The organism is Rhodococcus sp. T2V, assembly GCF_029269925.1.
GTDB classification, from domain to species: domain Bacteria; phylum Actinomycetota; class Actinomycetes; order Mycobacteriales; family Mycobacteriaceae; genus Rhodococcus_F; species Rhodococcus_F koreensis.
Window position 1 is genome coordinate 1 of sequence record NZ_JARJBD010000089.1, and the last position, 42,117, is coordinate 42,117.

Genomic DNA, 42,117 nt, shown 5'->3' on the forward strand with positions numbered 1-42,117 from the left:
GCGTCCCAGATACCGCGTCATGAAGGCATCGAGCGCCCGCCGCGACAACTCGGGGTAGCCGGCCTTGCGGAAACAGTGCTCGAGATCGACGAGCTTCGTGCCGATACACACGCGCTGCTCGTCCAGAGTCACCAGCTCGCCCACCAGACGATCGAGTTCATCGGCCTTGCTCATCACACTGTCCATCGGTCTCACCTCGGCACTCAAGTTGGCGCAGGGCGGACGCTTCCCGAGGCGCTCGGCCTCCACCCGCCCCACAAGGGAGAGCATAACACGCATTTCGAACATGAGTTCGAGTCAATGTCAGTCCTCGGTAGCGGCCCGACTCGCGGGGTCGGACGCTTCCTCCTGGGCTGCGCCGCCGGGTCGGACGCATAGCCTGGCCGGGGCCGCCGGCCACCGAGAACCCACGGAGCATCGCGCATGGCAGTTCGGTTGACCGTCGAGCACCGTTCGACAGCGCGCGCGAAGGCCGCCGCGGCCGCCTACCCGACCCGAGAATCAGCGCAGCGCACACACGGACTGTGGGCATTCGTGTCCACGCGCACGGGCTGTTGCCGCCGTGCGGGTGATCGCGCAAGGACACCGTGAACGGGTGAACTTGTAGCCTTTTACTGGTGTCTGCTCCCTCCGGCGACGTCCCCGCCGAGCAACCTCCGGTGCTGCCGTTACTGAGCACGCTGGTGCCGTCGGCGCACCCGTATATCATCACCACCCCGGCCCGGACCGGCACGAACGTCGCACTGCGGGTCCACACCTCGCTGACGGTGTTCGAGGCCGAGCCGTGGGCGCCGGCGGTCTCGGGGTTCGTGGTCACCGTGCTCGTGCACAGCGTCGACACCGCCACCGGCCTGCCCCGGCATCTCCCTACCGCCGAACCGAACGAGTGGGCGCGGGCGATCTTCGCCGACATCGACGCCGCCCAGGGGTATTTCCTCGGCGCCGTCGACCCGGACACCGGCGAGCACCGGGACGGGCAACTGGCCTACCGGCTCTACCTCGACACCGACCGCCAGGCGATCCGAGTGCCCCACCATGTGGTCGCCTGTCCACACTACCGCCTGCGCGGCGGTGACGGCGATCCCGAGATCCGGATCGTCACCACTGCCTGACCGCACGACAGGTGCCGCTCATGCAGCTGGTCAACGGCACGAACGGCCCCTTGGGGATGGGCTCCTCCCCGGGATACCCGCCCCAGGGTGGCCCGCCCACGGACTCGGCTCCGAGGCTCAATGTCGGAGGGAGGATCTACTCTGACCATTGCGACGGGTAACCGGTCGCCACTCACTGCCCAGACCGGTGATCCGTCACCGTCCTGATCTGCGGGGTCCCGTGGATTGGTGGGTGGCGGCCTGTTTCTCTTGACCCGTGCCCCACCTCTATCGCGAACTCAGCTGCCTGCCCAACGTGGCGGTCTCGTCGCGGATCTCCTCCGGCGAGCGCACCAGCTGCCCCAACGGTTTGACGCCGCGTGAGCACGACCTGACGCTGTCGACGTGGAATTCCGTCATGACATCGGCCCGCTCGAGCAACGCCTCGATGTAGTCCTCGCGCTGGTCACCGGTCAGCGCCGCCACCAGCGCCTCGTCGATCACCCGCTCATCGTGCTCCGCGGACGATTCCCCTCGTGCAGATCGACCGGGCCGACGAAACCACGCCAACATGCACTCCCCCTCCCTCGGTGCCGACACACCAACCCATCGCGGCAACCCGGCTGCGGGCGAGGACGGGGCGACCACGACCGCCCATCGATGCACTGGGCGCGGTCCTGAGCCTTCCCCCTGCGCAGTCCGCAGGTCCCGGGCACAATCGGGCGTATGCGGCTGATCGCGCCCATGCTGGCCACGGCCGGCACCCTGCCGGACGACACGGCGGAACGGCCGTGGAGTTTCGAGATGAAGTACGACGGGTGCCGGATCCTGGCCTCGGTCGGCGGCGGCCAGGAGCCGGTGCTGTGGACCCGCAACATGAACGTGGCCACCTCCTCGTACCCGGAGATCGCCGACGCCTTGACGACCGCGTTCGGCCGCCACGACCGCCTCGTCCTCGACGGCGAACTGGTCGCTCTCGATCACGGCACACCCTCGTTCGGGCTCCTCCAGAAGAGGCTCGGGGTGGCCCATGCGACGAAGCCGCTGCAGAAGCGGATCCCTGTGACATTCCTACCCTTTGACGTCCTGACGCTCGGCGGTCATGATCTCACGACGGCGGCGTATCTGGATCGTCGGGCGGAACTGGCCGGGCTGGATTCGATTATCCAGGACGTCGGCGGCCTGCCGATCACCGTCACACCGTTCTGGGAGAACCAGAGCAGCAAGATCATGATCAATGCCGCCAGAAGCGCTGAGATTTAATATGTCTGGCTTCTGGCACTAGGAGTCAAAGCGGTGAGACCGATATCCTCACTTAGCGGTTGGTTCGTGTGGGTAGGTCTTGAAGCACATCTGGTGCGGCGAGCCGGAGAAGTCCAGCGAACCGGCTGTCACGAATTTCGGTCATGGGGCTCTCCAGTTCTCGATCAGCGCGTGACGGTCAGGCATGAGATGCCGTCACGGTTGTGCAGTTCGGACTCACGCTTCGGGCTCACGTTGGTGTTCGTCGGCGCATCAGGTGGATATCCGCTGGTCCTGGCCCGAACGGTGAGTGCGGTCGGCGAATGGCGGCAAGGGACTGACGTGGTCTTGGTCAGGTCAGGACTACAGGAACCGTGCCGGAGTTCATCTGTCCTCACGGACCGGGCAGGGGACACGATCATCGGGCGGGTATCTCGCTCAGAGTTCGAGTTCGCCTGGCCCCTTGTATTCCTGGATCATGTTGCCTCCGTCGACGACGAATAACTGGCCGGTGATGTAGGAGGACTCCTCCGCGGCGAGGAAGGCGACGAGCGCCCCGACTTCCCGCGGTTGGCCGCACCGCCGAAGCGGGGTGTTCTCGCCTCCGAGCAGCATCCCCGGGGTCGTTGCGCCCGTTGCGATGTAGCCGGGGCCGATGGCATTGGCCGTGATTCCGTGCTGACCATTCTCGAGCGCGATCGTCTTGGTGAGGCCGAGGACGCCCGCTTTGGCCGCCGCGTAGGCGCCGAGACCGGCGATCGCGCCGACGGGCCCGGTCACGGACGAGAAGTTCACGATGCGCCCGTAGGACCGGTCGATCATGTACGGCAACACTGCTCGGACGCAATTGAATTGCGTCTTGAGGTTGATGGCGATCGTACGGTCCCACTCCTCTTCTGACGTCTCGGCAATCCGCGGGACGTCCAGGTGCACGTCATCGTTCTTCTTGCCGCGCGCCGCGATGCCGGCCAGGTTGACGAAGGCATCGATCGCTCCCGCATCGGCGACGATCTGGTCGACCATGGACGTCACCTCGGAGAACGAGGTCAGGTCGACCGTGACGGAGGATACCTTGAAGCCGTCTTCCTGAAGTTCTGCTGCCCGTTCGTGGACCTGTTCGGAGATATCGACGAGTGTCAGTCGCGCACCCTTTTCCGCGAGGACGCGCGCGGTTCCGAAGCCGATTCCTCGTGCGTCGGCGACGCCGGTGACGACGACGCTTCTCTCGTTCAACTGACCGGTCATGGTTTTGCTCACTTTCTCTCGGGCGAGAGTGATTTCGCCGTTTGTTGAGTGTGGGGATGTCGCGTGGTCGGTACACCTGGCCGACCTGACTCGGGGGCATCTGTGCTCGGTTGTATCGCGCGAGCGAGACGGCTGTGGTGACTGGTCAGCTTCGGTGGCGCCTTCCCTGCGATCAGGAACGTTCGATCTGCGGCGAACTCCTGCCTGCCGACGGAGTGTCAGGCGCCGGGTCGGGATTCTCGGTGGGGTGTGCGGGTCGTCTGGGCGCCGATCGCTGCTGTGGTGGCTCCGCCGATCAGGGCAACCAGCAGCACCGAGATCAGCACGATGGCGACGCCTTCTCCTCCGACCAGGGACGGGAAGTTCATGACGACGAGCACCATGAGGGTCGCGAAGGCGAGGAGCGCACAGGCCGGCGCGAGACGTGTTGCCACCCAGGGGCCGCGGTCGGGTCCGCGGAAGAACACCAGGACTGCGAGGGAGGTCATCGCCATCAGGGTGATGATGCCCAAGGTGGCGGCTCCGGAGAGCCAGGTGTACACGTCGGTGACGGGATCCAGGCGCAGCATGACGGCCAGAATGATCGCGACGGCACAGAGGATGGTCACGGCGACGGAGGCCCGGGAGGGGGCGTGATGGCGGGGATGGGCCTGGCCCAGGGCGGCCGGGAGCAGACCTGCCGATCCGAAGTTGAACGTGTACCGGGCGAGGACGTTGTGGAAGGTCAGAAAGCACCCGAAGATGCTGATGAGAACGAGAACCTGGACGCCGTCCTGGGCGACGACTCCCAGGAATGTCCGGGCCAGATCGGTCAGTAGGGTCTGCGGGCTGTCCGCCGATTTGGACACCACGCCCTCGGGGCCGGCACCGACGGTGACGGCGAAGAGGCTGAAGGCGTAGAACAGGCCGATTCCGAAGATCGAGAGGTAGGTTGCCCGCGGGATGGTCCGGTGTGGGTCGCGTGCTTCGCTACGGAAGACGACGGTCGCTTCGAAGCCGACGAAACCGAAGAAGGCGAACATCAGGCCCAGCGACGGGGTGCCTTCGGTGAAATGGAGTGGGTTCAATGCGGCTGCCGTCCGGCCGTCGGGGCCGCCGCGGAAGACCATCACGAAGTCCAGAACGACCATGATCGCGACCTCGAGTACCAGCGAGATGCCGAGAACCTTGGTGCTCAGTGCGATGTCGCGATACGCGAGGACACCGGTGACGAGTAGCCACCCGGCACTCCACACCCACCATGGGGTGGGGGTGCCGGTGAAGTACTCGACGGTGCCGGCGGTTGCGGCCCCGAGATATGCCACTAGAGCGACGAACAGCATCGCGTAGGCGACCAGTGCCAGGGTGGCTGCGCCGCGCCCGGGGATGCGCCCGAGCCCGGCGTGTATGTAGTCGTAGAACGCTCCACCGTCCTTGACTTCGTTGGCGATTCGGGTGAAACCGACAGCGAACACGGCCAGCGCCGCCGCGGCGACGACGAAGAACAGCGGTGAGACCGTGCTTTCGCTGGCGCTGGTGATGACGGGGAACACCGCCACCGTGGTGGCGAGGGGGGCGGCGCCGGCGGCGACCAAAAATACGATGCCCCGCACGCCGATTCCCTTCCCCAGCGGGTCGGAAGCAGGTGCGGATGCGGCGGAGTGTGCAGGTTGTGGGGATGTCGAGGGGGATTGTGTGGACATGAGGGTGCCTGACTGCGAGAGGGGATTGTCAGCGGTGAGTGTGGTGCGTGGGGCACGCAGTGAGATGGGTCTTTGACGGGACGCTGCGGGTTGGTGATGTGGCCGACCGAGGAATCAGTCCGAGCCGACCCCACAGGGGGGATGCCGCATCGGTGGCGTCGGTCAACCCGCGGAGCAGGAGGTCGGTCAGGATGCGATCGACGGGTAGCGGCCTGCCGTCGAGCTCGACGACGGGTACGGCCTTGCGACCGCTCGAGACCAGCCACAGACCATCGCACCGGTCGAGGGTGTCTCGGGGGATGGGGCGTTCGACGGTGTCGTAGCCGTGTGAGGCGAACACCTCGCGGGCGGTGATCTGGGTGGTCCCGGCGAGGATTCCCTGGTCCGTTGCCGGGGTCGCGCAGACCTGGCCGAAGCGGGCAATCACCGAGGAGGTCGGTCCTTCCAGGACGAACCCGTCGGTGCTGACGAAGATCACCTCGTCGGCGCCCCGACGTCCGGCCTCGCGCAGCGCTGCCGTGTGGATGGCGTAGGACAGGGTCTTGGCGCCGGCGAGCAGCCAGGGTGAGGTCCGGGCGATGTCGCTGCGGTAGCCGCGGTCGAGGGTGACCGCTCGTACGCCCTCGCGCTGTTGACTGGTGTAGTCCGGGGCGGTGGAGGCATGGACCCAGGCTGTCGGGTTGTGGTCGACGCCCCGGGTTACGACGATCTTGACGAGCAGTTCGGAGTGCTCGTGCAGTTCGATTGCGTACTGCACTGCGGCGTCGATGGCGGTGAGGTCGAGTTCGGGCAGGTCGAGTTGCGCGGCCGAGTGTTGCAGGCGGGCCAGGTGGGCGTCGAGGGCGTGCGGGTGGCCATGGACGACAGGCAGGGACTCGAAGACACCGTCGCCGCGAGTGATACCCGCGTCGTCGGCACGGACCACGGGAACGGTGGGGTCGTGTCGTCGGAGACGTTGAGCTATTGGCCGTCTCGACCCGGCGGTGACCGGGTCGATGACCACGAGAGTGGGGTGGGTCATGGCATTCGTCTCTCGGTGGCGGTGCGGGCAGGTGTCGATCGGGTCGTGCTTGGCCGAGGTCGTCACCGGGCTCGATCTCACAGGGGTGAGGGTCTCGGACTCGGGGTCGGCCACCCGGTAGGGCGATTTCGGGTGGACGGCCTCCTCGGGTCTAGGTGAGGGCGGCGAGGCTGGTGATGGCCGCGTCGGCGAGCGCCGGGGTGAAACCGCTCGTCAGTCCTCCCTCGACGGGGATGATGGCGCCGGTGACCGCGCCGCAGTCGTTGGATGCCAGGAAGTGGACCAGGGCGGCGACTTCCTCGGGCTTGATGATGCGGCAGATTGGAGAGGCGACGGTCACCAATCCGGTTTCCTCGGCGGCGTTGTCCTGTGAGGCGAGCATTGGGGTCTCGACCGATCCCGGGCAGATGCAGTTGACTCGGATTCCGCGCGGCCCGTATTCGAGTGCGGCGACCTTCGTCAGTGCCACCACTCCCGATTTGGATGCCGAGTATCCGGCGTATTCGGGGAAGCCCATGAGTGCTGCCACCGATGAGGTGTTGATGATCGAGCCGCCTTCGGGCATGTGCCGGGCGGCGTGCTTGATCCCGTGCATGGGGCCGAGGGTGTTGACCTGGTATTGCCGGGTCCAGTCGGCATCGGAGGACGCCTCGATGGCGGCGGTGGCGAAAACTCCGGCGTTGTTGACCATCACGTCGATGCGGCCGTGCTGTTCGGCGACGGCGTCACAGGCTGCGGCGATGGATGCTTCGTCGGTGACGTCCACCTGATGGAAGGTCGCGCCGAGCTCCTGGGCCAGTGCGGTTCCGTCCGCGCGGTCGAACATGACGACCGTGGCGCCGGCCGCGGTGAATCGTCGGGCGATGGCCAGGCCCATTCCGGAGGCGGCGCCGGTGACGACGGCGACTCGGTCGGTGAGTGAGAACATGTGGGGCTCCTGGTGGGGTTGGTGTGTTCGTGGTGTCTGTCCGGGTGCGCGGTGCCCCGCGCCTACTCTGCTGCGTTCGCGCACAATTGTTTTGGCTGTTCTGGGGTGCTCGCGACGGGGTATGCGACGGTGCGTCCGGGTGCGACGAGGATCCGGCGGATGCCCGTCAGGGTGGCGGCGAGGTCCGGGTCGTCGAGATCGATCAGCAGTGGCCGTCCGGCCAGTGCTGCCAGCCGATCCCGGGTGGCGACGACGATCAGCCGTTCCGGGTCGAGTCGCCGCAGGACTGCCGGGGTGAGTTGCTGGTTTCCTCGTCCGAGCAGTGCGCCCTGACCGCCGGTGGGTGCGACGATGACATGCAGGTTGTCGACGTGGCGCAGGAGGTCGGTTTCGGTGACGTCAGCGGCGACGAGGTGGCCGTCCCGGATGAGGTCGAATCCGAGCAGGGTGTGCGCGAGTCCGTGAGTCTCCATCACGGCGCCGGCGGTGGTGCCGGGTCCGACGGCGACGAGCGCCCCCGGGGGTAGGTGTTCGAGGACCGCTGCTCCGATCTCCCGGCGAGCCTGACGGTCCGAGGTTCCGCGGCGCTTGGGGTGTTGGACGAGGATGCCGGCGTCGGGCACGTTCAAGTATCCCAGGAGTCGGGGAGCGAGGATTCCGGCGCGCAATTGCACTTCGTCGACGTCCATCACCTCGCGTTCGGCCAGGTCGGCAACCTGGCCGGTCAGGAAGTGCCCGGACAGGATCCCGGCTGCCTCGGGGGTGTGAGCAAACACCCCCGAGTGCATCTTCACGCCGCCGGGCACACCCACCACGGGGATGTGGTCGCCCACTGCCGCCTGGATATCGGTGGCCGTGCCGTCACCGCCGACGAAGAGGAGCAGGTCGATGCCCTGGTCGACGAACTCGGCGGCGGCGTGGCGGGTGTCGTCGGCGGTGCTCTGGTCGGCGACCGGACGCACCACCGTGACGGTCAGGCCTGCGGCTTGTGCCTCGTCCTGACCCATCTGTCCGGCGCAGGTGAGGACCTCGATATCCGGTGCGGTCGACCGCAGCGAACGCAGGGCGCGGACCGCCCGGGCCGGGGCGCCCTGGCGGGCGCCGCGTCGCCAGGCTTCGTCGATCACCCCGTCGGTGCCCTTGAGTCCGACGCTGCCGCCCATCCCGGCGTAGGGGTTGACGATCAGGCCGAGGCGTTTCATGGGTGGGTGCTCGCCGGTGTGGTGGGGGTGGACTGTGGTGTGCCGCGGTGCTCACGCAGCAGGCGGGCCGTCGCCAGGGGTACCTCGCCGGGGGCGGGGATCTGGAAGTGCATCTTCGCTTTTGCTCCGCGGTGCGGTGCGGTGGCGATTGTCTCCGCCTGGTCGTAGGCCTCGTCGACGACGCGGCTGTACACCTCGGTGAGCTCGTCGAGTTCGTCCCGGTCGAAGGACTCGGTCGGTTCGAGGGTGAACGGTTCGGGTGAGGTGTAGGGGTGGTGGGCGGTGAAGGCTGCCGAGATGCCGTAGTCGATCATCCGGTCGTTGAGGTCCTCGGCGCCGAATCCGGTGTCCTGCTGCAGTTTTTCGAGTGAGTAGCGCACGACATCGATGCGCTTTTCGGTGTTCTCGGGGAAGGACACCGAGACGCCGCGCAGGTTTTCCATGGTCGTCTGGACGTAGTTGTTGTTCAGCGCGGCGATGCGCGAGACCTCACGGATCCACTCCTCCCCCATCGAGCGGAGCCAGGCGTAGCCCTTGACCAGCGTTCCAATGTTGCCCTGCCAGGCCCGGATGGGTCCGATGCTCTGCGGTCGGTCGAAGTCGAGGGTGTACGCGTCGTCGGTCTTGACCACCAGCGGAGTGGGCAGGAACGGTTCGAGTTCGGAGGTCACGCACACGACCCCGGCGGCCGGTCCGAAGAGGTTCATCGGGGCGCCGAAGGTTTTGTGGATGTTGAAGTGGGCGAGGTCGAATCCGGATTCTCGGGCCCGGGCCAGTCCCAGTGTGGCGTTGGCGTTGGCTTGGTCGTAGGAGCACAGGCCGCCGGCCTGGTGGACGATCTCGGCGATCTTGTCGACGTTGACGTTGAAGACGCCGGTGTCTTCCGGGTTGTTCAGGAACAGTCCGGCGGTGCGCTCGGAGACCGCGGCCTTGACGGCGTCGATGTCGACGGAGCCGCTGGGGCTCGGGGGGATCTCGATGATTTTGAAACCGGCGGCCGAGGCTGCGGCCGGGTTGGTCGGGTGGGTGGCGAGGGTGGAGATCATTTCGTCGCGGTGGTGGTCTCCGCGGCTGGCGTGGTAGGCGCGGATCATCTGGACGTTGGCGAAGATGGCATGCGCGCCACCGCCGGGTTGCATGGCGACCGCGTCCATGCCGGACAGCGCCTTGAGGCATTCCCCGAATTCGAACAGCAGCTGCAGGATTCCCTGGACGGTCTCGATGGGCTGGGACGGGTGCAGCTCGGCCAGCTTGGGCTGCCGGGTGATCAGTTCGTTGACCACCGGGGGGTACTTGGGGGTGGTGGTTCCGATCGGCGCGTCGATGGCGATGTTGTGTGCCAGGGTCATCTGCGACAGGCGCATGAAGTGGCGCAGCACGTGCGGCTGACTCATTTCCGGCAAGGCCGGTGCCTGTGGTCGCCGCAGGCCTTCGGGGAGCGCGGGCGCGGAGGGGCCGTCGAAGCGGGGTACCGCGACACCGCGCAGGCCCGGGCTGCCGAGTTCGGTGATCAGCGGTTCCTGCCACGCCGCTTGCTGGAAGTGTTCACGGATGGTCATCGCAGGATCTCCTCGAGGGTGGTGGCCAGACGATCGAGATCGTCACGGGTGTGCTTTTCGGTGACGCTGTAGAGCGCGCAACCGCTCAGTTCGGGGAAGTCGGCTTCGAGCGCGATGCCGCCGAAGATTCCGCGGTCGAGCAGGGCGGCGTTGATGCGCTCGACCGACCACCCTGTCTCGGAGAAGTCCACGACGAACTCCTTGAACGCGAGCCCGGTCAGCCGGGCGGTGGTGACGCCGGGAACCTGACCGAGCCGGTCGGCGAGATACGCCGCCCGGTCGCGCAGTGTCTGTCCGAGTTCGGCCATGCCCTGTGGGCCCATCAGCGACAGGTACACCGCGGCGATGATGCCGTGCATGGTCGAACCGCAACCGATGACGTCGTCGGCGACGCCGCGCGAGGCGTAGGAGGTGTCATCGAAGTTCGCCCAGAAATAGTCGTACTCGTCGGGACGTGCGGTCGGCATCGCAACGAGATAGATGTTGGGAAGCGCCGCAACGAGATCGGAGTCGAGCCGGAAGGACATGAAACCGGCCGCCGTGCCGCCGAAGGTGGGATGCAGACCCAGTGGTTGCAGATCGCCGACGGCCAGGTCGGCGTCGTAACTGCCGGGATCGGGCAGGGTACCCAACGAGGTCGGATCGACTCCTGCCACCAGCAGGCACCCGGCTTCGTGGGTGAGGCGGCGGATCGTCCGCAGTTCGGTCTCGGCGTATCCGAGGTAGGACGGCGTCTCGAAGTAGAACGCTGCCGCACCGTCCACGCGGCGGCCGAGGTCGTCGAGATCGACACCGCCGGTGACGGGGTCGTGTCCGACCCACTCGATCTCGATGCGGTCGGGCAGTCGGGCGGCGATCTGCCGGCGGCGGGCGGGACCGCTGGTATCGGCGATCAGGACGCGGGAGCGGCCGGTGACACGCACCGCCATCAGGAGCCCACTGCTGGCGGCCCATCCCCAGTCGTAGGCCGGCCACGGGACCAGGTCCAATCCCACCAGTTCGGCGACGAGGCTCTGGTACTCGAACAATGCCTGGTAGGCCCCGGTGGTTGTGGATCCGGCGATGCCCATGAACGCCGACCAGAATTCTCCTCGTCCGGCGATTTCGTCGCAGACCGCCGGGACCGAGTGCGTCCAGCAGCCGCCGCCGAGGAAGGACAGGTTTTCGGTGGTGTCGGTGTTGCGGGCCAGGGCACTGTCGAAATAGCGGCGCAGGTCGGCTTCGGCCTCCAAAGCCGGGGGCAGACCGAGATTCTCCGGGGCACGCAGACGCTGGGGTATCGAGGCGAACAGATCATCGACGGTGTCGATGCCCACCTTGTCGAGCATTGCTTGCCGTGTCTGCGGTTCGGCGTTGGGGATATAGGGATGAGCTCGGTTCACTGCAGTCCTCCGATGACCGATGGCTTTCGATTTGTTGGGCACGAGGCGGCGCCGGGTGCGTGCGGCGAACAGCCTCACCGCGGAATGCGGGGACGGCGACGGCCCGACCGGGGCTGTCCGGGTCGGTGCCGCAGGCCGGTTCCAATCGCGGCACCCTGTTTGGGCTTTGAGGGTAATCGGCGGCCACTGGGGCGAAGCCTCCGATGCGCGAGAGCTGACTTCCTTCAACTCAGAGATCCACGTCACATCTCCCTTCGATTTGAGTCTGCCGGAGGCGACCGGGGCGAGGGAAACAGTGAATTCGCCCGGATTAACGCGGAATAGTTGTTAATCACAGGTGAGGTGACAGATGATGTGACCGCGAAGGAATGCGAAGCTGCGGGAAGGCCGGGCCGAGATGGATGTGCACACGCGTCGGCTGCGTCATTTCGTGACCGTGGCCGAGACCCTGCACTTCACCCGTGCATCAGAGATGCTGTACGTGTCTCAACAGGGTCTGAGCCGCAGTATCACCGAACTCGAACGGGACGTGGGCGTACCACTGCTCAAGCGGACCACGCGCACTGTGGAACTCACCGACGCCGGAAAGGTACTTCTGGATGCAGCACGCCGAGCCCTGACCATCCTCGACGCCGGCATCGAGGAGGCGCGCCGGGCTCACAACAACATGTCCGGTGTCTTGCGGATCGGGTTCTTCGCGGCGTCGGCTCTCGAGCTGACTCCCCTGATCATCGGAGCGTTCCGGGCTGCCCATCCCTCTGTGACCCCCCAAGTAGAGAGTTTCAACCAGACCGACCCATCCTGTGGACTGCGCTCCGGCGAGACCGACGTCGCCTTTCTGCGCCCCCCTATCGATCTCGCCGACCTGCACACCGAGACCCTGTTCACCGAACCTCGGGCGGTGGCGATGCAGTCGTCGCACCCACTGGCGGCGGCGAAGTCCGTCCGGCTGCGCGACCTGCAGGACCAGGTCATTTCCGCGCCGCGCACCGACGACCCGCGCTGGCGATCGTTCTGGACCCTGCGCGACCTCGGTGTCGACAAACAGATTCTGCCGCGAGTAGGACGAGATACGGCCTCCGTGGACGAGGAACTCGACAATGTCGCGGCCGGGCTGACGATGACGATTTCGGTGCCCAGCATGGGGCGCTTCGCCCCGCGCCCGTCGCTGGTCTACCTCCCCCTCGAGGACGTGCCGGGATCGGCGCTCTGCATCGGGTGGCGAGGTGACGCCAGTTCCTTGGTCCAGGCATTTCTCACTGTGGCCACCGAGGTCAGAGACCACGAAGCCGACCTTGTCGCCCGTATCGAATCCGGCCACGTTCCGTAGCGCAGGACGAGGGACCGGACCACCACGATGCACGGCGGGCTCAGGGGTTCACTGGGCCGCAGACCGGTCACCGAACGACGCCGGAGTCGAAGTGGTGTGTTTAGAGAAGGCCGAGTCGGGTCACGTGCACGGCCGCTCGCACCCTCGACCGGGTGCCCATCTTGGCGAAGATGTTCTCGAGGTTAGTCGCGACCGTGCGCCGACTCACCTGCAACGCGGCGGCAATATCAGCGTTGCTGTCGCCGCGGGCGACCAGCGTGAGGATCTGCGTCGGGAATCTATGCGCTGCGCCTCGGAACCGACGGGGGGAGAAGACGAAATCCCTTTCGTGGTGCGACCGCCGCGCGGTCAGGGCTCCGGCGCGGGCGCTGTTCATCGTTCCGACCTTCAGCTCCCTCGCGTACGGAAATGAACACATGTTGACCGGGACCAGCCTGGATGGCATGTCAGGCGGTACTCGTGAGGTGGTTCGACCTCGGTCCGCAGCTATCCGGCAACGCCCGAAGGCAGGTACGTCGTCGAGAACTGGTTGCACAGCCTCTACGACCGTCACTCCGACTGGTCGGTCCGACACCTGACTCCGATGGCAAACCCGCAGAACGGATGACGCGGGTGCGGCAGTGGCTGTCGCCACACTCACCGACCTTCTCCATGTAGGTCCGGCCATTCGTCGCGTAGGGATTCCGCCGCCGCGGCGCACAGTTGCTCAGCGAGAACGCGGTCGGGGTGGGTGGCGTCCCAGCTTGGGAACGGGGCACCGTCCGCGGGCCACAGGTGTTATGCGCCGGCGCTCGTGCGCTGACGCCAGAAGGTGCCCGGCAGGACAATAACGACCGCCATCGCGACCTGGATCAGCACGAGTGCGCTCGCGCCGTAGAACAGCGTGCCCCAGACTTCGCGGCCACCGACGGTATGCGCGGCAACCGCCCCACTGTCAGCCAGTTTCCGCAGCGCTGACACCACCGCCTGCGGCTGACCGCCGAGTTCTGTGGCGATCGCCGACACGGATGCGAGGTCATCGGTCCCGGCACTGTGCTCGAGCACCCACAGGACCTGGCCCTCGTTGGTCCACAACGGATCCGCGGCGACCGCCATGCGTTCGACTTCGCTCAGGTGCGCGTTGCACGCTGGCGCGAACTGCCCCAGCGGCTTCGAGTACCGCACCAACGCTGCACAGGGCGCACCCGATTTCGTCAGGCGTCCACACTTCGGTCGTTGCTCACCCCCGGATGCTACGACGCAGATCGGGCTCAGTGCGCTTCCTGCGTCACCGTGCCAGATCGGCAGCGGGCACACCACAGGGGGGCGCACCTCTCACCGTCCGCGGGACGCGGTTGCCAACGGTCAGCGTCGCTCACAGTTCCCACACCCCCGATGGGTACCGCAGACGGCGGTCAAGTACACCGGCCTTACCGTGGCCACGTGAGCACAATCCCTGTCGCCATCAACGAGACCGATCCCGATGCCGAGGGAGTTCTCTCGCTCCTGACCTACGCGGTGGGATCAGCACATCGAGACCGCCTCGACTTTGCGCTCGTGCCCTACCGGACCGGATCCGCAGTCCTCGCCGTCGCCCGATCCTCCCGGATCCCGGTCGGGGTGATCGGGTACCGCACCGCACCGGATCAGACGACGCTGCTGCACCTCGCCACCGACCCCCACAACCGGCACCACGGCATCGGCACCGCCCTCATCGACTGGGTGCACGCCCGCCACCCCGGCATCGCGCTCGTCGCCGAAACCGACACCGCCGCACTGCGCTTCTACGAGAAGACCGGGTTCACCGGCACCTCGCTCGGCGAGAGATACCCCGGCGTCGAAAGGTTCCTCGTCCGACGGCCGCCCGGCTTCTCGGCACACCGGTGAGCACCACGGCCCGAGCAGCCGTGGCGCGGCGCCGGTGTCGGCGGTCCCGTAGCCGGCGCCCGGCGCTGTGCTTCGACCACGGCGGGGGCACGGTGCCGGAGAGCACGTCTCTAAGCTGGGTGCTCGTGCATGCCTTCGTCGATGAGAACACCGTCCGCGGAATCATGGTGGCCGCCGCCATCGCCGATCCACGGTCGCTGGCATACGCCCGGAAGGTGCTCACCGAACTACGCCTGAAAGGGCAAGAGCGCCTGCACTTCAAATCCGAACGCGATTCCCGAAGGCGGGAAATCTGCTCCGCGCTACTCAAACTGGACGTACGCGTGCACATCTACAACGCCGCAACCCTCGCCCCGAAACAGGGGCGTCCACGCTGTCTGGAGATGCTGGTCGCGGACCTGGCCGAGCTGCAGGCCTCCCGCCTGGTCCTCGAGCAAGACGATTCGACGATGAAGGCGGACCGACGGGTGCTCTACGAGGCCGTCGGCAAACACGGCATCCGCGAGCACCTGACGTATCACCACCTGCGAGCCAAGCAGGAACCGATGTTGTGGATCCCCGACGCCGTGGCATGGTGCCTGGCCAAGGGCGGAGAATGGCCCGCCCGGGTGCGGCCACTGGTGACCAAGACCGTGGACGTCCGGTAGAAACGCGAAACCCGGCTCACCTACCGTCCGGAAGGCTGCCGGGTCCACTTCACCAGGACTAGTGCCCTGGGCACCACCATCATGGCAAGAAATCGTGCTGCATTCAAGGCGAGACTCGTCACCGAGCACCGCGCCAGCATGCCTGAAAGGGCAGGATGAGCCCGCACCGCCCGGCTCGGTACACTCGGCCAACATCCACGTAGTGGACCTACGCGGGCAGCCGTTCGCAGCGGCACGTAATGGGTCCCAGTGTGCACCGAACCGGGCCACCGGCGACGCTACGACCGACGCGGGTCCAACTGCGCTCGCCACCGAGTCATGCCGACGCCGCGTCATGCGCAGCTCCGACGCCGGGGTCACACACAACGCGTCGGGTACGACACCGAGGCGTACTTCAATCGCCTCGATGAGCGCGTCGACCACTGAGGCGTCGGAGGGGGCGGGCGATCCCGAACCGAAGCGATCGGCGGCCGCACTGAGCCCGTAGTCCACGGGGCTCTAACACATTCGGAACAGCACATCGGCCCACCGCGCCACTCCGAGCAGCGGCACTTCTTGCCGATACGGCAAGAACACTCGCCGAAACCGCCGGTGCTGTTGCACTGTGTGGGCATGGACGAAGCAGGCAAGGTCACCGAGGTCACGACGACACCAAGCGAGGCGGACGAATGGGATGCGCGCTACAGCGAGCGCGATCGCGTGTGGAGCGGAGAACCCAACGGCGCACTCGTCGACGAGATGACCGGCGCACGCCCGGGACGTGCCCTCGACGTCGGTTGCGGTGAAGGCGCCGACGCACTCTGGCTCGCCCGCCAGGGATGGGCCGTCACCGCGCTGGACGTTTCGCGCATCGCCCTCGACCGGGCCCGGGCCCACACAGGCAGGGAAAACGTGGACATCACCTGGGTGCTGAGCGGACTGCTCGACGCCGAACTACCCGCGGGTGGTTTCGACCTGGTCTCCGCCCAGTACCCCGCCCTGCGCAGAACCGCCGACCGTGCCGCCGAACGCGCATTGGTTTCCGCCGTCGCACCGGGCGGCACCCTGCTGATCGTGCACCACGACATCCGCGACGCGACCGCGGCACGCGAGCACGGCTTCGAACCCGACGACTGGGTCACACCCGGTGACGTGGCAGCGCTCCTCGATGACAGCTGGCACATCGACGTCAACGAGGTCCGGGAACGCTCGATCAATGGCGGCGCGGGCGCACACCACACCCACGACGTGGTCCTACGCGCGCAGGCTGCTACCCCACCGCAGCCCATCCAGCGGCCGCTCACACAATCGCACCCGCTACTGGGACCACCAACGGGCGCGGTGGGCAACCATCACACCACCCAACCCCAGGACCAGAGGCCATCAGTCGAATCTCTAAACCTCAAGTTCACGAACATATCCGACGACATCGAACAACCCAGACAGGTTCAGTCGGGGGTGGAGAAACCCCAGTCATCCGTAATGCACTCAGACACAGTATTTCCGGTTGTCAATTCACCATCCGAATGACGAGGTACGGAACACCGAGCACATGTGCCATCGTCGTGCAGTCCACGAACGTAGCCGCCCACTTCCCTTGTGCGACACAGAAGCGTGCTGCAGTCGAGGCCGTGCGGTCACGGGACGTGTGCCGCGGGCCCAGCCCCGGTTCGCCCGCGCGTGTCGCAGCGTCAGGTGATGGTGTAGCCGAGCTGATGGGCCGCGCTGTCGATCGGCCCGGACAACCCGGGATGCGACAACGGCAGCGACAACGCCGGCAGCGCAGGGAACGCGTCGGCGGCGTGTTCGGTGATCGCGATACAGACACTACCGGCGAACCGGCCGCGGTAGACGATCCCGTCGAGATCGTCATCGGCCCGGTGAATGGTGCGGGCCCAGTGCTGGGTTCGGCCATGCGCGGCGGAATCGAGGGCGTGGTTGCCGCCGACCCGGGTCGCCCACGTCCCCTCCCCGATGCCGGAGACATCGAGCAGTCTCAGCGGGCGGATAAATCGCAGCCCGGTCAGATACGGGTCGCCGCGGTGACGGTCGATCACCCGGGAACTCCGAAACGCCTCGGCCAACCCGCCGCGGGGACTGGAGGCGCCGTACCAGATGCCGTAGCCGGGATGTTCGGCGCGCGGGGTGGGGTGGTGGTCGAACCGCAGGATCGGCCCGAACGTGCGCAATCCATTCCAGCGCAGCACATGGGTGCCGGTGGTGCGATGCACCCGCCACACCATCTCGGCCAGTTGCCAGTCGATCACTTCCTCGTCGCGCACGCCCGCATCACGAAGGTCTGCGATGGTCGGGGGCGTCGGCAGCATCGACCCCATCTATGCCGATTCCCATTCGGCGGCGGTGATCACGTCTTGGACCTGTTCGATGTCGGCGGCGGTTCCGGCGCTTCCGGTCAGCCATGCCACGATCGACACCGGCCGGCCCTCGACGGTCAGGGACGGTTGCGGGCGGGTCAGCAATGCCTGCACGGTCAGCGGGTGCAGATCCTTCGCCAACAACGGCGCCACCTGGTCGAGGTGCGGCACCGCGCCGGTGGCGGTGAACTGGGCGGGCGGCAGCAACCGGTTCCGGCCCGACGCGAACGCCCACAGGGTGCCCTCGCCGAGGCGTTGCCGGATCCGGGCCGCGGTCACCCCGAGGCGGTCCGCGGCCTCCGCGATCGACAGAGAGCTGCGGACCAGTTCCTGCATGCGAATGTCGCGGTCCACCCGTGCGGCCGTCGCCGCGGCCGGGTCGTCGACGAACCCAGCCTGGTCGAGCAGGGCTGTGTCGTGGTCGGACAGCGGCGGTGCTGCCGGGTTCCGGTCGGAGATGCTGTGCAGGATCTGGGCGAGGAACTTCCGGTCGACGTCGGTGCCGGTCACCTCCCGCAGTGCATCCTCGAAGCCGAGATCGCCACGCAGGTAGCGGGCTTCGGTGCTGGCATCGGTGGCCTCGTTCATCACACCCAACCCCTCACTTTCACCAATTATCGGGCACAAATTCATGATAGCGCGGAAGGGTTGGTGTCGCTACCGCGCCCCGTGGCTGGTCGCGTTGTCACTCCAGTGCGGCCAGATCCCGGACGGTCTCCGAGGCCGCGATCTGATCGACAACCGCGCCGTCGTCGTCGGCGGCGGCGGCTCAGACGTGGACGATCTTCTGTTCCTTCCACTGCATCGCGTTCGCGGCATTGAAACCCGGGGACACCATGATCACCCCGACGAGGCTGACCCCGATCGGTTCTCCCACGCGATCTGCGCCCGCATCCTTGGGTTCTTCCCGCTGCCAACCGAACCGGTCAGGCGGGCCATGAGGTCACTGCGGGGTCCGGTGGATCCGTCGGCCAGTTCCAGGGATGCTGGTACGCCTTCGCGTAGCGCGGCGGTGTCGCTCGGTTACCGAGATTTCCTTTCGGCGGCTGCGGTCGCCGGGTGCACCGCAATCAGACCGAGCCCGGCGCGGCGCCTGCACAGCCTCGCCAGTTCGCCGTAGGCGGCCTCACCGAGGAGTTCGGTGAGCTCGGGCGCATAGGACTCCCAGACGGCCTTGCTCCCCACGTGTGCGTCGGGTGATCCGGAGCAATACCAGTGAAGGTCCGCGCCGCCCTCGCCCCAGCCGCGACGGTCGTACTCGGTGATCGTCGTTTTCAGGATCTGCTCACCGTCGGCGCGCTCGACCCACTCCTGGGTGCGCCGGATCGGCAGCTGCCAACATACGTCGGGCTTGACCTCGAGCGGTTCGATCCCACGCCGGAGTGCCATCGAATGCAGTGCGCACCCAATTCCGCCCTCGAAACCGGGGCGGTTGAGGAAAATGCACGCGCCCTGGTAGCGGCGGGTGCGGACAGCCGGCTGGTCGTCGAGTTCGTCGTCCTCGAAGTACCCCTTCTTCCCGAGCCCCTGCTTCATGAGCTGCCAGTCCTGCGGTTCGAGCAGCATCACCGCGTCGTTCAGCCTCTCCAGGTCCTCGTCGTCGGTGAGAAACGCACCGTGCGAACAACACCCGTCGTCCGGTCGACCCGCGATGATGCCTTGGCACGCCGGTGTGCCGAATACGCAAGTCCAGCGCGAGAGAAGCCACGTCATATCGGCGGCGATGAGGTGCTCGGAATTGTCCGGGTCGAGGAACTCGACCCATTCCCGAGCGAAGTCGAGCGCAACCTCCGGGCTGGGCGTCATCTTGTGTGCACGCCCAGCAGCATGTGCTGTCACAACCCGACGGTAGCTGGCCAGTGTTACGGACGCGATCTGATCAGATTTCCTTCAGGGCGCAAACAGCAATGGCCTCAGTCTCATTGATGTCCGGTGATGACATCGCCGTGATCCCATGCCGGTCAAACAGAAGACGTGTCGCCCCGCGCATTCGGAATTCAGTGTCAAGTTACACGGGGTCCATCGATGCCCCTTTGGCGGCGAAACACGCGATCGAGGCCGCGGGGTGGCCGACCGCGTTGCGCGAGACCGCGGCGGCCCGCCTGCGGGAAGTGCCGCGACGCAGTGCGGACGGAGTTCATGGAGAGCGTAGCCGGTTGGGAAGCTGTCCCGGTCCGTTGTGGCGGTCGTGTCGGCGTTCACGTAGGTGATGTGCGAGCTGGTCCGTTTCGTCGGGCATTCTCGAGGCGCTATCGCTCAGGAGTGGCGGTGAATCGCGGTTCGCGAGGGCGCCGCATCTTCGCCTCAATTGTCCCGAATATGCTGTTGCCCAGTTCATCTGGTTGTTGGATATCCTGATGCCCTACGGAATCGAGGAACGGACAGGTGAGGTCGTAGCAGCACAGTCGACGCATCCGAGGATCGGCTTGCAGCCCGCCGAATGAGGTCAGTCGGGTGTCGTGTGCCGTCGTGCCTGGCGGCGGGCGTGCCGGGCCATCAAGTGTGCCTTGTGCTTGTCGCTGCGGATGATCTCCTCGTTCACGGCGTGCTCGATCAGTCCGGGCTGGTCGAGCACACGGCGGGCGGCCAGGCGGACGAGCTCGGTGCGGTCGGACCCGACGCGAGCGGCCAATGTGTCGAGCTTGTCGCGCAACGGGTCGTCGAAGTGCACCTTGATCGTGGCGGGATAGGTCTCGGGCCGCAGATCACGCAGCGGGGCGATGGTGTCCAGGTCTGCGGCGAGGTCGCCCGGTTCGTCGAGCAGGCGCCGTAGGACGACCCGCAGGAGCGCGGTGCCCAGCTTGTCGCCGTATCGGCCGGCGAGGCGCCGGATCTGCTGCCTACTGGACGGGGTGACCATGACGTCGACCCGGTCGGACAGTCCGGACCGCTCGGCGTCGCGGAGCATCGGGTGTTTGTAGCGGCCGGGCGCTTCCTGGAATCGGTGCAGGGCGACCCGCATGAGTGCGCTGACCGTGGTGTCGTGTTCGGCGGCCAGGGCCGCGACCTGCTGCACGGTCTCGGGTTCGAGTTTGATTTTGACCATGACCAGCGGAATCGCCCGCAGCGCTTCGGAGAGCCGTCGGTGTTCGGTGAGAGCACGGCCGACGGCTTCGGGTTGTTTGGTGACCAGTCGTCGGCAGGCCACGCGGATCAGCGCCCCGATACGGCGCGGGCCGATGGTCTCGGCCATCTCGTCGAGTCTGCGTTTGGTCGCTTCGTCGAAGCGAAGCCCGATCGGATCGCCCACCGGGATCCGGCCGGGCCTCGTGTGCGTCATCCCTCGATCTTCTCGTCCGGCGCTACGCATGGTTGTGCCCCGGCATCGGGGGGTGACGCCGGGGCACGGGGACGTCCAGCAGAACAAAATTGGGGGGATGTGCTGCTGGAGCAGATCGATTGTAAGCGACGGCGCGGCTTCGTCATCTCGGGGGTGCGGGCAGTGAGCGAGCCAAGAAAATCTTGAAATCCTGTTCGGCCCGTATATCGCGTCGATCGGTCACATCGAGGCGGTACTGACGCTACCAATCGGACGTGCTTGCACAGATCTCACGTGCCCTGGCCGGCCAGGCCGCTTCTCGACTGCGCGAATCACGGCGCGGTTGCTCGTCATTACAGGAACGCCTGTCATCAATTCGATGCGGTCCGCGGCTTCGAGCGAGCGGAAGTTGGTGCATGAGACGAAGAGCATCGACGGGTTTGAGCGTCGGATCAGGGCTACCGCACGATTGGCGATCTCCGACGGGGTCGGCTCTGCAAGACCGAAATTATCGGAGATTCCGAGTCCTTCGATCTCCACGACGTCGACACCAGCAGCTTCGATGCTGGCGCGGACTTTGACGTTGAGTTCGTCGACGTACGGGGTGAGCACCGCGACTCTCTCGTGTCCGGACTCGGCGAGTGCGTTGCTGGCCGATTCGATGGTGCTGATGGTTGTGGCGCCGGTTTGTGCCTGGATGCGTTCGCAGAGCTGGCGATCATACGCGGGGCCGCGCAGCGCTCCCGCACTCGTGCATCCAAACACCACGACCTCGGGCTTGAGAGACGTCAAATCCTCGACTGCGCGGTCGAGGTACTCGTCGAGCATTGCGCTCTCGCCGTTTTCCGTTGCCTCTACCAGGTACATCCGCGCGGAGTGCACACTAGCGATCTCACTGAGACCGCGCTGGAGGTCCTGTTCCATGATGGTATTCGACGAGGGCACGAGCAGTCCGAGTCGCTTGCGATCGACGGTGCCGTCAACAACGATCATTGTTTTGCTCCTCAGTTCGGTTGGTTGGCTTCTGGGTGATCACGGAAGCAGCGTCTTGGCGATGATGTCGCGTTGGATTTCGCTGGTTCCGCCGTAGATGGTTGCGGCGATGGTGTTGCGGGCGATGTGTTCCATGTCGAACTCGGTGGTGTACCCGTAACCGCCGAGCATCTGAATTCCGTTGAGCGCGACGTTGCGGGCGGTCTCGGTAGCTCTCAGCTTCGCCATCGAGGTCAATCGATTGAGCTCCGCGGCCGTGCCCGTTCCGTTCTGCAACCGAAAGGCGGCGGCGTAGGTGAGGGCCTTGGCGGCTTCGACGTCGGCGGCAAGGTCGGCGAGGCGGTGCCGCATCGCCTGGAAACTGGAGATGGTCGTGCCGAATTGGCGCCGTTCACCCATGAACTTGATGATGTCCGCGATCGCCCGCCGCGCGTTGCCCACTGCTTGGGCGGCGATGATGAGACGGTCGCCGTTGAGGCTGGCCATGACCTGCTTCCAGGCCTGGTCGATCTCGCCGACCACGTTGTCCCGGGCGAACTCGGCATCGGTGAGGTAGATGTCGTTGACTTCCCGCTCACCCATCGTCGGAATTCCCTTGATATCGACCCCTGCGGTACCCGGGTCGATGTCGAGCATAGTGAGGCCGAAGTGGCGTTTGTCCTTGTTCCGTGAGGTGCGGACGACGAGGAGGATCCGGTCGACGAGGTGGGCGTAGGACGCCCAGGTCTTCTGGCCGTTGACCACGATCGTCGTGTCACTGAGCACGGCTTTGCAGGAGACGTTGCTGACATCGGAGCCGGCGTCGGGTTCGGACACGCTGATGGACATCGTGTCTCCATCGGCGAGGGCGGAGAGGCGTTCTTTCTTCTGCTGTTCGCTGCCGAACTTGACCAGTGTCTGTGCGACGAGTTGGCTGCTGGCGGCGGCGGCGACGGGTGCCATTGCGCGGGAGGTCTCTTCGAAGAAGATGCACTGTTCGACCAGGCCACCGCCGGAGCCGCCGTACTCTTCGGGAATGGCGATTCCAGCCCATCCCAGTTGCGCCATCTTCTTGAACAGGTCTCTGCTGTGGATGAGGGTTCCGTCGTTGGTCCAGTGTGCGCGTTGTTCACGGGTGCCGCATTCGCGTGCGCAGAAGGCGCTGACGGCGTCGGCGAGGTCGAGTTGATCGGTGTCGAAATACATGTTCTGTCCTAGCTATCGGAAGGCGACGGCGAAACGGCCATCGTCAGGAGACGGGTGCCGGTGCGGTCTGGGGGTCGTAGGTGTCCCGGAGGATGTTGCGTTGAACCTTTCCGGCCTGGTTGCGCGGCAACTCGTCGACGAAGTCGACGATGCGGGGGTAGACGTGTCGCCCGAGGCGGGTGCGGACGAGTTCTTTGACCTCTGCCGCCAGTTGCGGCTGGTCCGAGTTCGTTTCGGCCACGATGACCGCGCGGACGACGGATCCACGGTCGGGGTCGGGTGCTGCGACCACGGCCACGTCCCGAACCTGAGGGTGCAGGCTGATTGCGGCTTCGACCTCCGTGGGGCCGATGTTGTATCCGGAGGTGACGATCAGGTCGTCGTCACGGCCTTTGAACCACAGTTGCCCCTTGTCGTCACGGGTTGCCATGTCACCGGTGAGATACCAGTCGTCGCGCCAGCGTTTGACCCATTGTTCGGATGCGTTGGAGTATCCGGTGCACCCGATGTAGCCGACGTTGCGGACAGCGATGATGCCTTCGTTGTCCTGGAGATTTCCGTGGTCGTCCATAAGCGCGATCTCGAATCCGGGCACCGGCGCCGGGAGTGCTCCGAGGTCGTTCGGGGACTGATCGAATGCCGGGGTGGCCATGACGAGTCCGATCTCGGTGGTGCCGTAGGTTTCCTGGATCGGCTCCGGGCACAGGTCCGCCCATGCTCGTGCAAGCGTCGCACCGAGGTGTTCACCGGCCGAGGCGGCCGCCCGCAGCGCCGAGGGCATGCCTTGTTGCTGGCTGAGAGGGATGAGTTGGCGCATCGCACTCGGGGCGGACGAGAGATAGGTGACGTTCTCTTGCCGCAGGATGTCGAGCCAGGCCTGCGGGTCGAAGCGTCCGGTGTATATCAGCCTGGGGCGGCCTTCGGCTGTCACGCACATTCCGGCGGAGTACAGCCCGTTTACCCAGCCGGGGCTGGATGTGGACGTGAACAGGTCGCTGTTGCCGAGGGCGAACGAATGTCGGACGAAGGGTTGCATCGTGAGCAAATATGAGTGCGGCAGTAGGCAGCCCTTCGGGATTCCGGTTGTGCCGCTGGTGTATAGCAGGGTGGCGGTATCATGTGCAGCCGTGTTTACCAGGGGCGCGTCAGCCGAGGTGGTCTCGACGAGGTCCCAGAAGGACAGCCCATGTGTGCCCCTGACTGGTGCGGCGGTGTGGGTATCGGGGCCGGCGGCTTCGATGATCACCGGATCAATGCCCGACAGAGAGGACAAGGCGTTGTCGAGTATGGCTGCCGAGGCGCGGTCGACGACGACTGCAGCGGGTTCGGCGGCACCGATCCGCTGCGCGATTCCATCGACTCCGAAGCCGGGATAGAGCGGCACGACGATGGCGCCCATCCGCCAGATGGCTAGTGCGGCGATGTAGGCCTCGATCCCCTGGGGCAGGAGCGCGGCGACGCGATCACCGCGGCGGATGCCCTTTGCGGCTAGCGCCGTGGCAAACCGGCTCGATGCTCGTGCCAGGTCGGCGTAGGTCCAGCGGTGCGCTGGTGTGTCCGGGGAATGCCGCACGATGATGGCAAGGCGACCTGGGTCGTCGGCCCACCGATCGCATGCTTCGAAGGCCGTGTTCAGGCCTAGGGAGGGGTGTTTGGCAAGTCGGCTCTCGGCCGCTTCCCAGACCTGCTTCGGTGTTGCTCGACGCTCGTCCACCAGCTGGGTGAGTCGCTGCGAGGAAATGTGCATGTTTTTCTTCCTTACCGATTCTTTCGTGGCGCCTCAGTCGAATGCGGGGGCTCGTTGGGACCACGGCAGTTCGCGCTCGAGTTCGGTGGCGATGTGAAGCAGGATGTCTTCTCTGCCGTGTGCGGCAGCGAATTGAATGCCTATTGGTAAATTGGCTGCGCTGGTTCCGAGTGGCAGTGCCAGAGCAGGATCGCCGCTCATGTTGAATTGCGCAGTGTAGAGCATGGTTTGACGTATTCGTGCGGATCCTTCGGTGGGGTCGCTGAGCCAGCCGAGGGGGGCATGCGGGTGCGCGAGAACCGGAGTGACGATCAGGTCTACCCCGGCGGTGCTTCCCCACCACGACGCGACCGTGTCGCGGTAGCTCTGCAGACCGGTGACGGCACGGGTAACAGCGCTCGTACTCGCGCGCGATCCGACTGCTGCCATTGATGCGGTGGCGTCGTCGAGGTGGTCAGGATAGATCTGAGTGTCGAGGATCTGCTCCCATCGGCGGATGTCGGCGAGGGCACCCGCACCGACGAGTGTGAGAAAATCTCGGCGCCAGTGTCGTTCCTCGAGAAACGGGGGCGTCGTGTCCTCGACTGTGTGCCCGAGCGCCGTCAGGGTTGTTACCACCTGATCCATGACGGCTGCGGTGTCGCGGTCGGTGGGACGGACCACCGCGACCGAGAGCGCGATGTTCGTCGCGTCAGGTCTTAGGGTCTGTACGCCCTCGGGCATAACCGGTTGGCTGGTTCGGATCGCGCCGAAGGCGTTGCGGACGTCGCGGACCGTGCGCCCAAAGAGTCCGGGGGTCGAGAGTCCGAACCAGCCGTTGCCGTCCATGGCGTCGAGCGGGAGGGTGCCGTTGGTGGGTTTGAGGCCGATGACCCCGCACATCGCCGCGGGGATGCGGATGGATCCGGAGGCGTCGGTGCCGTGCGCGATCGGGACATATCCGGCTGCCACGGCAGCCGCGGAACCGCCCGAGGATCCACCCGCCGACAACCGGGGATCCCACGGATTGACGCACGCGCCGGTGGCCTGCGGTTCGGTCGTGATGGTGGCCCCGAACTCGGCGGTGTTGGTTCTGCCGACGATGATGAAGCCCGCCGCGCGAAGGGCTTCGGCGATGGCGCCGTCTCGCGCGGCCCGGTGATTCTTCCGCTTCAATACGCGGTTTCCACACCACATCGGGTCGCCGGCCGTGCCGCATCCGAGGTCTTTGACGAGGGTCGGCACTCCGGCGAATTGTCCGGCGTGAGTGGAATTCCGCGCTTCGCGTAGTGCCTTTTCGAATCGGGTGCTCACGACCGCATTGATGCGGTCGTTGGACCGTGAGATCTCGGTGATGGAGGCCTGGACGAACTCCTGGGCGGTCGCCCGCCCGCGGCGGATGAGGTCGGCTTGATCGGTTGCGTCCAGCCGTTGCAGATCAGTGGCGGTCATGGCGTGCCCCCGCATTCCCCGGCGCACTCGTCACCTGCGATATTCTTGTAATATGTCGCGTAGCAGGTCGAAGTCCGGTTCCGAAGGAACCCCGGCTCTCCGCTCGGCGCCGACCGAGCTTGACGGTCGGCGCCTGGCTGGCCGGAAGTCCGGTGGATTGGCCGAACGGGTCCGCGGTCACGTCTACGAGCAGATCGTCTCCGGGGCCATTAGACCCGGCTCGATCATCCAGATCGCCGCGGTCGCCGAGGAGCTGGGGGTGTCGCGGACGCCGGTTCGTGAAGCGTTGTTGTCGCTGCAGCAGTCCCAGTTGGTGTCGGTGGTGCCGAATCAGGGATTCCTGGTCTGCACGATGTCGCTCGCCGATGTCCGGGACATTTACCTCATGCGTGCCGTCCTCGAGGGTGCTACCGCCGAGCGCGCCGCGACGCGCCTCAAGGATGCCGACCTGAAACTTCTCGCGGAGGTCAACGCGCTGTCCCATGAGGTCGCGGCGACGCGCTACGACATCGAGTTCGATCGTCTCTGCCACGACTTTCACCGCAAGATCGCGCAGGTCGCCGACAGCCCCCGCCTGTTGGCCGGCGTCGAGAATATCTTCGATGATCACATGCGGTTGCAGAGTATCGGCGTCAATCCGCCCGACCCGAAGATCGTCATGGACGAACACGAGGCGATCTACCAGGCGCTGGCCGCGCACGACACGAACGCCGCCCGCGAGCGAATGGAAGCGCACATCGGCACATTGCATCGACTTGCGGTGGCCACCTTGTCCGACTGACGACTTGATGCGCATCAACGCACCCCTGTCCACGAGGCGTTCGCCGGTGCCTCCGTGCCGGCGGTGGGCACTCGGGTGGTGCTGTAGCCCCCGCTCAGGACCGAGGTGCCTCCGATCCGGCTGACGAATAGGGTTTCGTTTCCTCGCCGCTGGGCACGCACGTCCAGCACGTCGCCGGGATAGACCGGTGCGAGGAAATTCGCCTCGATTCCGAGCATGCTCGTGGTGTCGACCGCGAACGCCCTGGCCACGGCTCGTATGACGGTGCCGAAGGTACACAGTCCGTGGAGAATCGGTCCGCGATATCCGTTCGTGTGTGCAACGACGGGGTCGATGTGGACGGGGTGTGGATCCCCGGTGAGTCGGTAAAGCGCGGCGGCGTTCGCCGCGGTCGCGACAGAGTCCACCCAGTCCGGATCGGCGACGTCGATACGCCGGCCCGAAGGACCTCGATCACCGCCCCATCCCCCTTCGCCGGGTACGAACATCACGTAGGTGGCGTCGAAGAACTCGGTTTCGACGAGGATGTGCACGATCGCGGCCGAACCTTTGTCGAAGACCTCGATCACCGTGGCCTTCGAATCGAACGCACCTCGGGTTGGCAGTGGGGTGTGCAGTTGCACTTTTTGGCTCAGGTGCAGCACCTTCGATTCGTCGTATCCGGCCACCCGGGACGCTTCGGTGGTCGCCCAGATACCCAGCGCGGCCGCATATGTCGGAAGCACTTGGAGGTCGCGTTCGTAGACGAGATCGAGGTCGTCGGCGCCCGCGCCGACTGCGAGCGCGTAGAGTGCGGCGTCTGTCGCGTCGTATCGGAGCGCGCGGGTGCCGAGTCGGCGACCTCGCAGATCGGCCATGGTCATTGTGGGTTCACTTCCTCATTGCGTTTTTCTTGGCGGTGACTGACTCGAATCGAGCCAGCGAGGCGAATGACTTCAGATGCTCATCCCTCCACGCCTCTGCTTCATTCGGAGCGGCGAGTACCGACGACAGAATCCGGGCTGTCGCTCGCACCACGTCCGCTGGCACTCGGCTCAAGCGTTGCGCCAGGGCTCGTGCTGTCGCACAGACCTCGCCGGGCTGGGCGTTCGCTGCCACCAGCCCGCACGCGTACGCCTCCTCGAGTGTCAGCCGGTCCCCCAGCATCACCATTCGGGTCGCGGCGGCGGGTCCAACGAGCCGCACCATTCGTGCGAGCGCGTCCGGTCGGTAGACCAGACCCATTTCGAGAGCGGGAAATGCGAAGTATGCGGTCGAGTCGGCGATCCTGAGGTCGCATGCCGCCGCTAGTTCCAGGCCGGCGCCGATGCAACCACCCTCGATCGCGGCGATGGAGACCAGCCTTCTCTCGGTCAGGGCGGAAACGACTGCCGCGACCTGTGCGTCGTGTCCTTGATCTTCGATCAGTCCGGTCAGTTCCGTCACGTCGGCACCGGCTGAGAAGAATCCGTTGGCGCCCCGCAGGATGATGATCCGATTACCCGCCGCCTCGGTCTTGTCGAGGGCTGCCAAGATCTGGGCGAGCACCCGCGAGGACAGCGCATTGCGTTGGGGGTAACGATCGATTGTCAGTTCCGAGACCCCGTCACCGAGGTCCTCGAGTTTGATTTCGCAGCTGTTTTCTGTGTCAGGCCTGGCACGTGCTGGGGCGTTAGGCATGCGGCGCGGTACCTCCACTGACTCCGTACACTTCGCCGGTGACGTAGGAGGCCTGATCGCTGGCCAGGAACGCGATGACATTCGCGATGTCGTCCGGGGTGCCGAGCCGCCCGAGGAAGGTGCGGCGGTCGGCGAATCCCTCGAAGAATTCGTCGGGGTAGATCCGCTTGAGGAACTCGTTGTAGATCAGGCCCGGGGCGACGGCGTTGACGCGGATGCCGTGCCTGCCTACTTCGGAGGCGGCGACCCGAGTGAGGGCGAGAATGCCGGACTTGGCGGCCGAGTACGGGGCGCCATGATCGGGGATTGCTTCCCACGCAGCGGTCGAGCTCAGGTTGACGATGTTGCCGGTCCCTCGCTCGATCATGTGTGGCAGCGCTGCCCGCATGCAGTAGAACGTTCCGTTGAGGTCGATGTCGACGCAGGTTTTCCAGTCGTCGATGGACAGTTCGACGATGGGTTTGCTGACGCTGAACCCGGCGTTGTTGACCAGTAGGTCGATTTTGCCGTGGCGATCGACGATCTCGGCGAAGACCGTTTCGACCGAGGTGGGATCGGCCACGTCCAGGGCCCAGGATGTGAACTCCCGGCCGTGGGTCTCGCTGAGCGCGATGGCGAATTTCTCGCTGCGCTGTGCGTGTTTGTCAGTGACGACTACCTGGTATCCGTCGTCGGCCAGGCGCCGGGCGGCTGCTCCGCCGATGCCGGCGCCGGCGGCGGCGGTGACGACTGCAACTTTGCGTTCGGTCATTTGGGTTCGTTCGCTTTCACAAGGAGGGCCGAAAGGGTGTCGGTGACGGTGTCCGGGTCGTCAACGGACATCAGGTGCCCGACAGCGGGGATCTGGGTGAAACCGACACCGTCGGAGGGAAGGCCCGCGAGGATGATGTCGCTGGCCTTCTGAGGACACCACAGGTCGTGCTCACCGCCGACGACGTCGACCGTGCAGGTGACCTGCTGCAGTTGCGGCTGGAGTGGATGCTCCCGCATGCGGGCCATCGCCAGCGCTGCGTTGGCGTACCCGCGGCCTTCACCGATCGACGCGATTCGGCGAGCGCCGTACTCGTTGGCTTTGTCCGGGTGGGCTTTGAACATGGCGCCGACTTCCTCGCGCATCTCCTCGTGGACGGCTCGCAGTTCGTGGCGTTCGATGGCGGCGGCCTTGTCGTGGAAGAACCCCGCGGTGGTGCGGCTGATCACGGAGGATCCGCCCATTGCGATCACGTGCTGGACGTGCGGTGATTGTTGCGCGGCTGCCCAGAGTGCGATGGTGGCACCGAGCGAGAAGCCGATCACCACAGCGGGTCCCGCGACTCGGTCGAGGAACGTCAGCAGATCCCCACCGAGCTGTTCGAGGGTGGCGTCGGCGGCGCCGACCGTGGATTCGCCGTGCCCGCGCAGATCGACCGCGAAGCAGTGATACGACTCGGACAAGGCGGCGAGTTGATGAGCCCAGCAGCTGTCGGCGGTTTCGGCCATGCCGTGGATGAACACCACGCTCTGATCCCCGGTGCCGGCCTCGAGGTAGCTGATCTCGATATCGTCGGTCCGCAATCGTTTTCTGATCATGGATCTTGTTTCCTCTCGTCGATTCTGCGCGTGGCAGATCCGCAGTGCTGATGCGCGGCGGGCGGTCAGTTGTTCGGCCCGTAGAGCTGTTCTGTGGTCATCCTCAGGTCGCGGTCGCGGGTGTCGGGTCCCAGCAGGGCTCCGGTGGCGACGAGGACGCCGCCGAGTATGAGCAGAACCATCGGGGTGTAGGCACGGGGGATGAACGTCGTGAGAAGTTCCTGGTAGAAGGCATAGAACGACGGGATGATGATCGCAAGGCTGTAACCGAGTCCGTAGCCGGTGCCCCGTACATCGACGGGGAAGCTCTCACACACCAGGGTGGGTACGGATCCGAAAGTCGTTGTGCCAGCAAGCAATGCCAGGGTAGCGACACTGGTAATTGCCACGTATCCACCGATCGAGCCGGTCGCGAGGAGGGTGACAGCGGTTCCGGATATGACCGCCATGGTGATACCGCAGCCGAGGAAAAAGGCCCTGCGCCCGATCTTCTGGCTGATCAAGCCGGAGGCAAGGTACCCACCGATCAGCACGATCTGACAGATGATCCAGACCCCGGTCGCGCCGGACACGCTGATGCCGACATCCTCTCGGAGAATCTGGGGAAGGATCACCGAGACGACGTTGCTGCCGAACCAGACACCGGTCATGAGAATGAAGATGCGGATCAGAGACCGCTTGTTCTGCGGGGCCATCAGGGTCCGGAAGCTGCTGGGTTTTCCGTGGTCGTCCGAGCTGTCCTGCTTCGATTCGATCCAGGATTCGGATTCGTGGACCGAGCGGGCGTAGTAGTACGCGAACCAGAAAGTCGCCACCGCGCCGATGACAAAGGGGATCCGCCAACCCCACTGGACATAGGCAGACATCAGTCCATCAGAGGGCATCGTCTGCAGGAGTAGGAACGAGATTCCGGAGATGGTGCAGTATGCCAACGGGAATGTGGCAGCAATGACACCGCCGTACATGCCCCGTTTGGAGATAGGACTGCTCTCCATGGCCAGCGGCACCGCACCGGTGTACTCACCACCCATGAAGATGCCCCCCACGAATCGGAGCGCGATGAGGATGACGACGGCCGAGACACCGATATGTTGGTATCCCGGAAGGACGGCTGTGGCGAGTGTCGTTATGCCACAGCCGATTACTGCATAGATGGTAGCCAGGCGGCGCCCGATTTTGTCGGCGAGCACACCGAAGATGGTCGAACCCAGCGGACGAGCGACGAGCGTGGACGCGAAGATCATCCCGGCGATCAAGGACTTCGCGCCGATGCTCAGCTCCGGCGATACGAAGAACACCATGGCGGGCGCCAGGGCGATGACCGGGAGGTAGACGTCGAACATGTCGACGTAGAAGCCGATGGCCGCGCCTTTTACCGCGCTGCTGGCCCGGTCGCCTTGTTCGACGACCGTGGTTTCGGTGGTTTTGTTGGTCACGCGATGATCCCTAACTTGAGATGCACGACGGAGGGGAGTTACGGCCGTCACAGCAATATATTACCTAGATTTTTTAAAAACAAGGCCCTGCGAGCAGGTAATTTGTTCGTTACGGCAGCGAAACGAAGTCGATGCGGAACCTCCGGGAGCAAGTCCGCGCACCTCCGGCTCGACGGCGTACCCCTCCCCCTTCTCATCTGCGAACAGGATCGAGCGGACGCGACCGACCATGGCTGGACCGCGCCCTGCGGCTGCGAAGAATCGACTTCTACCGTCTAAAGAATTTATGTAATATATTGATGCCACCGGGACATGGCGAACCAGCACTCGGCGCGGCGCCTGCCCGGCGACAGCCCCGCACGTTCCGCCGGTGATGACTCACTTCTTGGTCGTCACTCCTCCTGGTCGTTCAAATGTTGGCTGTGCCCGGCTCCTGTGAATCGAAAGTGAGATTTCGTCCCGTGCTACCTCACTCCTCTCCGTCCGAACTTGCCGACGCGCTGAACAAGACGGGCTATCTCGCAGATGACGGACTCGCGGTAGCCGCCTTTCTCGCCTTGAAGCTCCAGCGACCCTTGCTTTGCGAGGGAGAGCCCGGCACAGGGAAGACATCGTTGAGCAAAGCATTGGCCGAAGCGCTGTCGCTTCCGCTGATCAGGCTGCAGTGTTACGAGGGAATCGATATTTCGCAGGCCCTCTACGACTGGAACTTCCCCCGCCAAATCCTGCACTTGCGGGCCCTCGACTCGGTACCCGCAACTGAGCGTGATGTCGCGTGCGTCGAACAGTCCCTCTACTCCGAACGGTTTCTGCTGGCGCGCCCGCTCTTACGCGCGCTCACCGAAGCACCGTGTCTGCTGTTGATCGACGAGATCGATCGTGCAGATGACGAATTCGAGGCGTTCCTCCTTCAGCTACTCGACGAAAATTCTGTGTCCATCCCCGAATATGGCGAGGTTCGAGCTCCGACGCCCCCCATCGTGATCCTGACGTCTAACCGCACACGCGAGGTGCACGACGCACTCAAACGGCGCTGTTTATATCACTGGCTCGAACATCCTCCGCTCGAACGCGAGGTCGCCATCTTGCGGCGTCACATTCCCGGGATCGACGACGACCTCGCGGCGCAGGTCGGGCAGGCAACCAGAACATTGCGGAAGCTGAACCTGGTTAAGCCCCCTGGGGTGTCCGAATCCCTGGACTGGGCACAATCCTTACTGGCACTAGGGCATTCGGTCCTCGACTCGGTCGCGGCCAGCGAGACCCTGGGTGCGGTTCTCAAGTACCGCGAGGACCGAGAACGGGCCGAATCGCATGGCCTCGACCAACTTGTCACGGCCCGATGACGCCGTCCTCTACCGGAAGTGCCCTTGCCGGTCTCACAGGCTTCGTGCGCGCCCTCTCCGAGGCCGGCCAACCGGTGACATTGAGCTGTGCGAGCAACTATGTCAGAGCACTTCATGCACTAGGCCTGCACAACTCCGCACAGGTCTATTGGGCAGGGCGCGCCACGCTGTGCCACCGACCGGAAGATGTGCCGCGTTATGATGAGATCTTCACCCGATGGTTCGATACCGAGCAGCTTCCGCCGTCAGCTGCCACGCCGGATTGGGTGGAGGTTCCCGAACACTCCGGAAGTCCCCACCATTCGAACGACGAGTGCACCGACAACGAGAAGATCCGGGTCGCAGCGAGCGACACCGAGATACTCCGTCACCGCGACCTTAGCGAGCTGAGCGGGGCTGACCGACAACGCTTGGCAGCATTGTTCGGCAAACTGCGCACCGACCCTCCGCAGCGGCGCGCCTACCGTCACTCCCCTTGGTCTCGTGGTCTTGTCGATCGACGGCGGACACTGCATGCAATGCGTGCTGCCGACGGTGAACCGAGTCTTCCCCGCCACCGACACCGGGACTCTAGGCCTCGTCCGGTGGTGATGCTGATCGACATCTCAGGCTCGATGTGTTCGTTCTCCGACGCATACCTGCGCTGTGCACACGTCATGGCAAGCCGCCATCCGTCCTCCACCGAGGTGTTTTCTCTCGGGACGAAGACGACCCGGCTGTCGCTGGCATTGAGGCCTTCGGATCCCGACCTAGCGTTGGCCGCGGCCGCGCGCGCTGTGCCTGACTGGTCCGGTGGGACGCGGCTCGGCGAGACGATGAAGGTCTTCCTCGATCGCTGGGGCGGTCGGGTTGCCCGTGGAGCGGTCGTCGTCGTCTTCTCCGACGGATGGGAGCGTGGAGACTCCGCACCGCTCGCCGAGAGCATGGCGCGGCTGCACCGGTTGGCGCATGCGGTGTTGTGGGTGAACCCCTATGCGGGGCGGGACGGGTATCGCCCGGTGCAGTCGGGAATCGCGGCGGCGTTGCCTCACGTCGATCGTCTCCTCACCGGGCACAGTATGGCCACTTTGCAAGATCTGATGAGCGAGGTACGCGGTGTTTGATGTCCTCGATGAGGTGGAGCGCCGATTTCAAGTCGGCGAGGCCGTTGCGATGGCGACCGTTGTGGCAACGTTTCATTCCGCGCCGCGTCCGGCAGGTACGGCGATGTTGGTCTCTCGTGACGGCGCGGTCGTCGGAAGTGTGTCCGGAGGGTGCGTGGAAGCGACGGTCGTCGAAATTGCTCAGCAGGTGATCGGTGATGGCACACCGGTGATGGAACGGTACGGGATTTCGGACGACGAAGCCTTCGCAGTCGGGCTGACCTGTGGAGGTGTTCTCGAGGTGTTCGTCGAGCGTCTCGATCCTGCGAGCTTTCCCGATCTCGAGCGAGTGTTGGACGCGGTGCGTAGTGCAGAACCGGTGGCGGTGGCGGTGGTGGTAGACCACGCCGATCGCGAGATTGTCGGACGGCGCCTGGTGATCGCAGGCACCGAACTACTGGGGGAAGTCCACTTTGATCACGAGGGTGTTCCGGACGCTGTTGGCGACCTACTGCGCGAAAGCAGGTCCGGGCTTCTTCGGTTCGGGGAGCATGAGTCGGCGATGACGCTCTTCGTGAATGTTTCTCACCCCCCTCCCCGCATGCTGGTGTTCGGTGCAACCGAGTTCGCAGCTTCCATGGCAACACTCGGTGCACTATTGAACTACCGAGTGACCGTCTGCGACGCGCGCGCCGTGTTCTGCACGAAGGAACGTTTTCCAGCGGCTCATGACATCGTCGTGGATTGGCCACATCGCTACCTCTCCTCCGAAGCAAGGGCTGGGCGAACCGACGAGCGCACCGTGGTCACTGTGCTCACCCATGACCCTAAATTCGACGTGCCTCTCCTCGAGGTCGCCCTGCGGCTGGACCTGGGATACGTCGGCGCGATGGGATCACGAATGTCTACACGCATGCTCATCGACCGCCTCCACGACGCCGGGGTGAGTTCGACCGACCTGAGGCGGCTATTTGCACCAATAGGACTCGACCTGGGTGGGCGCACACCCATGGAGACCGCGGTCTCGATCGCTGCGGAGATCGTCGTCGGCCGATACGGAGGCCAGAGCCACTCGCTTCGAAACACCGACCGGCCGATTCACCCGCTCGAGGTGCCGACTTCCACGAAAAGTTGGCAGTCGACCTCAGCGACCGCACAAGCACGTACACCCACCGCACCTATCGAGGTTTCCCCATGACCGCAAGCGTTCCCGAATCGGTGATTCACCTGCCGTCCTCTGTTGACGAGGCGGTGGTGATTCTTGCCCAGCACGACGGCACAGCGGTTCCAATTGCCGGCGCTACCTGGTTGATGCGGGCGCCCATCCGCCGCGAACCTCTGCCACCGGTTCTGGTTTCCCTCGGTGCGATCGCGGGTTTCACCGAGGTGCACTACGGCAGTTCCTTACAGATCGGAGCGTGTGTCACGCACAGTGACCTTGCGACATCCATCGAAGGCACCCCCGGTCTACAAGGGTTGATGCAAGCCGCATCGTCGTCCGCGAATCCCGCAATTCGGAACACGGCAACGGTGGGCGGCAACCTCTGCACCATCGATTTTCCATCAGCAGACCTGGTTCCTGCTCTCCTGGCTTACGACGCCACCATGCACGTCACCCCCGCCAGGCCGAGGAGGCACTGGCCCAGTTCAACCCCGACGACATGGAGGGGGCGTTCCGCCGGTTCCGGGACCTTGTCCACCAGGAGAGCCTCACCGAACAGTGGTACGCCTTCTCCACCGACCGCCAACTGGGTCGTGCCCGCGAGTTCCTCGCCGACCAGGGCATCCGCGTGGGCTGACCATCAGCCCACACCGCGGTCTGCCACGGGCGTCCCCGACCCCTCCACTCACACGGTGGCGCCCCGATCGCCGGTCGCGGCACGGCATCGAAGGCGGCGTGATTCGGAATGCGTATCGACCAGTTTGTCAGCGTAATTCCCGATGCGCCTCCTTCTCCCTCGCCCCCGGTGGGTGCGAGCGACCGCCCGCCACGCGGCAAGCTCGTCGGTAGCCACACCGGCCTGGGTGCAGCGTGAGCGCCGTCGGTGGCAGCGAATCAGGTGCCGCAGCCGCAGTCGACCACATCCCAGATAAGGTCTGCCAGGTCCTCGTGGCAGATGTCATTGTGGGCTCCCGATACTCCGGTCCCGGTCGCTATTGCGGCGCTTGCATCGAGGTTGACCCAGGTGCCCCGCAAATCGTGCGGGGCCGTTGGCCATTCACCGATCTGGGTATCGACCGTTTGCAGGCCAGGCCCACGCGCACCCCAAGCGCCGATCGCGCCATACTTCGGGAGTTGCCGCTCGGGCCCCGGCGCGTACTCGAGCTGGCGCCGTGCACCTGCGCCGATCGGGTAGAAGGTTCCCACCGCGCGGTCGTGCACGGAGGTTGTGACGAGCGTGGTCCCGGAGACGAGCCGATTGGCTGGTATCCGTCGGAAGGCTCCACTTCTGTTGAAAGCAAAAGGAATTTCCTCGCAGAACGACCATAGCGACATCGCCCCCTGCAGCAAGATCAGCGAGGCGACGGCATCTCGATCGTCCCGAGCGGATGTACTGAGTGCAGCCGATGCGACGATGCAGCCGAAGCTGTGCCCCATCACATGCACGGCGCTACCCGGGGCGGCCTGACGCACGAGGCCGAGCACTGCAGCGGCTCCGGTCTCGCCGAACCGCTTGGCGCGACGTTTCATGTGCCAGAAGGTCATCATCCGCAGCGGCGCGAGGAGACCACCCAACGATGTTCCGCCAAAGCTGGCCACTTGCGTTCTTCGGCACGCCTGGTACATCTCGTCAGCGTCGAAAGGTCCCCGGTCCTCGTTCGGATCCTCGTCGTGCGCACTGAGTTCTGCGTCGATCGCTTGATACGCCGCACGTATATGGTCTGGCAGCCTGCGCGGCGCGGCATTGGTCATGGTTTCGGATACGATCGCCGCGACGGCGCTGTGAACTCTCTGGCTGCTGTCAAGCCGACCGACGAACAGCTCAGTCAGATCCGCAACAGAACGGTCTCTCACTGTCGGAGCGTCACTCGCGGACGGTTCGATGGCGTAGGCCGCTGGGACAAGCTCTTCGTCCCCCCACGCTTTGCTGGGCCAGTGCAAGCCGATGAGAACCGGTTTGAATCCTCTCGGCCGCTGACTGAGCCGATCGATCTGGTCGGTGCGTTGCAGCATCGCGGTGATCCAGCGGGTGTACTGGTCGCGGGCGGCGGGAATATCACCCTGCCACCCGTGACTGAGTACGAACACATCGGTCGGGTGTGCCGCGAGCGCGGCTTTGAGTTGCGTGGTGTATTTCCGTCCGTCCTCCGATCGCTCGGCACCGTCTGCGTCGAAGGCGACGAGGTGATAGGTAGTCGCGTTGTCGGGTAATCTCTCGAGAGACATCGTTCTTCCTCATTGAGGCGGGATGGCACGGACTGCAGGGTCGCCGATCACTACGTAGTTCCGTGCGTCGTGAGCCGCTGCCCACAGTTGGGTCACGGTCGAGTCGTTGATCTGTCTGCGCGCGGGCCCGCGTAGCTCCGTCAGCCGGCGGTCCAACCTGGTGGCGATCGACGCATATCGGGAATTAAGCGACTCCATTGCACTACCGACTCGACTGCCGCCGAGGAGTCCGACGACAGTGCTCGCCATCGCGGTGATGTGCGGGTCGACTCCGGTCCACATGAAGGAGTAGCCGAGAGCGCGATCGACGTGGCCGACGAAGGCGAGGGCGCCGCCATTTTGCGTGCCCAGCAGGCACTGCGGCAGACCGGCCACGAACGACGTCTCGTGCATGTTGTCGGCGGAGTCATCAATTCCCGCAGGCGTTCCTGCGCTGTAGCACGCGAACGACATGACAATCCGCGTCCGTATCCTTGTTCCCGCGACGTGGGCACCGGAGACATAGCAGTCCTCGCCCACCGGGCCGCGTCGGAACGGGCCGGGCCACTCCTGACAGACGAGGGCGCCCTGGCGTGCTCGCTGATCCGGTCCCTGCGTTGCCAAGCCATGGCTGGCTGTGAATAGCAGGGCTGGCGCCCGATCGCCTGTGAGGAGTTCGATGAGCGTGGATTGGGTGGCCGACTGCCCGATATCGGCTGCGACGGAGCTTGCGGGGAGCAACTCTGCCAGTTCCTCACGCAAGGGTGTCAACAAGAGCTCGGCACTGAGCGCGGTTGCTTCGTCGGCGGGATTGCGCGGACCAAACAAGTGGGCATGCATTGTGGGCGGCGTCTCCGATTCTGCCTTCTCAACCGTTTCGGCGTAGGCGGCGTATTCGGCGAGGGTCTCGAAGCAGATTCGCCCGACGGCGTAGTCGACGTCGAGCTGGTACTGGAACTCGAACGGTATCGCCTCCGGATCGCCTACTAGGAGCACGTAGTAGGGGATTTTCCTTGGATCGCACGGGCCGGGCGACATTTCGTGACGGTCGAGCCAGTCGTCGACGTCCTCGTTGGTCCTGCGTACGAGTTCCCGGTACAGGTTGCCCGCCTGCTCGCGCCGCAGGTCGCGCAGCGGTCGCAGGCTCTCGAGCACGTCGGCGTGGAGACCCTCGGGTACAACGATCGCCCAGCCGACCGACGCGAGATCCTCCGGCCGAAAGCCGGCCATCACGCCCAGATGTGCTTCGTCGGACTGATCGCGGTGCGCCAGATCTGCGGCGTGGGCGCCGCCCGTCGAGGTCGTCCTACGGATCGATTCGGCGACCTCGACGAGTGGCGCCGGGGGGAAACGGTATCCACCCGTTTCGGCGTCAACCCCGTTGAAGACGAGCCACTCGGAAGGGTTCATCTCGCGATCACCAGGATGAGCAGGAAGATGATGATCATGAACTCGACGAGCGCCAGCAGCGCCAAAAACACCCACCGTCGTCGGTATCGCGCCAGCCGAAAGGTTCCGCGCGCTCGTTCGATCGACGCTTGTAGGAATTCGTCGTCGAGATCGGAACGTGAGACGTCCAACTTGAGCGCTGCTTCCAGATCACGATCATCGAGCAGGTAGCCTGCCTGTCTGCCGCTGTGCGCCCATTCGAGCGCCTGCAACTGCCATGGCGCCAACTTCGACGCCCGCCACACTGCGTTGTCGTCCTTGACCGCAGGAATGAGCCGGTCGTGGGCCAACTCGTACCATGTCGTGTCACCTCGTTTGTCGTCGTTGATGAGGAACATGTCCTTCAAACGTGCCAGGACATCCTGTCCCCTTCTCCCCTCGATGGGGCCACTGGTGCTCTGGCTCCGATAGCCCTGAACAGTAATCAGCGCCTCCTCGAACCACGTGCGAAGAGCCCGCTCGTCGACGGGGTAGCTCCTTGCGATCTCCCTGACCGAATCCGCGTAGTAGCGGCTGAGTGCGCGTTCGACATATCCGTCCGGGAGCTTGTCGATATCGCACCGTTCGATTCGGTTGAAGTTGCCGCGATCGGAGCGTTCGAAGTCGGATCGGATGTCCTTCCACAAGCGCCGGCACACCACTTGGAGTTGAAACGGTTCGATGTAATCGGTGGCAACCGTTTCGAGCGCACGCTGCGGCTGCTGCACCTTGGTGGTCGCGAGCAGGCGAACCAGCGCATGTGCGGCGTCGTCGGTGACCGTCACGCGCTGTCCCAGCGCAGGTTTCTGGATGGCCGCCATCGCTTCCACCCGGGTCAAGAACTCAAGTCGATAGCGCGAATGGAGATGCCCCGGCAGGTACTGCACATAGGGCGCCAATGCGCCGACGAAGTCTTCCCTCATCGCGAGGAGCAACCACAAAGGCAAGCGCTCTAGGGCCGAGCCGAGTTCCATGAAGAATTGACGCTTGGCCGACGAGTCAGTCGGGTTGAGCGTGAGCACCTCCTCGAATTGATCGATGATGAGCACGACCGGCCCGCTGCGCGTCACGCGGTCAATGATCTCGTCGAGGGAGAGGTCTGCCAGCGTCGACGCACTCTCGACATCGGCGAGCAGGTAGGTCGCGATGCTGTTCACGTAAACATTGCGCGGCGCGATGGGTTTTCCGTCATCGCCGACCGAGGGCGGTTTGTCGACACGCACGGGCCCGAGGACGCGGAAACCGTCCAACTTTCTCATGACCGCCGCCTGAATCAGCGACGTCTTGCCGGCCCCGGACCTGGCATGCAGCAGCAGCACACGATCTGACACCAGCAGGTCGGCGACATCCTGTGCCTCCTGCTCGCGGTTGGGCAGCGTCTGCCCGACCTTGAACGGGCGCGGTCCGACATACGGGTTGCGTGGCTTGAAGTCTTGCCCGGGCACCACGATCGATGTGCTCATCACTGGAGTCCAGTCTGTTGTCGGAGCTCGTTGAGAAACGTGGTCGTGTTCGCCCAGAAGATGTTCACGTGGTTGTCCCGCCCGAAGTAGGACTCCAGATACCGTTGGGCGGCGTGCCGGTCGATCGCCTCGCTCTCCGGTCTGAGCTGCACGCCGATGTGCTTGCCGTCGCGATAATCCATTCCGAAGGCCTTGATGCCCTGGAATACGACGCGGAAGTCCCAGTCGTCCAGTCGGTACCCGAGGAAGAGCAGGGACTTGTCTGTGAGAGCGCGCTTGACGCGCGGCGGGACGAACGCTGTCAGGTCCTTCTTGACAATCCAGTTCGACAGCCAGTCGAAGTAGTCGTCGTGGGTGAGCACCAGAGTCTTGGGTTCCTCCAGCCTCCCGAATAGGTGATAAACCCACGGATGCGTCGTCGACGGTGGCTCCGCTGACGTGCTCTTGCCCCATGGCTCATCGGTCCAGTCGAACTTGGAGTACCACGGGAAGCACAACGTCGTCGGGTCTTTCCCCCTGTCCTTTAGGGCGTCCTGGAGCAGGTCGGTCCACGCCGTGGTGATATAAACCTCGGCGGGGATTGCAGCGACGAGTGAATACGGATCGTTGCCGCGATGCCGAAGTGTTTTCCCCACCTCCAGAATTGCGCGTTGCGGAGGTTCGTTGTCGAGAATGTCCTGCGACACCGACATGAAGGGATCGTCTCCCCTAGCCTCGTCCTTGCGCTCTTGCAGGTACGTGCGGATATAGTCCTGCACCTCGATCGGGACTTGATCTCGGTTGCCCAGCCTCACCTTCATGTATTGCGTAACTTGCGCGAGGTCATCACGTGTGTGCGTGGACAGCGGCATCTGCCAACGCCGCGCCCACCGCTGCGCGACCTCGGACCGCGAGCCCAAGATGCCGTCGGCGAGTCCCGGCCCGAGCACAGGTGTCACCTTCCCGTTCCTGAGCATCAGGTCGAGATACTCCCACGGGTCTTCCGAGTCGTCACCGAAGCTGGGCGGCGGAACGAAGAACCGGCCCGATCGGATCCGGGAGTACAGTACGGGCACCCACCAGTCACCGCGGTCGCGGACCTGGTCGCGGGCCACCGCCACGGCGCGATCGATAACAGGATCGGCAGCGAAGGACTCGAACAAGGCACGGGCGAAGTTCGACGCCGTCTGCATCGTGACGTTTGCCTGCATCGCAACGACGGCTGGGACACCCGCCGCAGCCAATCGTGGGCCAATCGCCGACAGCGCACCGCCGTCCGCACTGTGGCGCGAATCCGCAACACCCGCGGACTGGCAGCTGTTGAGAAACACGAGCGAAGGCCGGTGCGCCAGATCGCGAAACGTCTCCTCGACCCTCCGTGCATCCACGACATCCGTGGTGCCATCAGCCTTTTCGAGGAACAACAGCGGAACGTCATCGGTGATCGCGCCGTGGCACGTGAGCAGGAGGATGTCGAACCGGTCACGGCCGTCGAGCCGTTGTGTGATCTTCGCGAGCGTGGCCTCGCCGTCGCTCACGAGCACGACCGGGTGGAAAGGCTCAAGTTTCTCCCTCGCCCACTGAAGTTCCGCGTCGACGTCGATCGGCGCGAGCAAGCGACCGGGAGCGTCGTACTCGTTGAGGTCGCTCGGCGCTGCGATGACGACGAGGGCCCGCAGATCGCGTTGGGGAACATCTTCGACCGGCCGCCAGTCCGCGCCGAGCAGATATCGCGAGAACAGGACATTCCGGCTGGTCGCGAGGGCTCCGCCGACATTGTTCGGGTCACCTAGGAGCGTGCTGAACTATCCGACAGCCGACCGCCGCGTGTCGAGCCGGGTTT

At 65.0% G+C, this 42,117-nt stretch carries 39 protein-coding genes and 1 pseudogene; 12 read left to right on the top strand and 28 right to left on the bottom strand.

The window, feature by feature from the left end:
• The coding region (locus P3H15_RS42510) for a hypothetical protein (RefSeq protein ID WP_276142782.1) at positions 1–288 on the bottom strand (288 nt) is incomplete at its 3' end.
• A gap of 371 nt (positions 289–659) precedes the next feature.
• On the opposite strand from P3H15_RS42510, the gene P3H15_RS42515 reads away from it, so the two are divergent.
• Entirely contained in the window at positions 660–1,112 is a 453-nt protein-coding gene (locus tag P3H15_RS42515) for an N-formylglutamate amidohydrolase (RefSeq protein ID WP_276142819.1), read from the top strand.
• Between the two features lie 267 nt (positions 1,113–1,379).
• Here P3H15_RS42515 and P3H15_RS42520 read toward each other — a convergent pair whose 3' ends face one another.
• Entirely contained in the window at positions 1,380–1,595 is a 216-nt protein-coding gene (locus P3H15_RS42520; protein WP_276142783.1) for a hypothetical protein, read from the bottom strand.
• A 222-nt stretch (positions 1,596–1,817) separates the two neighbouring features.
• Between P3H15_RS42520 and P3H15_RS42525 the strand changes: the two genes are divergently transcribed.
• Positions 1,818–2,354 (top strand): hypothetical protein, encoded by a 537-nt coding sequence (locus P3H15_RS42525; RefSeq protein ID WP_276142784.1) that lies wholly within the window; start codon positions 1,818–1,820, stop codon positions 2,352–2,354.
• A gap of 417 nt (positions 2,355–2,771) precedes the next feature.
• Here the strand turns inward: P3H15_RS42525 and P3H15_RS42530 are convergent, their stop codons facing one another.
• The 7 genes from P3H15_RS42530 to gcvPA all read right to left on the bottom strand — a co-directional run bounded on the left by P3H15_RS42530 (position 2,772) and on the right by gcvPA (position 11,352).
• Positions 2,772–3,578, bottom strand: a complete 807-nt coding sequence (locus P3H15_RS42530; RefSeq protein ID WP_276142785.1) for an SDR family NAD(P)-dependent oxidoreductase — start codon at positions 3,576–3,578, stop codon at positions 2,772–2,774.
• Positions 3,579–3,796: 218 nt separating this feature from the next.
• Positions 3,797–5,170, bottom strand: a complete 1,374-nt coding sequence (locus tag P3H15_RS42535) for an APC family permease (RefSeq protein ID WP_276142786.1) — start codon at positions 5,168–5,170, stop codon at positions 3,797–3,799.
• Between the two features lie 118 nt (positions 5,171–5,288).
• Positions 5,289–6,281 carry an aminotransferase class IV gene (locus tag P3H15_RS42540; RefSeq protein ID WP_276142787.1) on the bottom strand — a complete coding sequence of 331 codons (993 nt, stop codon included), beginning with the start codon at positions 6,279–6,281 and terminating at the stop codon, positions 5,289–5,291.
• A 151-nt stretch (positions 6,282–6,432) separates the two neighbouring features.
• Positions 6,433–7,209: an SDR family NAD(P)-dependent oxidoreductase gene (locus tag P3H15_RS42545; RefSeq protein ID WP_276142788.1), complete on the bottom strand. Its 777-nt coding sequence runs from the start codon at positions 7,207–7,209 to the stop codon at positions 6,433–6,435.
• A 62-nt stretch (positions 7,210–7,271) separates the two neighbouring features.
• A complete protein-coding gene (locus P3H15_RS42550) occupies positions 7,272–8,411 on the bottom strand; it encodes an ATP-NAD kinase family protein (protein ID WP_276142789.1) in 1,140 nt (379 codons plus the stop codon).
• Positions 8,408–9,970: an aminomethyl-transferring glycine dehydrogenase subunit GcvPB gene (gene gcvPB / locus P3H15_RS42555; RefSeq protein WP_276142790.1), complete on the bottom strand. Its 1,563-nt coding sequence runs from the start codon at positions 9,968–9,970 to the stop codon at positions 8,408–8,410. The genes P3H15_RS42550 and gcvPB overlap by 4 nt, the downstream gene beginning before the upstream one ends.
• Positions 9,967–11,352, bottom strand: coding sequence for an aminomethyl-transferring glycine dehydrogenase subunit GcvPA (gene gcvPA, locus P3H15_RS42560; protein WP_276142791.1), 1,386 nt, complete (start codon positions 11,350–11,352; stop codon positions 9,967–9,969). The genes gcvPB and gcvPA overlap by 4 nt, the downstream gene beginning before the upstream one ends.
• Positions 11,353–11,749: 397 nt before the next feature.
• Between gcvPA and P3H15_RS42565 the strand changes: the two genes are divergently transcribed.
• Positions 11,750–12,682: a LysR substrate-binding domain-containing protein gene (locus P3H15_RS42565; RefSeq protein ID WP_276142792.1), complete on the top strand. Its 933-nt coding sequence runs from the start codon at positions 11,750–11,752 to the stop codon at positions 12,680–12,682.
• Positions 12,683–12,782: 100 nt separating this feature from the next.
• On the opposite strand, the gene P3H15_RS42570 is transcribed toward P3H15_RS42565, so the two are convergent.
• Together P3H15_RS42570 and P3H15_RS42575 are read right to left on the bottom strand one after the other, a co-directional pair.
• Entirely contained in the window at positions 12,783–13,058 is a 276-nt protein-coding gene (locus P3H15_RS42570) for a response regulator transcription factor (protein ID WP_276142793.1), read from the bottom strand.
• A 401-nt stretch (positions 13,059–13,459) separates the two neighbouring features.
• Positions 13,460–13,777 (bottom strand): hypothetical protein, encoded by a 318-nt coding sequence (locus tag P3H15_RS42575; protein WP_276142794.1) that lies wholly within the window; start codon positions 13,775–13,777, stop codon positions 13,460–13,462.
• 327 nt (positions 13,778–14,104) lie between these two features.
• Between P3H15_RS42575 and P3H15_RS42580 the strand changes: the two genes are divergently transcribed.
• The 3 genes from P3H15_RS42580 (at position 14,105) to P3H15_RS42590 (ending at position 16,704) form a co-directional block, all read left to right on the top strand.
• Entirely contained in the window at positions 14,105–14,548 is a 444-nt protein-coding gene (locus tag P3H15_RS42580) for an N-acetyltransferase (protein ID WP_276142795.1), read from the top strand.
• A 125-nt stretch (positions 14,549–14,673) separates the two neighbouring features.
• Complete coding sequence (locus P3H15_RS42585; protein ID WP_276142796.1) at positions 14,674–15,195, top strand: hypothetical protein; 522 nt, start codon at positions 14,674–14,676, stop codon at positions 15,193–15,195.
• A 612-nt stretch (positions 15,196–15,807) separates the two neighbouring features.
• On the top strand, positions 15,808–16,704 hold the full coding sequence (locus P3H15_RS42590; protein WP_276142797.1) for a bifunctional 2-polyprenyl-6-hydroxyphenol methylase/3-demethylubiquinol 3-O-methyltransferase UbiG: 897 nt from the start codon (positions 15,808–15,810) through the stop codon (positions 16,702–16,704).
• 161 nt (positions 16,705–16,865) lie between these two features.
• Here P3H15_RS42590 and P3H15_RS42595 read toward each other — a convergent pair whose 3' ends face one another.
• The 8 genes from P3H15_RS42595 to P3H15_RS42630 all read right to left on the bottom strand — a co-directional run bounded on the left by P3H15_RS42595 (position 16,866) and on the right by P3H15_RS42630 (position 26,164).
• Positions 16,866–17,510, bottom strand: a complete 645-nt coding sequence (locus tag P3H15_RS42595) for an RES family NAD+ phosphorylase (protein WP_276142798.1) — start codon at positions 17,508–17,510, stop codon at positions 16,866–16,868.
• Positions 17,511–18,137 carry a hypothetical protein gene (locus tag P3H15_RS42600; RefSeq protein WP_276142799.1) on the bottom strand — a complete coding sequence of 209 codons (627 nt, stop codon included), beginning with the start codon at positions 18,135–18,137 and terminating at the stop codon, positions 17,511–17,513. It lies immediately after the preceding gene.
• Between the two features lie 435 nt (positions 18,138–18,572).
• Positions 18,573–19,355: a hypothetical protein gene (locus P3H15_RS42605; protein WP_276142820.1), complete on the bottom strand. Its 783-nt coding sequence runs from the start codon at positions 19,353–19,355 to the stop codon at positions 18,573–18,575.
• Positions 19,356–19,995: 640 nt separating this feature from the next.
• Positions 19,996–20,829, bottom strand: a complete 834-nt coding sequence (locus P3H15_RS42610; RefSeq protein WP_276142800.1) for a CopG family transcriptional regulator — start codon at positions 20,827–20,829, stop codon at positions 19,996–19,998.
• A gap of 219 nt (positions 20,830–21,048) precedes the next feature.
• Positions 21,049–21,801: an aspartate/glutamate racemase family protein gene (locus P3H15_RS42615; protein ID WP_276142802.1), complete on the bottom strand. Its 753-nt coding sequence runs from the start codon at positions 21,799–21,801 to the stop codon at positions 21,049–21,051.
• A 39-nt stretch (positions 21,802–21,840) separates the two neighbouring features.
• Positions 21,841–22,986 carry an acyl-CoA dehydrogenase family protein gene (locus P3H15_RS42620; RefSeq protein WP_276142803.1) on the bottom strand — a complete coding sequence of 382 codons (1,146 nt, stop codon included), beginning with the start codon at positions 22,984–22,986 and terminating at the stop codon, positions 21,841–21,843.
• 43 nt (positions 22,987–23,029) lie between these two features.
• A complete protein-coding gene (locus P3H15_RS42625; protein WP_276142804.1) occupies positions 23,030–24,733 on the bottom strand; it encodes an acyl-CoA synthetase in 1,704 nt (567 codons plus the stop codon).
• Between the two features lie 33 nt (positions 24,734–24,766).
• Positions 24,767–26,164, bottom strand: a complete 1,398-nt coding sequence (locus tag P3H15_RS42630; protein WP_276142805.1) for an amidase — start codon at positions 26,162–26,164, stop codon at positions 24,767–24,769.
• Positions 26,165–26,216: 52 nt separating this feature from the next.
• Here P3H15_RS42630 and P3H15_RS42635 point away from each other — a divergent pair, with 52 nt between their 5' ends.
• Complete coding sequence (locus P3H15_RS42635) at positions 26,217–26,945, top strand: GntR family transcriptional regulator (RefSeq protein WP_276142806.1); 729 nt, start codon at positions 26,217–26,219, stop codon at positions 26,943–26,945.
• 14 nt (positions 26,946–26,959) lie between these two features.
• Here the strand turns inward: P3H15_RS42635 and P3H15_RS42640 are convergent, their stop codons facing one another.
• From P3H15_RS42640 to P3H15_RS42660, 5 genes are all read right to left on the bottom strand, one after another.
• On the bottom strand, positions 26,960–27,808 hold the full coding sequence (locus P3H15_RS42640; RefSeq protein WP_276142807.1) for a MaoC/PaaZ C-terminal domain-containing protein: 849 nt from the start codon (positions 27,806–27,808) through the stop codon (positions 26,960–26,962).
• 7 nt (positions 27,809–27,815) lie between these two features.
• Positions 27,816–28,604: an enoyl-CoA hydratase/isomerase family protein gene (locus P3H15_RS42645; protein WP_276142808.1), complete on the bottom strand. Its 789-nt coding sequence runs from the start codon at positions 28,602–28,604 to the stop codon at positions 27,816–27,818.
• The gene (locus P3H15_RS42650) at positions 28,597–29,355 is read right to left on the bottom strand and encodes an SDR family NAD(P)-dependent oxidoreductase (RefSeq protein ID WP_276142809.1); all 759 of its coding nucleotides are present in this window, start codon (positions 29,353–29,355) and stop codon (positions 28,597–28,599) included. The genes P3H15_RS42645 and P3H15_RS42650 overlap by 8 nt, the downstream gene beginning before the upstream one ends.
• Positions 29,352–30,173, bottom strand: coding sequence for an alpha/beta fold hydrolase (locus tag P3H15_RS42655; protein ID WP_276142810.1), 822 nt, complete (start codon positions 30,171–30,173; stop codon positions 29,352–29,354). The genes P3H15_RS42650 and P3H15_RS42655 overlap by 4 nt, the downstream gene beginning before the upstream one ends.
• 65 nt (positions 30,174–30,238) lie before the next feature.
• Positions 30,239–31,609: an MFS transporter gene (locus P3H15_RS42660; RefSeq protein WP_276142811.1), complete on the bottom strand. Its 1,371-nt coding sequence runs from the start codon at positions 31,607–31,609 to the stop codon at positions 30,239–30,241.
• 413 nt (positions 31,610–32,022) lie between these two features.
• Between P3H15_RS42660 and P3H15_RS42665 the strand changes: the two genes are divergently transcribed.
• The 5 genes and pseudogenes from P3H15_RS42665 to P3H15_RS42680 all read left to right on the top strand — a co-directional run bounded on the left by P3H15_RS42665 (position 32,023) and on the right by P3H15_RS42680 (position 35,836).
• Positions 32,023–32,955 carry a MoxR family ATPase gene (locus P3H15_RS42665; RefSeq protein WP_346348842.1) on the top strand — a complete coding sequence of 311 codons (933 nt, stop codon included), beginning with the start codon at positions 32,023–32,025 and terminating at the stop codon, positions 32,953–32,955.
• On the top strand, positions 32,952–34,058 hold the full coding sequence (locus P3H15_RS42670; RefSeq protein ID WP_276142813.1) for a VWA domain-containing protein: 1,107 nt from the start codon (positions 32,952–32,954) through the stop codon (positions 34,056–34,058). Before P3H15_RS42665 ends, P3H15_RS42670 begins: the two co-directional genes overlap by 4 nt.
• Entirely contained in the window at positions 34,051–35,235 is a 1,185-nt protein-coding gene (locus tag P3H15_RS42675) for an XdhC family protein (RefSeq protein WP_276142814.1), read from the top strand. Before P3H15_RS42670 ends, P3H15_RS42675 begins: the two co-directional genes overlap by 8 nt.
• A pseudogene (locus tag P3H15_RS55910) lies at positions 35,232–35,666 on the top strand (xanthine dehydrogenase family protein subunit M); the annotation flags it as partial. The gene P3H15_RS42675 and the pseudogene P3H15_RS55910, both read left to right, overlap by 4 nt.
• 32 nt (positions 35,667–35,698) lie before the next feature.
• Complete coding sequence (locus tag P3H15_RS42680; RefSeq protein WP_276142815.1) at positions 35,699–35,836, top strand: hypothetical protein; 138 nt, start codon at positions 35,699–35,701, stop codon at positions 35,834–35,836.
• Between the two features lie 257 nt (positions 35,837–36,093).
• Here the strand turns inward: P3H15_RS42680 and P3H15_RS42685 are convergent, their stop codons facing one another.
• From P3H15_RS42685 to P3H15_RS42700, 4 genes are read right to left on the bottom strand one after another with little or no spacing between them, the layout of a single operon-like run.
• Entirely contained in the window at positions 36,094–37,425 is a 1,332-nt protein-coding gene (locus P3H15_RS42685) for a hypothetical protein (protein ID WP_276142816.1), read from the bottom strand.
• Positions 37,426–37,434: 9 nt separating this feature from the next.
• Positions 37,435–38,814, bottom strand: a complete 1,380-nt coding sequence (locus P3H15_RS42690; RefSeq protein ID WP_276142817.1) for a hypothetical protein — start codon at positions 38,812–38,814, stop codon at positions 37,435–37,437.
• A complete protein-coding gene (locus tag P3H15_RS42695; protein ID WP_276142818.1) occupies positions 38,811–40,295 on the bottom strand; it encodes a hypothetical protein in 1,485 nt (494 codons plus the stop codon). Before P3H15_RS42695 ends, P3H15_RS42690 begins: the two co-directional genes overlap by 4 nt.
• Positions 40,295–42,016, bottom strand: a complete 1,722-nt coding sequence (locus tag P3H15_RS42700) for an SIR2 family protein (protein WP_346348843.1) — start codon at positions 42,014–42,016, stop codon at positions 40,295–40,297. The genes P3H15_RS42695 and P3H15_RS42700 overlap by 1 nt, the downstream gene beginning before the upstream one ends.
• Positions 42,017–42,117 lie beyond the last annotated feature (101 nt).

Coding starts and splice junctions, on each gene's coding strand:
- P3H15_RS42595 (WP_276142798.1), bottom strand. CDS start 17,510: ATGGGGTCGATGCTGCCGACGCCCCCGACCATCGCAGACCTTCGTGAT.
- P3H15_RS42525 (WP_276142784.1), top strand. CDS start 1,818: ATGCGGCTGATCGCGCCCATGCTGGCCACGGCCGGCACCCTGCCGGAC.
- P3H15_RS42610 (WP_276142800.1), bottom strand. CDS start 20,829: ATGACGCACACGAGGCCCGGCCGGATCCCGGTGGGCGATCCGATCGGG.
- P3H15_RS42550 (WP_276142789.1), bottom strand. CDS start 8,411: ATGAAACGCCTCGGCCTGATCGTCAACCCCTACGCCGGGATGGGCGGC.
- P3H15_RS42620 (WP_276142803.1), bottom strand. CDS start 22,986: ATGTATTTCGACACCGATCAACTCGACCTCGCCGACGCCGTCAGCGCC.
- P3H15_RS42645 (WP_276142808.1), bottom strand. CDS start 28,604: ATGCCTAACGCCCCAGCACGTGCCAGGCCTGACACAGAAAACAGCTGC.
- P3H15_RS42545 (WP_276142788.1), bottom strand. CDS start 7,209: ATGTTCTCACTCACCGACCGAGTCGCCGTCGTCACCGGCGCCGCCTCC.
- P3H15_RS42635 (WP_276142806.1), top strand. CDS start 26,217: ATGTCGCGTAGCAGGTCGAAGTCCGGTTCCGAAGGAACCCCGGCTCTC.
- P3H15_RS42540 (WP_276142787.1), bottom strand. CDS start 6,281: ATGACCCACCCCACTCTCGTGGTCATCGACCCGGTCACCGCCGGGTCG.
- P3H15_RS42665 (WP_346348842.1), top strand. CDS start 32,023: ATGTTGGCTGTGCCCGGCTCCTGTGAATCGAAAGTGAGATTTCGTCCC.
- P3H15_RS42685 (WP_276142816.1), bottom strand. CDS start 37,425: ATGTCTCTCGAGAGATTACCCGACAACGCGACTACCTATCACCTCGTC.
- P3H15_RS42570 (WP_276142793.1), bottom strand. CDS start 13,058: ATGAACAGCGCCCGCGCCGGAGCCCTGACCGCGCGGCGGTCGCACCAC.
- P3H15_RS42615 (WP_276142802.1), bottom strand. CDS start 21,801: ATGATCGTTGTTGACGGCACCGTCGATCGCAAGCGACTCGGACTGCTC.
- P3H15_RS42530 (WP_276142785.1), bottom strand. CDS start 3,578: ATGACCGGTCAGTTGAACGAGAGAAGCGTCGTCGTCACCGGCGTCGCC.
- P3H15_RS42600 (WP_276142799.1), bottom strand. CDS start 18,137: ATGAACGAGGCCACCGATGCCAGCACCGAAGCCCGCTACCTGCGTGGC.
- P3H15_RS42690 (WP_276142817.1), bottom strand. CDS start 38,814: ATGAACCCTTCCGAGTGGCTCGTCTTCAACGGGGTTGACGCCGAAACG.
- P3H15_RS42650 (WP_276142809.1), bottom strand. CDS start 29,355: ATGACCGAACGCAAAGTTGCAGTCGTCACCGCCGCCGCCGGCGCCGGC.
- P3H15_RS42670 (WP_276142813.1), top strand. CDS start 32,952: ATGACGCCGTCCTCTACCGGAAGTGCCCTTGCCGGTCTCACAGGCTTC.
- P3H15_RS42655 (WP_276142810.1), bottom strand. CDS start 30,173: ATGATCAGAAAACGATTGCGGACCGACGATATCGAGATCAGCTACCTC.
- P3H15_RS42630 (WP_276142805.1), bottom strand. CDS start 26,164: ATGACCGCCACTGATCTGCAACGGCTGGACGCAACCGATCAAGCCGAC.
- gcvPB (WP_276142790.1), bottom strand. CDS start 9,970: ATGACCATCCGTGAACACTTCCAGCAAGCGGCGTGGCAGGAACCGCTG.
- P3H15_RS42695 (WP_276142818.1), bottom strand. CDS start 40,295: ATGAGCACATCGATCGTGGTGCCCGGGCAAGACTTCAAGCCACGCAAC.
- P3H15_RS42625 (WP_276142804.1), bottom strand. CDS start 24,733: ATGCACATTTCCTCGCAGCGACTCACCCAGCTGGTGGACGAGCGTCGA.
- P3H15_RS42680 (WP_276142815.1), top strand. CDS start 35,699: ATGGAGGGGGCGTTCCGCCGGTTCCGGGACCTTGTCCACCAGGAGAGC.
- P3H15_RS42640 (WP_276142807.1), bottom strand. CDS start 27,808: ATGACCATGGCCGATCTGCGAGGTCGCCGACTCGGCACCCGCGCGCTC.
- P3H15_RS42590 (WP_276142797.1), top strand. CDS start 15,808: ATGGACGAAGCAGGCAAGGTCACCGAGGTCACGACGACACCAAGCGAG.
- P3H15_RS42575 (WP_276142794.1), bottom strand. CDS start 13,777: ATGGCGGTCGCCGCGGATCCGTTGTGGACCAACGAGGGCCAGGTCCTG.
- P3H15_RS42565 (WP_276142792.1), top strand. CDS start 11,750: ATGGATGTGCACACGCGTCGGCTGCGTCATTTCGTGACCGTGGCCGAG.
- P3H15_RS42605 (WP_276142820.1), bottom strand. CDS start 19,355: ATGACGCCCAGCCCGGAGGTTGCGCTCGACTTCGCTCGGGAATGGGTC.